Origin of the sequence: Neobacillus citreus (genome assembly GCF_018343545.2) — a bacterium.
Classification (GTDB): domain Bacteria; phylum Bacillota; class Bacilli; order Bacillales; family Cytobacillaceae; genus Neobacillus; species Neobacillus citreus.
On sequence record NZ_JAGYPE020000010.1, the window covers coordinates 1 to 57,352 of the forward strand.

Annotated in this window: 61 protein-coding genes and 2 pseudogenes (1 of these 63 cut by a window edge); 27 read left to right on the top strand and 36 right to left on the bottom strand. The window is 39.5% G+C overall.

Features of this window, described 5'->3' with window-relative positions:
• Window positions 1-361, top strand: a pseudogene (locus KHB02_RS07670) (RDD family protein); the annotation flags it as partial.
• 59 nt (window positions 362-420) lie between these two features.
• On the opposite strand, the gene KHB02_RS07675 reads toward KHB02_RS07670, so the two are convergent.
• On the bottom strand, window positions 421-768 hold the full coding sequence (locus KHB02_RS07675; protein ID WP_213141239.1) for a spore coat protein: 348 nt from the start codon (window positions 766-768) through the stop codon (window positions 421-423).
• 68 nt (window positions 769-836) lie between these two features.
• Complete coding sequence (locus KHB02_RS07680; RefSeq protein WP_213140050.1) at window positions 837-1,121, bottom strand: ferritin-like domain-containing protein; 285 nt, start codon at window positions 1,119-1,121, stop codon at window positions 837-839.
• 204 nt (window positions 1,122-1,325) lie between these two features.
• Here KHB02_RS07680 and KHB02_RS07685 point away from each other — a divergent pair, with 204 nt between their 5' ends.
• Window positions 1,326-1,706: a hypothetical protein gene (locus tag KHB02_RS07685; protein WP_213140051.1), complete on the top strand. Its 381-nt coding sequence runs from the start codon at window positions 1,326-1,328 to the stop codon at window positions 1,704-1,706.
• Window positions 1,696-2,181, top strand: coding sequence for an MltG/YceG/YrrL family protein (locus tag KHB02_RS07690; protein ID WP_213140052.1), 486 nt, complete (start codon window positions 1,696-1,698; stop codon window positions 2,179-2,181). The genes KHB02_RS07685 and KHB02_RS07690 overlap by 11 nt, the downstream gene beginning before the upstream one ends.
• Before the next feature lie 44 nt (window positions 2,182-2,225).
• On the opposite strand, the gene KHB02_RS07695 is transcribed toward KHB02_RS07690, so the two are convergent.
• Window positions 2,226-2,918: a hypothetical protein gene (locus tag KHB02_RS07695; RefSeq protein WP_213140053.1), complete on the bottom strand. Its 693-nt coding sequence runs from the start codon at window positions 2,916-2,918 to the stop codon at window positions 2,226-2,228.
• 185 nt (window positions 2,919-3,103) lie between these two features.
• Here KHB02_RS07695 and KHB02_RS07700 point away from each other — a divergent pair, with 185 nt between their 5' ends.
• Both KHB02_RS07700 and KHB02_RS07705 read left to right on the top strand, forming a co-directional pair.
• Window positions 3,104-5,257 (top strand): sensor histidine kinase, encoded by a 2,154-nt coding sequence (locus KHB02_RS07700; protein WP_213140054.1) that lies wholly within the window; start codon window positions 3,104-3,106, stop codon window positions 5,255-5,257.
• The gene (locus KHB02_RS07705; RefSeq protein WP_213140055.1) at window positions 5,244-5,903 is read left to right on the top strand and encodes a response regulator transcription factor; all 660 of its coding nucleotides are present in this window, start codon (window positions 5,244-5,246) and stop codon (window positions 5,901-5,903) included. Before KHB02_RS07700 ends, KHB02_RS07705 begins: the two co-directional genes overlap by 14 nt.
• 47 nt (window positions 5,904-5,950) lie before the next feature.
• Here KHB02_RS07705 and KHB02_RS07710 read toward each other — a convergent pair whose 3' ends face one another.
• Both KHB02_RS07710 and KHB02_RS07715 read right to left on the bottom strand, forming a co-directional pair.
• The gene (locus KHB02_RS07710) at window positions 5,951-6,205 is read right to left on the bottom strand and encodes a DUF2533 family protein (RefSeq protein ID WP_213140056.1); all 255 of its coding nucleotides are present in this window, start codon (window positions 6,203-6,205) and stop codon (window positions 5,951-5,953) included.
• A gap of 96 nt (window positions 6,206-6,301) precedes the next feature.
• A complete protein-coding gene (locus KHB02_RS07715; protein ID WP_241113769.1) occupies window positions 6,302-7,288 on the bottom strand; it encodes an MBL fold metallo-hydrolase in 987 nt (328 codons plus the stop codon).
• A 390-nt stretch (window positions 7,289-7,678) separates the two neighbouring features.
• Between KHB02_RS07715 and KHB02_RS07720 the strand changes: the two genes are divergently transcribed.
• The 10 genes from KHB02_RS07720 (at window position 7,679) to KHB02_RS07765 (ending at window position 14,000) form a co-directional block, all read left to right on the top strand.
• The gene (locus tag KHB02_RS07720) at window positions 7,679-7,906 is read left to right on the top strand and encodes a sulfurtransferase TusA family protein (RefSeq protein WP_213140057.1); all 228 of its coding nucleotides are present in this window, start codon (window positions 7,679-7,681) and stop codon (window positions 7,904-7,906) included.
• Between the two features lie 53 nt (window positions 7,907-7,959).
• Window positions 7,960-8,439: a DsrE/DsrF/DrsH-like family protein gene (locus KHB02_RS07725; protein ID WP_213140058.1), complete on the top strand. Its 480-nt coding sequence runs from the start codon at window positions 7,960-7,962 to the stop codon at window positions 8,437-8,439.
• Between the two features lie 11 nt (window positions 8,440-8,450).
• A complete protein-coding gene (locus KHB02_RS07730; RefSeq protein ID WP_213140059.1) occupies window positions 8,451-8,747 on the top strand; it encodes a rhodanese-like domain-containing protein in 297 nt (98 codons plus the stop codon).
• A 43-nt stretch (window positions 8,748-8,790) separates the two neighbouring features.
• Window positions 8,791-9,369, top strand: a complete 579-nt coding sequence (locus KHB02_RS07735) for a sulfurtransferase TusA family protein (protein WP_213140060.1) — start codon at window positions 8,791-8,793, stop codon at window positions 9,367-9,369.
• A gap of 39 nt (window positions 9,370-9,408) precedes the next feature.
• Window positions 9,409-10,536, top strand: coding sequence for an MBL fold metallo-hydrolase (locus KHB02_RS07740; protein ID WP_213140061.1), 1,128 nt, complete (start codon window positions 9,409-9,411; stop codon window positions 10,534-10,536).
• A gap of 331 nt (window positions 10,537-10,867) precedes the next feature.
• Window positions 10,868-11,251, top strand: a complete 384-nt coding sequence (locus KHB02_RS07745; protein WP_213140062.1) for a DUF302 domain-containing protein — start codon at window positions 10,868-10,870, stop codon at window positions 11,249-11,251.
• A gap of 129 nt (window positions 11,252-11,380) precedes the next feature.
• Window positions 11,381-11,752, top strand: coding sequence for a rhodanese-like domain-containing protein (locus tag KHB02_RS07750; RefSeq protein ID WP_213140063.1), 372 nt, complete (start codon window positions 11,381-11,383; stop codon window positions 11,750-11,752).
• A gap of 85 nt (window positions 11,753-11,837) precedes the next feature.
• Entirely contained in the window at window positions 11,838-12,197 is a 360-nt protein-coding gene (locus KHB02_RS07755) for a rhodanese-like domain-containing protein (protein ID WP_213140064.1), read from the top strand.
• A 48-nt stretch (window positions 12,198-12,245) separates the two neighbouring features.
• Window positions 12,246-13,022: a sulfite exporter TauE/SafE family protein gene (locus KHB02_RS07760; RefSeq protein WP_213140065.1), complete on the top strand. Its 777-nt coding sequence runs from the start codon at window positions 12,246-12,248 to the stop codon at window positions 13,020-13,022.
• Between the two features lie 75 nt (window positions 13,023-13,097).
• A complete protein-coding gene (locus KHB02_RS07765) occupies window positions 13,098-14,000 on the top strand; it encodes a redoxin domain-containing protein (RefSeq protein ID WP_213140066.1) in 903 nt (300 codons plus the stop codon).
• A 69-nt stretch (window positions 14,001-14,069) separates the two neighbouring features.
• Here KHB02_RS07765 and KHB02_RS07770 read toward each other — a convergent pair whose 3' ends face one another.
• The gene (locus KHB02_RS07770) at window positions 14,070-14,303 is read right to left on the bottom strand and encodes a hypothetical protein (RefSeq protein ID WP_213140067.1); all 234 of its coding nucleotides are present in this window, start codon (window positions 14,301-14,303) and stop codon (window positions 14,070-14,072) included.
• 608 nt (window positions 14,304-14,911) lie between these two features.
• Here KHB02_RS07770 and KHB02_RS07775 point away from each other — a divergent pair.
• On the top strand, window positions 14,912-15,745 hold the full coding sequence (locus KHB02_RS07775; RefSeq protein ID WP_213140068.1) for an SPL family radical SAM protein: 834 nt from the start codon (window positions 14,912-14,914) through the stop codon (window positions 15,743-15,745).
• A gap of 36 nt (window positions 15,746-15,781) precedes the next feature.
• Here KHB02_RS07775 and brnQ read toward each other — a convergent pair whose 3' ends face one another.
• Complete coding sequence (gene brnQ, locus KHB02_RS07780; protein ID WP_213140069.1) at window positions 15,782-17,134, bottom strand: branched-chain amino acid transport system II carrier protein; 1,353 nt, start codon at window positions 17,132-17,134, stop codon at window positions 15,782-15,784.
• Between the two features lie 111 nt (window positions 17,135-17,245).
• On the opposite strand from brnQ, the gene KHB02_RS07785 reads away from it, so the two are divergent.
• Window positions 17,246-17,392: a hypothetical protein gene (locus KHB02_RS07785; protein WP_213140070.1), complete on the top strand. Its 147-nt coding sequence runs from the start codon at window positions 17,246-17,248 to the stop codon at window positions 17,390-17,392.
• A gap of 69 nt (window positions 17,393-17,461) precedes the next feature.
• Here the strand turns inward: KHB02_RS07785 and KHB02_RS07790 are convergent, their stop codons facing one another.
• Complete coding sequence (locus KHB02_RS07790) at window positions 17,462-17,827, bottom strand: c-type cytochrome (RefSeq protein ID WP_213140071.1); 366 nt, start codon at window positions 17,825-17,827, stop codon at window positions 17,462-17,464.
• A 371-nt stretch (window positions 17,828-18,198) separates the two neighbouring features.
• Here KHB02_RS07790 and xerS point away from each other — a divergent pair, with 371 nt between their 5' ends.
• Both xerS and KHB02_RS07800 read left to right on the top strand, forming a co-directional pair.
• Window positions 18,199-19,287 carry a tyrosine recombinase XerS gene (gene xerS / locus KHB02_RS07795; protein WP_213140072.1) on the top strand — a complete coding sequence of 363 codons (1,089 nt, stop codon included), beginning with the start codon at window positions 18,199-18,201 and terminating at the stop codon, window positions 19,285-19,287.
• A 594-nt stretch (window positions 19,288-19,881) separates the two neighbouring features.
• The gene (locus KHB02_RS07800; RefSeq protein ID WP_213140073.1) at window positions 19,882-20,307 is read left to right on the top strand and encodes a universal stress protein; all 426 of its coding nucleotides are present in this window, start codon (window positions 19,882-19,884) and stop codon (window positions 20,305-20,307) included.
• A gap of 211 nt (window positions 20,308-20,518) precedes the next feature.
• On the opposite strand, the gene KHB02_RS07805 is transcribed toward KHB02_RS07800, so the two are convergent.
• The 13 genes from KHB02_RS07805 to KHB02_RS07865 all read right to left on the bottom strand — a co-directional run bounded on the left by KHB02_RS07805 (window position 20,519) and on the right by KHB02_RS07865 (window position 35,540).
• Entirely contained in the window at window positions 20,519-20,719 is a 201-nt protein-coding gene (locus tag KHB02_RS07805; RefSeq protein WP_213115665.1) for a cold-shock protein, read from the bottom strand.
• Between the two features lie 193 nt (window positions 20,720-20,912).
• On the bottom strand, window positions 20,913-21,110 hold the full coding sequence (locus tag KHB02_RS07810; protein WP_213140074.1) for a sporulation protein Cse60: 198 nt from the start codon (window positions 21,108-21,110) through the stop codon (window positions 20,913-20,915).
• Window positions 21,111-21,234: 124 nt separating this feature from the next.
• Window positions 21,235-21,711 carry a CarD family transcriptional regulator gene (locus tag KHB02_RS07815; RefSeq protein WP_213140075.1) on the bottom strand — a complete coding sequence of 159 codons (477 nt, stop codon included), beginning with the start codon at window positions 21,709-21,711 and terminating at the stop codon, window positions 21,235-21,237.
• 168 nt (window positions 21,712-21,879) lie between these two features.
• The gene (locus tag KHB02_RS07820) at window positions 21,880-22,161 is read right to left on the bottom strand and encodes a hypothetical protein (RefSeq protein ID WP_213140076.1); all 282 of its coding nucleotides are present in this window, start codon (window positions 22,159-22,161) and stop codon (window positions 21,880-21,882) included.
• A gap of 220 nt (window positions 22,162-22,381) precedes the next feature.
• A complete protein-coding gene (locus KHB02_RS07825; RefSeq protein WP_213140077.1) occupies window positions 22,382-24,274 on the bottom strand; it encodes an ABC transporter ATP-binding protein in 1,893 nt (630 codons plus the stop codon).
• Window positions 24,271-25,998: an ABC transporter ATP-binding protein gene (locus KHB02_RS07830; RefSeq protein ID WP_213140078.1), complete on the bottom strand. Its 1,728-nt coding sequence runs from the start codon at window positions 25,996-25,998 to the stop codon at window positions 24,271-24,273. The genes KHB02_RS07825 and KHB02_RS07830 overlap by 4 nt, the downstream gene beginning before the upstream one ends.
• Window positions 25,999-26,016: 18 nt before the next feature.
• Window positions 26,017-26,469: a MarR family winged helix-turn-helix transcriptional regulator gene (locus KHB02_RS07835; protein ID WP_213140079.1), complete on the bottom strand. Its 453-nt coding sequence runs from the start codon at window positions 26,467-26,469 to the stop codon at window positions 26,017-26,019.
• A 114-nt stretch (window positions 26,470-26,583) separates the two neighbouring features.
• Window positions 26,584-27,342, bottom strand: coding sequence for a hypothetical protein (locus tag KHB02_RS07840; protein WP_213140080.1), 759 nt, complete (start codon window positions 27,340-27,342; stop codon window positions 26,584-26,586).
• A gap of 99 nt (window positions 27,343-27,441) precedes the next feature.
• Window positions 27,442-29,880 carry a DNA topoisomerase IV subunit A gene (gene parC, locus KHB02_RS07845; protein ID WP_213140081.1) on the bottom strand — a complete coding sequence of 813 codons (2,439 nt, stop codon included), beginning with the start codon at window positions 29,878-29,880 and terminating at the stop codon, window positions 27,442-27,444.
• Window positions 29,877-31,856, bottom strand: a complete 1,980-nt coding sequence (gene parE / locus KHB02_RS07850; protein WP_213140082.1) for a DNA topoisomerase IV subunit B — start codon at window positions 31,854-31,856, stop codon at window positions 29,877-29,879. The genes parC and parE overlap by 4 nt, the downstream gene beginning before the upstream one ends.
• A gap of 282 nt (window positions 31,857-32,138) precedes the next feature.
• The gene (locus KHB02_RS07855) at window positions 32,139-32,558 is read right to left on the bottom strand and encodes a CoA-binding protein (protein ID WP_213140083.1); all 420 of its coding nucleotides are present in this window, start codon (window positions 32,556-32,558) and stop codon (window positions 32,139-32,141) included.
• A 168-nt stretch (window positions 32,559-32,726) separates the two neighbouring features.
• The gene (locus KHB02_RS07860) at window positions 32,727-33,566 is read right to left on the bottom strand and encodes a sensor histidine kinase (protein WP_213140084.1); all 840 of its coding nucleotides are present in this window, start codon (window positions 33,564-33,566) and stop codon (window positions 32,727-32,729) included.
• Window positions 33,567-33,800: 234 nt separating this feature from the next.
• On the bottom strand, window positions 33,801-35,540 hold the full coding sequence (locus KHB02_RS07865) for a glycosyl hydrolase family 18 protein (protein ID WP_213140085.1): 1,740 nt from the start codon (window positions 35,538-35,540) through the stop codon (window positions 33,801-33,803).
• Between the two features lie 163 nt (window positions 35,541-35,703).
• Between KHB02_RS07865 and plsY the strand changes: the two genes are divergently transcribed.
• From plsY to KHB02_RS07885, 4 genes are all read left to right on the top strand, one after another.
• A complete protein-coding gene (gene plsY, locus KHB02_RS07870; protein ID WP_213140086.1) occupies window positions 35,704-36,303 on the top strand; it encodes a glycerol-3-phosphate 1-O-acyltransferase PlsY in 600 nt (199 codons plus the stop codon).
• 120 nt (window positions 36,304-36,423) lie between these two features.
• On the top strand, window positions 36,424-36,594 hold the full coding sequence (locus KHB02_RS07875; protein WP_213140087.1) for a hypothetical protein: 171 nt from the start codon (window positions 36,424-36,426) through the stop codon (window positions 36,592-36,594).
• 515 nt (window positions 36,595-37,109) lie between these two features.
• Window positions 37,110-38,261 carry a CapA family protein gene (locus KHB02_RS07880; RefSeq protein WP_213140088.1) on the top strand — a complete coding sequence of 384 codons (1,152 nt, stop codon included), beginning with the start codon at window positions 37,110-37,112 and terminating at the stop codon, window positions 38,259-38,261.
• A gap of 43 nt (window positions 38,262-38,304) precedes the next feature.
• Complete coding sequence (locus tag KHB02_RS07885; protein WP_213140089.1) at window positions 38,305-39,069, top strand: CPBP family intramembrane glutamic endopeptidase; 765 nt, start codon at window positions 38,305-38,307, stop codon at window positions 39,067-39,069.
• A gap of 119 nt (window positions 39,070-39,188) precedes the next feature.
• On the opposite strand, the gene KHB02_RS07890 is transcribed toward KHB02_RS07885, so the two are convergent.
• The 9 genes from KHB02_RS07890 to acnA form a co-directional block, all read right to left on the bottom strand.
• Window positions 39,189-39,506, bottom strand: a complete 318-nt coding sequence (locus tag KHB02_RS07890; protein WP_213140090.1) for a hypothetical protein — start codon at window positions 39,504-39,506, stop codon at window positions 39,189-39,191.
• A 24-nt stretch (window positions 39,507-39,530) separates the two neighbouring features.
• The gene (locus tag KHB02_RS07895; RefSeq protein ID WP_213140091.1) at window positions 39,531-39,962 is read right to left on the bottom strand and encodes an acyl-CoA thioesterase; all 432 of its coding nucleotides are present in this window, start codon (window positions 39,960-39,962) and stop codon (window positions 39,531-39,533) included.
• 28 nt (window positions 39,963-39,990) lie between these two features.
• On the bottom strand, window positions 39,991-42,282 hold the full coding sequence (locus KHB02_RS07900) for an AAA family ATPase (protein ID WP_241113770.1): 2,292 nt from the start codon (window positions 42,280-42,282) through the stop codon (window positions 39,991-39,993).
• A gap of 113 nt (window positions 42,283-42,395) precedes the next feature.
• Window positions 42,396-42,626, bottom strand: coding sequence for a small acid-soluble spore protein Tlp (gene tlp, locus KHB02_RS07905; protein WP_213140092.1), 231 nt, complete (start codon window positions 42,624-42,626; stop codon window positions 42,396-42,398).
• Between the two features lie 136 nt (window positions 42,627-42,762).
• Complete coding sequence (locus tag KHB02_RS07910; protein ID WP_213115684.1) at window positions 42,763-42,903, bottom strand: acid-soluble spore protein N; 141 nt, start codon at window positions 42,901-42,903, stop codon at window positions 42,763-42,765.
• Window positions 42,904-42,969: 66 nt separating this feature from the next.
• Window positions 42,970-43,101 carry an FbpB family small basic protein gene (locus tag KHB02_RS07915; RefSeq protein ID WP_066304847.1) on the bottom strand — a complete coding sequence of 44 codons (132 nt, stop codon included), beginning with the start codon at window positions 43,099-43,101 and terminating at the stop codon, window positions 42,970-42,972.
• Between the two features lie 131 nt (window positions 43,102-43,232).
• Window positions 43,233-43,769: a peroxiredoxin family protein gene (locus KHB02_RS07920; protein WP_213140093.1), complete on the bottom strand. Its 537-nt coding sequence runs from the start codon at window positions 43,767-43,769 to the stop codon at window positions 43,233-43,235.
• Between the two features lie 116 nt (window positions 43,770-43,885).
• Complete coding sequence (gene abc-f / locus KHB02_RS07925; protein WP_213140094.1) at window positions 43,886-45,583, bottom strand: ribosomal protection-like ABC-F family protein; 1,698 nt, start codon at window positions 45,581-45,583, stop codon at window positions 43,886-43,888.
• Window positions 45,584-46,174: 591 nt separating this feature from the next.
• The gene (gene acnA / locus KHB02_RS07930) at window positions 46,175-48,880 is read right to left on the bottom strand and encodes an aconitate hydratase AcnA (RefSeq protein ID WP_213140095.1); all 2,706 of its coding nucleotides are present in this window, start codon (window positions 48,878-48,880) and stop codon (window positions 46,175-46,177) included.
• Between the two features lie 322 nt (window positions 48,881-49,202).
• On the opposite strand from acnA, the gene sspO reads away from it, so the two are divergent.
• Window positions 49,203-49,352, top strand: coding sequence for a small acid-soluble spore protein O (sspO, locus tag KHB02_RS07935; RefSeq protein ID WP_213140096.1), 150 nt, complete (start codon window positions 49,203-49,205; stop codon window positions 49,350-49,352).
• A 60-nt stretch (window positions 49,353-49,412) separates the two neighbouring features.
• On the opposite strand, the gene KHB02_RS07940 is transcribed toward sspO, so the two are convergent.
• Entirely contained in the window at window positions 49,413-49,682 is a 270-nt protein-coding gene (locus KHB02_RS07940) for a hypothetical protein (RefSeq protein WP_213140097.1), read from the bottom strand.
• Between the two features lie 113 nt (window positions 49,683-49,795).
• Between KHB02_RS07940 and KHB02_RS07945 the strand changes: the two genes are divergently transcribed.
• Complete coding sequence (locus KHB02_RS07945) at window positions 49,796-49,936, top strand: small acid-soluble spore protein P (RefSeq protein ID WP_213115690.1); 141 nt, start codon at window positions 49,796-49,798, stop codon at window positions 49,934-49,936.
• A 68-nt stretch (window positions 49,937-50,004) separates the two neighbouring features.
• On the opposite strand, the gene selA is transcribed toward KHB02_RS07945, so the two are convergent.
• A complete protein-coding gene (gene selA, locus KHB02_RS07950; RefSeq protein WP_213140098.1) occupies window positions 50,005-51,411 on the bottom strand; it encodes an L-seryl-tRNA(Sec) selenium transferase in 1,407 nt (468 codons plus the stop codon).
• Between the two features lie 102 nt (window positions 51,412-51,513).
• On the opposite strand from selA, the gene KHB02_RS07955 reads away from it, so the two are divergent.
• Window positions 51,514-51,918, top strand: a complete 405-nt coding sequence (locus KHB02_RS07955) for an Hsp20/alpha crystallin family protein (protein WP_213140099.1) — start codon at window positions 51,514-51,516, stop codon at window positions 51,916-51,918.
• Window positions 51,919-51,997: 79 nt separating this feature from the next.
• Here the strand turns inward: KHB02_RS07955 and KHB02_RS29900 are convergent.
• Window positions 51,998-52,183 (bottom strand): annotated as a pseudogene (locus tag KHB02_RS29900) (Rdx family protein); the annotation flags it as partial.
• A 176-nt stretch (window positions 52,184-52,359) separates the two neighbouring features.
• Between KHB02_RS29900 and selD the strand changes: the two are divergent.
• Entirely contained in the window at window positions 52,360-53,412 is a 1,053-nt protein-coding gene (gene selD / locus KHB02_RS07960) for a selenide, water dikinase SelD (RefSeq protein ID WP_213140100.1), read from the top strand.
• Between the two features lie 32 nt (window positions 53,413-53,444).
• Here selD and KHB02_RS07965 read toward each other — a convergent pair whose 3' ends face one another.
• The 3 genes from KHB02_RS07965 to KHB02_RS07975 form a co-directional block, all read right to left on the bottom strand.
• Window positions 53,445-54,407, bottom strand: coding sequence for an L-threonine 3-dehydrogenase (locus KHB02_RS07965; protein WP_213140101.1), 963 nt, complete (start codon window positions 54,405-54,407; stop codon window positions 53,445-53,447).
• 27 nt (window positions 54,408-54,434) lie between these two features.
• Complete coding sequence (locus KHB02_RS07970; protein WP_213140102.1) at window positions 54,435-55,625, bottom strand: glycine C-acetyltransferase; 1,191 nt, start codon at window positions 55,623-55,625, stop codon at window positions 54,435-54,437.
• Window positions 55,626-55,869: 244 nt separating this feature from the next.
• Window positions 55,870-57,352, bottom strand: partial view of an acyl-CoA carboxylase subunit beta gene (locus tag KHB02_RS07975; protein ID WP_213140103.1) — the 3' portion only. It continues 65 nt past the right edge of the window; 1,483 of the gene's 1,548 nt are visible here — the last part of the coding sequence; the start codon falls outside the window, past its right edge; its stop codon occupies window positions 55,870-55,872.

Genomic DNA, 57,352 nt, shown 5'->3' on the forward strand with positions numbered 1-57,352 from the left:
GCGACTAGGTGACCTAGTTGCTGGGACGGTTGTGGTTCATGAACGGGGTACTAAAGCTAAGAAAAAGCCATCTGGAATTGTGAAAGAAATTCAAAATAGGGGTCTTTCCAAAGACGATTTAATCTTCGATGAATGGGCGCTAAGATCGTTAGGAATGAAGGACTGGAAGTTAATTCGAACATATGCCGATCGCTTTGTCCAGCTTCCAGTTACAGAGCGGAACCAACTAACCGGGCAAATTGCTGAGATTATGCTTCCAAAAATCGGTGTGGAAGCAACTGGACACAGTGATATAGAACTTGAAAACTTGCTCCTGTTACTTTACTTGCATTTACGTGATGAATGGGAGTTTGAACTTTAAATAAGTAACAGGAAACGGGCAGTGATCGCGCTGCCCGTTTATTTATGCCGATGACTATTCTATTGAAGCGGGTACGGAAACTGGCTTGAGTAATTGCTAAATTGCTGATGGGCTTGATTAACCTTCTGCTGTTCCTCAGCCTCAAGTTTATACCATCCATTTTGGAACATCAGTTGGAAAAACTCCCGGCTGCTCTGGTGAGTTTCATTTAACATTTGCAATAAATCGGCATGCAGCTGCTGATGGCTTGCTTCACGTACGGCAATGTTTAAACTGTCTGTGATATATTTGCAGGTGCTTAGTGCATCATTTAAAAAATCACGATCGTTCATTTCTGGACCTTTTACTTTCGGTAATTGGCCTGTTTGTGGATTGGCAATCTGGTTAGGATTCTGAGACTGCTGCATTTGCTGACCTTGCTGCATTTGTTGATTCTGTGGCATTTGCTGGTTTTGCACTTTTAAATACCTCCATTCTAATGCATTTGCTGTTGTTGCTGCTGCGCATTTTGCATGCTGGATAATACAGCATTATTATTAACTTGTAGATGAGACAGCAATTTTTGATAGTGCTTTTGATGCATTTGCCCTGCTTGGTCGAGAGCTTGCTTAACATCCTGATTAGTTGCGTGCTCAGCTAAAAAATGTAGCTTTTTAAATGCGAGAAGCTCCCAAGACATGGCATCTTTTAAATACATAAGATCTTTGGTTGTGATCGCCTGAGGCGGTTCGGGAATCGGTACTTGATTGGTTTGCACCATAAAATCTCCTTTCAAAATTCATATCAATTCATATTTATAATGAACTATTTTCCTTTTTTTTATGTAAATATCTCTTTGCATGGCGCTTTTTGTCAAATCCATGCGACTTTTGTTGTGTTTGAAAAATAGGAGTCGAAAAATATAGGTTTGGGATGTATAATAAGAACTTGTGATACTAATAGAATGTGAAAGGAGACTGTCTTAATGGAATGGACATTAACCATTTTGTTTGTTGTATCCATTTTGCTGCTGATATTCTCAATCCTGAAAGAACGGCAAACTGCTAAGAAAAACCATAAAGAAATTGACCTTGTTCATATATCTGTGATGAAAGAAATAAATGGGATGCAAGAATCGCTTCGCAACATGGAAATTGATTTGGAAATTGTCACAAAAGAGACGGGAGTTCAGCTATCCACGGAGGAAAAGGTATTAAAACGTGAAGTACTAGACTTATACAGACGCCAATACTCCATTGATAGCATTGCTCAACAAAAACAGGTTTCCGAAAATGAAGTCAAGCAGATTATCGCTGTTTACCAATCATCACAAGCTGAAGGGAGACTGGTTGCCAATGAAGGTTAACCTAATCAGCAGTTTTTCAGCGGGTCTTCTATTGGCGACAGGTATCTGCACCATTGCTTATTTTTCAAGTGACAGCCATGTTTCAAAGGCGGCAGGACAGCCAGCATCAAATCAGGCTTCTGTATCAAAGGATGAAATGAAAAAGCAGCTTACCGACGCAGGATATATTGTGCAAACAAAAGATGAGTATAACAAAAATCTAGATGCCGCGAAAAACGGTACGGCTCAACAAGAGGCTGCCCCTCCAGCGGATGCACAGCAGCAAAATGTATCACAAGCAGTCATTAATGTTGCAGACGGCATGACAAGCATTGATGTCGGGAGAATGCTAGTATCAGCTAATCTTGTTCCTGATGCTTTCCAATTCTCAAAAGATATCGAGGCGAGAGGACTGCAAAACAAATTACGACCAGGTACATATACTGTTGATAGCGGGATGTCATATGACCAAATCATAGCGGCTATTTTTCATTAGAAGAAAAAAGACACTTTCCAATCGGAAGGTGTCTTTTTTTAACACTATTTTTCGATTTGAATCATCTCATTATTATGGCTAGCAAGAGATTTTGATTTATTAAATGCCAAGACACCGCCAAACCATACAAAGACTAGATGAATATAGGCGAAAGAAATCTCAAGCAAGTGAATATGAACTGGAACGATAAAGCTGACAATTTGAATGGCCAATACAACTAAGAGAAAGATAGCTGGCGCTTTCGGTAAAACTTTTGCTTTTAATGAAGATATACCCAACAATAATAGACCTAAAAGAATTCCTGGAACGAGTGGGATGAAAATAGCCAGCTGAAGGGGATATTTATCAACAGCCATATTGTTAAGAAGATCGCTGACATGCTGAAGGTCTGCTGAAGTATGAACGAAATCAAAGATAATCGGATAGGCAATAATTTGAACTGGACCATGAAAAATTTCAAGCATCAAACCGGTGAAGAGAAGAGGAAAGGCAAGCCAGCCCCACCATTTCAATCCAGAAGACTGTTTTAAAAATAATGCAGGCAGCCCCATTAAAATAAACGTAGATGCATAGGCTAAAAGAACGTGAATATTGACAGCACTTTTTAGGAAATCGGGAATATCTTTTACCGATTCAGGAACATCACCCAAATGAATTAATTGTCCCGTAAATCCCATAATTCCCCCTAACAATAACATGATCCCGCTAAACTTAAGATATCCCTTTGGAATACTCATTTTTCATTCCTCCTGTTTGATTTAATTATCTTCACATGAATCATACCATCCCACTAATTCCCGGCCGATAGAGGGTTTTTTTCCCGAAAACAAGGAAATCGGAAGGGAATAAAAATAATTATTTACAGAAAAATCAGATTTTTGCTACAATTTTCCTATCATAGATGAACAGGAGCGTTATAATCATGAAAGCTTCTCAAAATCAATCCAACGCAAAATGGAATGTCTATACAAAGTGGGGATTGTTAACATTTATTTTGCTTACTATAATCCTCTTTACAATAAGTATCCCAGTCTATTATCACTATATAAAAGACCAATGTATTAGCAAATCCTGTGAAGCTTTTTATAATCCTCCCCCTGGGACCAAGTGGCTTGCGGTTCAAGGAATAAGTCCATCCGAATACTCATTTGCATATGTTAGCATTTATGTGTTGTTTGGTATCGTATTTATTACGGCGGGATTGATTCTATTTTGGAAAAAATCAACTGAGCTTATGGGGATGCTTGGGAGTTTTATGCTTGTTTCATTGGGAGGAACCTTTACACCAATAATGGAGGGGATAAAACTCAGTTCACCGTTATTGGTTTATGTGGTTAATATAATTGGAGCAGGCGGCATGGCAGCTTTTATCCTTTTCTTTTTTCTGTTTCCAAATGGAAGATTTGCTCCGAAATGGTCCAAATACCTTTGTTTTCTGCTCATCATCTTGCGTGTTCCAGGAATGATTTTTCCAGATACATATGTTGATTTAGAGTATGTATCAAAGCTATGGGGATTTGGTTCTTGGTTTATTCTGTGGATTGGCAGTCTTCTTTTTGTACAGATATACCGCTACAGATATGTAATGGCGCCGTTGGAAAAACAGCAAGCTAAATGGGTAGTTTACGGCGTGGTCATGGCACTTGTTGGATTATTTAGCGTGACCGCCATTTTTGTAAGTACGGAAAAATCAATATCTTCAGACCCATATCAATTGTATTATATAGAAATTGCGGTTCACACCTTCATGATTCTGATTCCAGCTGCTATTTTGATAGCGATGATGAAGCATCGTCTCTGGGACATTGATATCATCGTCAATCGTACACTAGTATATGGGATCATGACAGCGAGTACGGTTATATTTTATGTCCTGGCTGTTTGGTATTCCGGGTTACTGCTGCAAACGAATAGCCATTTAATCAGTTCCCTAATTGCGACAGGGATCGTGGCGGTTTTATTTTCTCCGATAAAGCAAAGGGTCCAACGATTTATTAACAGAAGGATGTATGGGGAAAATGACGACCCATACTCTGTCCTGCTTAGGTTGGCACAGGAACTGGAAAACCCTATGGAGCCTGATTCCGTATTATCTTTGGTAGTGAAGACAATCAGAGATTCGCTTAAGCTTCCATATGCCTCACTTTCCGTGTATCAAGATGGAAAGGTGATTATGACGGCAGAGGAAGGCAATGATAAAGGGATTCCACTAACGTACAAATTACTATATCGAGGAGAAGAAATGGGCGATTTGAAACTATCACCACGTTCACCTAGTGAAGCGCTCACTGTTTCCGACCGAAAATTTTTGGATATGCTTGTCCGCCAAGCAAGCGTCGTTGTTCATAGCGCAAAAGCTTCCATTAGTTTAAAGCTTCTGGCTGCTGATTTACAGGAATCTAGGGAAAATCTTGTTTTGGCTAGAGAGGAAGAAAGAAGGAAGCTTAGAAGCAATCTTCATGATGGGCTGGCACCACGGCTCGCTGCACTTGCCTTAACTGCCGCAGCAGCTGAAGACCTGGTCGAAAGTAATCCGAATGCCACTCGAGAAATACTAGGGGAATTGCGTAGCACTATACGCCAGACTGTTTCAGAAATTCGCAGCCTGGTCTATGACTTACGTCCGCCAACATTGGATGAGATGGGCTTGATTGGGGCCATTCATGAGCAAATAAAGGCGTTGTCCTTTAGCAATTCGGAAAAAATCAGCTTTACATTGAACGTACCCGAAACTATGACTGTTTTACCCGCTGCAGTAGAGGTTGCTGCCTTTCGTGTCACGACAGAAGCGATTGTTAATGTAGTAAGGCATTCTAAAGCAAAAAACTGCATTATTAGTATTTCTGCAAATGGAAAAGGATTGCAGATAAATGTGGATGATGACGGGATTGGACTCCTTACATCACGAAAAAGAGATTCCATTAATGGAGGCATTGGAATCGGGTCAATGAAAGAAAGAGTAAATGAACTGGGCGGTAGTTTCCTGCTTGAGACAAATAAATACGGCGGAACAACGATAGCTGTATCTTTACCGGTAAATTCCGATAATATGGGGGAGAGAGATGAAAAAGCTTAAAATCCTAATTGCTGATGATCATCCATTATTTCGGCATGGTGTGAAAACACTCTTTATGACAACACCAGAAATAGAGGTTGTGGGTGAAGCGACATCTGGAGAAGAAGTAATCCAGCTTGCTCAAAAATTGGAGCCAGATGTTATCCTAATGGACCTAAGAATGCCAGGCTGCAATGGAATCGAAGCAACCAGAGAGATCATGAAAGATAATCCAAATACTCAAATCTTAATATTAACAATGTTTCAGGACGATCATTCTGTTTTTGCAGCCATGAAGGCTGGGGCAAAAGGTTATGTCCTAAAAGATGCGGAGAAAGACGATTTATTAAATGCGATTAAAACAGTGGGGAATGGAGGGGCTATTTTTAGCCCGGGAATCGCTTCGAGAATGATTGACTATTTTTCGATGGCACGCCCCGCAGCACCGAAGGAGGCTTTTCCTGATCTGACGGAACGAGAAAGGGAGGTGCTTTACCTAATGGCTGATGGCTTGAACAATTCTGGGATAGCCGCGAAGTTAAATATAAGCGGAAAAACAGTATCTAATTATGTCACAAACATCTTAAATAAACTTCAAGTGGCTGACCGAGAGGAAGCGATCGAATTGGTAAAGGAATCACGGCTAGGGAGAGAGGACGAGGATTAAGATACAAAAAGACACTTTTCACTTGTTGGGAAAGTGTCTTTTTGTGGCTAACGTAATTTATTCACATACTCCTGTACCATTTCAGGTGTAACATTTTTTCTGATTGATATAATCCGTAAATTTATCTTATTCATTCTATTTGTTACTTCATTAATTTTATAAGTAGAAAAGGGTTTACCTTGTTTGCATAATTCAACTGCTTCTTCAATATACATTTCCCGCTGCTGATCTAGAGCCAAAAACTCCTGATACGATTTATTCTGATTTTCTGCATGCTTGATTAAATCCTTATGTACACTCATGTTTTCACTCCTAAAAAAGACGATATATCAATAATATCATCCTTTTAGATGCTAAACTAGTATTTTAACTGAGTGTACTTTTTACCTAAGGTAAGGCTATACTGTAACGTGGTAGTGACAAATACTCTGCAGTTTCTTCATTGTTACTTTCTTCTTCGCTTCCAAATAATCCAGATGGCCGATAATTTCCGACATAACTAAAGAAAATTGTTCATTATAGGTATTTTTATATAATACCTGCGCAATTTCATTGGCTGTAGAATGACCGGATTGGATATATCTCAAGATGAGCTCAGATTTTTCTTCAATCCGCTCTAATCGCTTATGAATAAGTGCTTTCGGATCTTGAATGACCGCTCCATGCCCAGGGAAAACAGAATCAATATGGAAAGCTGCACATTTATTTAAGGAATCAATCTGCTGACTAATGGTCGGCAATCTACTTCCGTTTTCATCAGGCTCAACAATGGCATTACTTGAAATGTGTTCAATTAATAAATCGCCGGCAAATAACTGCTTTCTTTGTTGATCCAAAAATGCCAACTGATCAGGGGAATGTCCAGGGACCTCCAAAATAGTAAAACCAAGGAATTCATTGTCTGTTATTGCTGTAATTTCTGCACGCATTGCTTTACCCTTATTACGCAGTAAGGCTTTCTTTAAATAAGCAATTTGTTTCTCACCGGTTTCCCCGCATCCCATTTCATAATAAAGCTTTTCGAAAAATTCAACCCGCAGCTCCATAAAATCTTTGTCTCTTTTTAAGCGGGGAATGGAAAGGGGAGAAGCATATACGGGAATGGGATGGGCATCGACAATTCTGTCTACCAAACCAACATGATCAATATGATGGTGTGTTAAAATTATTTCGGTTAAATCCTGTAAAACCAAGCCATTTTGATTCAATGCCAGGTTTAGTGCCTCCCAATGCGAGTCGGTATTATACCCAGCATCGATTAATGATAACGACTTTTCTTGTTTAACAAGAAAAAAATTGACCGTTTTTAACCCTCCAAGCTTCTCCGGATTCGAAATCGGTATGACCAAGCTGCAGTCCTTTTTTATATCTAACAAAATGTACACCTCACTAATCTCAATCAAATTTTAAATAATATATATTTTTTGAACGTTTGTTTAAAACGATAATATTCATATTATACAAAAAATTCTAAAAGATGTATAGTAAATGTATCGGAAATACCATTTTAAAAACAGAACAAGATGATAAAGTCATTAAATTTTGGGTTCAAAAAAAATAAAAACGTTAAAAAGAAAACGCACTTTCTTTTCCTTTAATTGAAAGTGAGTTTTTTTAAAATTAATATGTTGACAATATACCTATTAGGGTATAGAATCAATATTGTTCGAAAGCAAATATGAATTTGAAAAGGGTTAATGCCCTCTTTTATTTTTCAAAATAAAATAATAATACCCATATAGGTAATTAAATAGACAACAGGGAGGCATTCTTTAATGAATATTACAAAGGTTTTAGACGCAAAAGGACTTGCATGTCCAATGCCAATCGTAAAAACAAAAAAGGCAATGAATGAGTTGGAATCAGGTCAAGTGTTGGAAATCCATACAACAGATAAAGGTGCAAAAAATGACCTAACAGCATGGGCCAAGTCTGGTGGACACGAAGTATTAAATTTTGAAGAAGAAAATGGCGTATTAAAGTTTTGGATTAAAAAAGGATAAATTTTTTTATCCATTAAGATACCCTTGCAGGTATAAATAACAGGAGGTTTACAATGACAGAAAAGAAAAAAACAACGATTGTCTTGTTCAGCGGCGATTACGATAAAGCAATGGCAGCTTATATTATTGCAAATGGGGCTGCGGCATATGATCATGAAGTCACCATTTTCCACACATTTTGGGGGCTGAACGCTCTCCGCAAGGATGAAACTATTTCTGTGAAAAAAGGCTTTATGGAGAAAATGTTTGGAAAGATGATGCCAAGAGGCGCTGATAAAATGGGTCTTTCTAAAATGAACTTCGCTGGATTCGGTCAGAAAATGATCAAGGATGTAATAAAGAAACATAATGCCCTGGAACTGCCGCAATTAATTGAAATGGCCCAAGAACAGGATGTAAAACTTGTTGCCTGTACAATGACAATGGATTTATTGGGGCTAAAGGAAGAGGAGCTAATGGATCACATCGAATATGCAGGAGTGGCTGCGTATTTGGCAGATGCCGAAGATGGTAATGTAAATCTGTTTATATAGGGGGATGCGCAATGAGAGAAATTACTGCAAAAGAAGTAGAAAACTTACTAAACCAAGGAAAAAAATTAAACATTATTGATGTTCGCGAAGTAGATGAAGTGAAGGCCGGCAAAATTCCTGGTGCCATCAATATGCCATTAGGTCTGGTTGAGTTTCGGATGCATGAGTTAGACAAATCAAAAGAGTATATCATGGTTTGCCGTTCCGGTGGAAGAAGCGGCCGTGCCAGTCAATTTCTCGAAAGCTACGGTTTTAACGTTATTAACATGGCCGGCGGAATGCTGGCTTGGGAAGGTAAAGTGGAATAATTTTTTCAATAAATACCCTTGCAGGTAAAACGGGAGGACAATCATGACAAACATGAAGGCAAATGTCGTATTAGATGCTAAGGGCTTGGCATGTCCAATGCCCATCGTGAAAACGAAAAAAGCAATGAATAACCTTGAAGCAGGGCAAGTTATCGAAGTGTTAGCAACCGATAAAGGCTCAAAAGCAGATATGAAAGCTTGGGCTGAAAGCACTGGCCACCAATATTTGGGGACTATTGAAGAAGGTGGCGTGTTAAAGCACTACCTGAGAAAATCTTCAAATGATGAAACAATTGAGAAAAAACATCCAAATGTCATAAATAACGAAGATCTTGAAAAGAAACTTGCTTCTGCCAATGACAATATTATTTTAGTTGATGTAAGAGAATCGGCAGAATACGTGTTTAACCATATTCCACAGGCTTTATCAATTCCTTTAGATGAATTAGATGAGCGTTTATCTGAGTTAAATAGAGAAAATGAAATTTACGTAATTTGCCGGACTGGAAGCCGCAGTGATTTTGCTGCTCAAAAATTAGCGGAACAAGGGTTTAAAAAGGTAATGAACGTCATACCCGGTATGAGTAAATGGACAGGAAATACAACCGGATTAAATAATTAATTTTTTTAGGGAAAAATATACCTTAGGGGGTAATAGAGGATGACAGTAACTGTGATGACAGCAAAGGAAGTAACGAAAAAAGTTTTTAACAAAGAAAAACTGTTTATTTTCGATGTCCGTAATGAGTCTGACTTTCAAGATTGGAAAATTGAGGGTGACAACTTCCAGTACTTAAATATTCCATATTTCGAATTACTTGATGGTGTAGAAGAAATTCTAGACAGTATCCCGACTGATCAAGAAGTATTAGTCGTTTGTGCGAAAGAAGGGTCTTCCGTTATGGTCGCGGAAATGCTATCTGATGCTGGCCTCGATGTTTCTTACCTACAAGGTGGCATGAAAACTTGGAGTGAGCATCTAGAGCCTGTTAAAGTTGGAGACTTAACTGATGGAGGGGATCTATATCAATTTGTTCGAATTGGTAAAGGCTGTTTGTCTTACATGGTAGTTTCGGGCGGCGAAGCAGCGCTGATTGATGCAACTAGGATGACCGATATTTATCTTGATTTCGCCAAAGAAATCGGAGCAAACATTACTCATGTGTTTGATACACACCTTCATGCTGACCATATTTCTGGCGGCCGCAAAATTGCCGAGACAACAGGCGCCACGTACTGGCTGCCTCCAAAGGATGCAACGGAAGTTACGTTCGAATATCAACCGTTAGAAGATGGTAATCATGTGACAATCGGAAGTACAACAATTGATATCAACGCCCTATATTCTCCTGGTCATACCATCGGTTCCACTTCCTTTGTTGTGGATGGCAAATACCTGCTTTCAGGTGACATTTTATTCATCGATTCAATCGGACGTCCTGACCTTGCTGGAAAGGCAGAAGATTGGGTTGGCGATTTAAGAGAAACTCTATATAATCGATATAAAGAATTATCAGAAGAACTGGTTGTTCTTCCGGCCCATTTTATGATTATTGACGAATTAAACGAAGATGGCAGTGTATCAGAAAAATTAGGAGTACTGTTTGCCAAAAACCATGGCCTTAATATAGAGGATGAAAATGAATTCAGAAAGATGGTAACGGAAAACCTGCCGCCGCAGCCAAACGCGTATCAGGAAATCCGTGAAACCAATATGGGAAAAATCAATCCGGATATTGACCAGCAGAGGGAAATGGAAATCGGTCCTAACCGTTGTGCGGTTCGATAAAAAGAGGTGTTTTAACTTTGAATGAGGACAAAAAGCAAATAAACGATTGCAACACAACTGGATCTTGAGGAATTAGCAGGACTAATGTTTCCGGAAATGGTAAACAGGTTAAACAACCGATACCTATATGACCAGGCACGTTAGTTTGGCTCCTGGCAGGAGCCATTTACCTAATATATAAAGCGTTTATGTGATTCTTTTTCTAAAGAGTGTGACATTTTAAGGTCATGCTCTTTCTTTTGATTCTTGGTAATTGTTAAATGTAAAATATGGAATACTGTACGTGGTGGGTTAAAAACGGAAATAGAAAAACAGAAGGAGGCAGAAACGAATGTTTGATTATACGGTAGTTACAGATAAAAATATGGATGAGGCCATTCAAGCTTTGGAGGAAAACCTAAAGACAGAAAAGTTTGGTGTTTTGTGGAAGTTTGATATCAAGGAAAAGCTTCAGGAAAAAGGGCTGGAGTTCGATAAAGAATTTAAGGTGCTGGAGGTGTGCAACCCACACGAGGCGCAAAGAGTGTTAACTGATAATGAAATGGCTGGATATTTTTTGCCGTGTAAAATTGTTGTTTATGAAAGCCAAGGAAAAACAAAAATTGGCATGCCTAAACCAACAGCACTTATTAGTCTTTTACAAGATGATAAGATGAAACAATTTGCAGGTGACATAGAAGATCGCTTAATAAATTGCATAAAGAACAGTATTTAAATTGGATGACAAAAAGAGCCTCGATCAACGAGGCTTCCTATTTCCAATACAAATAAAATCATTGACACAATACCCTTGTGGGTATAACATAAAAGGATGTCAGTGCTGTTCTTGAATTGGAGGGTCTAAATGAAATTTTTGATTTTACCTATACTAGTATTTATCTATATTGTGTATAAAAGATATTTCCCGGTATTTGGTGTTTCATCGGGTCATTTAAAGGATCTTCAGTTAGATGAAGTTTCTTTACTAGATGTCAGAGACTATAATGAATCTGATAAAAATCAAATCAAAGGAGCAACAAATATCCCCATAGCTTACCTTGAACGACATTTTAATGAAATTCCCAAAAGGCAGATTTACTTAGTAGCTTCCAATTTTCTTGAAAAAAATATGGGAATACGTTTTTTAAGGAAAAAGGGTTTTAAGGTTGTAAACTATACCATTGTTAAACCAAACAAATTTATTTTAAAGAAAAACACAATAGAAAAATGCTGTTAAATTAATTTTAATGAGAAAGAGTAGATCTTCATATTTTTTTATAAATCCAAATACCCATATAGGTATAAAATATTAGGAGGTTTCCATGCAATATTTAAATTACATCATCATTGCTTTATTTATAATCTTTATCATTAAACGGTTCCTGCCAATAAAAGGTGTTACGCATATTACAACTGCGGAGTTAAATTCAATCTTAAATGATAATAACAAACAGTTTGTTGATGTCCGAACACCAGGAGAGTTTAAAGGAAACCATATCAAAGGCTTCAAAAATATTCCCCTCCACCAACTAGCACAGAAAGCTGAGAAAGAACTGTCGAAAGAAAAAGAAGTGGTTGTGATCTGTCAAAGTGGCATGAGAAGCCAAAAAGCAAGTAAACAATTAAAAAATTTGGGTTATAAAGTAACTAATGTTAGAGGCGGTATGAGTGCTTGGCATTAACAATAAAGGCTTCCGATTAGAGGTCACTTTCCTAAAAAGGAGGACATCATGGATATCAGTTTACTCATTACGCTTTTCCTAATTGGCTTCGTCGGCTCTTTTATATCAGGGATGTTGGGAATAGGCGGCGCCATTATCAATTTCCCGATGTTGTTGTATATTCCTGCTCTATTGGGTGTTGGCCATTTTTCAGCACACGAGGTATCCGGAATTACAGCCATCCAAGTCTTCTTCGCCACAATTGGCGGTGTAATGGCTTACCGCAAGGGTGGATTTTTGAATAAAACATTGATCGCTTATATGGGCATTAGTATTTTACTAGGAAGTTTTATTGGGGGATTCAGTTCCACTCATATGCCGGAAAGCGGAATCAACATCGTATATGGTATTTTAGCGTTAATTGCCGTGATTATGATGTTTGTACCTAAGAAGGGCGTAGATGATATTCCGCTAGATCAAGTGAATTTTAACAAATGGCTTGCTGCTTTGTTTGCTTTCATTGTAGGAATTGGCGCTGGTATTGTCGGTGCAGGAGGGGCATTTTTATTGGTGCCGATTATGCTTACCGTGCTAAAAATACCAACGAGAATGACGATCGCCTCATCTTTGGCCATTACACTTATTTCATCAATCGGTGCAGTCACCGGAAAAATATCTACGGGACAAGTGCCAATTATACCTTCAATCATCATGGTAGCAGCCAGTCTCTTTGCCTCTCCAATAGGGGCAAATGCCGGAAAAAGAGTGAATACTAAGGTTTTGCAGGTAATCATGGGGGTTTTAATCCTGGCCACTGCAGTGAAGACGTGGATGGAAATTTTATGATAAAAAGGGCTTATTAAGCCCTTTTTATATACCCCTTATAGTATAATAAGTAAAAGCTATAAAAAGGAGGGCGCTATGCAAGTAATACAAATTGGTTCACTAGCTATTTCGGTAAAATGGCTACTTCTCGGGGTTGGTTTACTGATTGGCCTCTTCGTCATCAAATTTTGGGTAAGCAAAACACATGAAGCGGAGTTACATAAGAGGGTATTTGATTTGTTGGTAAATACACTTATTTTAGGATTTTTTATTTGGAAGGGAAGTCTAATCATTCTCGAACCATCGATTGTGATGAAAAGTCCATTATCCTTGTTATATTTTACTGGAGGAAGCAAGGGTCTGATTCTTGCCATGATTGGGTCCCTTATCTATTTCGTTTTCAAAGGACGAAAAATAAATATTCCCAATCCGCTTATCAAAAAAATCCTAGCAGTAACTGCTTTATCAGGGCTGATTGGATGGACAATGTATGATTTTGCTTTCTCACGAACCAAGCTTGATAAAACTGTACAAGAAGGGCAGACAGTGCACCAAAATTCTGATGAAATTGGAATAAAAGAAGGAAATAAAGCTCCCAATTTCCAATTGGAGAATATAGAGGGGCAACAAGTTCAACTGTCTGACTTTAAAGGGAAAAAGGTAATCTTAAATCTATGGGCAACCTGGTGTCCGCCATGTAAAGCGGAAATGCCTCATATGAAAGATTTCTATCAGGAACAAAAAGGGAAAGATGTTGAAATTGTTGCTGTAAATCTAACCACATCAGAGAAGAATCCAGATAGGGTAGAACAGTTCGTGAAGGATTACGGCTTAACCTTTCCTGTCTTACTTGATGAAAGCGGAGAAATAGCTGACGTATATCATGCCATTACGATTCCAACAAGTTATTTCATCGATACAAATGGGATCATTCATAAAAGAATAGTTGGTCCAATGGATAAAGAGATGATGACAGATTTGATTAATGGCATGAAATAAATACTAGGCTATTGAAAATAAAAGCACATTCTAAGCGGGAGCCTTCTTCTTAGAACGTGCTTTTTTAAATTAATTGTTAATCATACAATTAGTACTTGATTCTTTTTTCATTTGAGTTACGCAATCTTTATGCATTTCTTTTAATTGTTTTTCACTTAGCTGCGGGTGTTTTTCCTGCATCATCGGGAGCATTTCTTTGAAATCTCCCACCTTGCATGCAATCTGGTCACTGGCCGCTAAAACGCCAGTTCCTAATCCCAGTAACAAAATGATGGTAAGAGCACTTGTGGCTATTTTTTTCATTTCATTTTCCTCCTTAGCAGTATATTAATTTCTACAATTCTATTTTATAACGGTTTTTATTATACGGAGCGGGGTAATTTTGACAAGTTAGTAAACTTTAGAAAAGTAAACACATTATCGTCAAATTTTTAAGCATTTTATTACTTTCTAACACCGCGATAGGTTAAAATAAAAAGGTGATTATGAAACAGGAGGAAATGAACATGAACATCACAGACCAAGCTCGTGATCTGTTAAAACAAGTGTTCAAGGAAGAGAATGCCAACAACATTCGTATCTTTTTTGAAGGCTATGGCTGAGGTGAGCCAAGAATTGGACTGGCTCTGGATGAGCCGGATGCAGACGATATAATCGTCACAATAAACGAAATCACAGTCGCAATCGACCCAATCATTGAACCTAATACAGAAGGCTTAACCATAGACCGAAGCGGAGATGGAAAAGGCATTTCTTTGATTGGCAATACGGGTGCATGCTGTTAGTAGAAAAGACCTATCTAGGTCTTTTTTGTTTTTATCGACATGAACTTATCAACTTAATGGAACAGAATGTTTAGGAGCTGGAGATAAGTTGATACACTGGAGTGAAGGGAGGAGAAATAAACGCGTATGGAGATCAATACGAAAGAAACATTTGCTAAGAAAATCCTTACAGCGGCAAATGGGTATTTGGATGTTGGGTTTACACATTCATTGAATCCATATAGTGGCTGCGCCTTTTCGTGCAGGTACTGTTATGTAAGGGAAATGCCTATGCAACGATTTAAAGGAATTCCATGGGGAGAATGGTTAGACATTAAAACAAATGCAGCGGAGAATTACCGGAATGAAATGATAAAAATTCGCAAGAATAACAAACCGGTGAATATTTTTATGTCTTCTGCAACAGATCCGTACCAGCCAATGGAACGAAAAGCAGGTATTACACGGGCCATACTGGAAGAAATGCTGGAAAACCCGCCTGATTTTCTTCAAATCCAAACACGGAGCCCACTCATCACAAGAGATATCGATTTATTGTTAAAATTAAAGGACAAATGTAATACCCTTGTTTCCATGACGATTGAAACAGATAGGGAAGATGTAAAGCAAATCTTTGCACCATATGCACCTGGAATTAAATTGCGGTTAAAAGCGTTAAAAGAAGTTCACGATGCCGGAATATCCACCCAAGCCTCGATTTCTCCCGTTTTGCCATTTACCCCGGATTTCCCAAAAGTTTTGGATAGCAGGGTGGATCATATTTGGATTGATACGCTTAGTATTGGTGATGGTTTGATGGGAAAGCGCTCGGCGAGGTTAGGAATGCCGGCTGTATTTGAAGAGCACGGATTATCAGATTGGTATCAAAAAAATTTACATGTAAGGGTCGAAAACTTTTTTAAAAAATATTTTCCTAGTGAAATGATAAGAGTTTCTAAAAGTGAAGCTTTCCTAAAATAAATAAGACCACCCATTTTACTGGGTGGTCTTATTGTATTATTGAACTACAGCTTTTTTGGAACCCATTGGCCAGAAATAGCCGATAATCGCACCAACCACTGCTGGTAATATCCATCCTAGACCAATACTATAAAGCGGTAAATATTCAATGTACGAAGCTTTAATAGCTTCGAATAAAGAAATGGTCGCTCCGGGTAAGCTTCCAACTAACGTGCTGTATCCATCGAAGAAACTCACACAAAAAGTAAGAAACATAGACGCTGCATATACACTTTGCTTATGTTTAAATAATGATGAGCTAAGCGTCAACAAAATCAGAACAATCGCCAAAGGATATAATAGCATTAATACTGGAACAGCGTATTGAATAATATTATTTAAGCCAAAATTGGCGATTATAAATGACACAAGACTTAGGATAAGTACGAACATTTTATAGCTTACTTTTGGAAAAACACTATTGAAAAATTCGCTACATGAGGTAATGAGCCCAATGCTTGTTTTTAAACATGCTAGAACAATAATAATAGCAAGGAGAATCGCACCGAATTCGCCAAAGTAATGATTGGCTACCTTAGCAAAGATTAATCCACCATTATCGAATGTACCGATGGCAGATATGCTTGATGCCCCCATATACGTAATGAGGCCATAAATCAGCATCATTAGTGCCATAGCGAAAATGCCTGATTTCCAAGTTGCTTTTGCAATTGTCTTCGTGTCGGTGATTCCTTGTCCTTTAATAGCATTGATGACAACAATACCAAATGCTAATGAAGCAAGGGCATCCATCGTGTTATAACCCTCTTTAAAACCAGTAATAAAGGCCAATTGGCTGTAATCACCCGTTGGTGCTCCAAATCGTCCCATAGGTTTGACGATTGCGATAATAATTAATAAAAATAAAAATACTAAAAATGCAGGTGTTAGATATTTTCCAATATAGTCAATAATTTTCGCAGGATTTAATGAGAAATAATAGACAATGGCAAAAAATACGAAACTAAAAAGCCCAAGATATAAGCTGGCGTGCTCTGGATTAATAAATGGTTCGAAACCGACTACGAAAGGTACTGTTGCTGTACGTGGAATCGCAAAAAAAGGTCCAATGGTTAAGTATAGAGCCATGGCGAAGACGACTCCAAATTTCGGGTGGACCCGACCTGCTAATTCACGAAGTCCATTACTTCCGGATAGCCCGAATGCCAAGATCCCCATAAATGGCAAACCAATTGCTGTTACAAGAAAACCAATTAAAGCTGGCCAAAAGTTAGTACCGGCAACCTGTCCCATCTGAATAGGGAAGATCAGGTTTCCTGCCCCAAAGAACATACCAAACAGCATTGTACCAATGACTGCGTATGTTGAAAATGATATTTTTTGATGCATGCATGTTGCTCCTTCTAGATGAATTTCATTTATTTTAACATCGTTTAGAATAATTGGCTATCATGGATTGATTGCTGGAGCAAGTTGGCATTAAAACGTTTGGACATCTAAATGACAAACATAGCTGAAATAGGGGAGGAGGACATGGAGATCGAGCCAAGTTTAATAATATTACTGAAATTCAGACAATCAGAGGAGGTTGAACAAGAAGGGAGGGAGGAATTGGCTCATGGAAACAATGCGCTTGAAATTAAGTAAATATAGGCAAAAACGGGAGAGAGGGAACTTGATTTCATTTAAGTTCCCTTTTTATTTTTTTCATCGGACTTATTTTAATGTTTTCAGCCATGCAGCCATTGCTGGTGCATCCTCTTTGGACACCAAGCCAGATGGCATACCTCCTCGGCCATGTTGGATGATGTCCTCGATTTCCTTATCCGATAAACGGGAACCCACTCCTTTTAAAGAAGGCCCAACTCCGCCTTGGTATTGATCCCCGTGACAGCCTGCACAGGTGTTCTTATAGATGGATTCACCGTCCACTTTGGATACCGTTCCTTTTCCTTCTTGGGCTTCATTCTTTGCAGGCGTTTCTTGTGCCTCTTCTTTCTGGTCTTGCACATTGCTGAGTACAAAAAATCCACCAATTCCTATCACTAGGATGGCTAGGGCAATCAAAACAGTGTTTTTCATAAAATCGCCTCCTAATTATCCTTTTTCGGTACAAGAAATAAAAATGATGTGCAAACTCAATCTAACCTGACAAACGAAAGGATTTTTGGTGCGACCACTTACCAAAATACCCTTTGATATAAGTATGAGCAGATAATTGGAAACTACGCATGAAAGAGGAAAACTGCATAGATTGCCTATGATTCAGAAAGAGCACCTATTAAAATGATATTGAAGGTGGATTTGTAAGGAACTGCATTAGAGTTTTATGTCCTTGAACACAACCAGTGGGGCACCAAGGAAACCATTCCAAGTCGACCTCTACATAATTACGTAAAATATAAATTTGACGAAATTATCCTAGGAAGTTAAAATATAGTAGAGGTGTTATTATGGTAAATCCAGCAAAACAGCAAAATTTCAAAAAGCTTCAGGCAATGCTTAATGAACTCCCTTGGTATGTTGAAGAATACATAAATCATAAATTACGAAAACTTTCTACTGCATCGTTGTTCAACTATTGTCACGACTATAAAATCTTCTTTAACTGGATGATTACTGAGCAATTATGGTCCGGCAGCATAAAAGAAATTCCATTGGAACGTCTTGAGAAAATGACAGTCATTGAAGTCGAAGGATTTTTAAATTTTCTTCATTACGAATTAAATAACAAAGAATTAACCGTTAACCGTAAATTATCTGCGTTGAAATCACTTTTTAATTACCTGCAAAACATCGCGGAAACACCGGATTTGGAACCCTATATTAATCGTAATGTCATGGCAAAAATAGAGTTTAACGAAGTTAAGGAAAGTTTGGAAACAAAGGCAAATAAAATGGAAGGTAAAATTCTGCTTGGGGATGAATATGAGCGATTTCGTCTCTTTGTCGCTCATGAATACGGAGAAATCAATAAAGAAAACAAAAAAATCTTCAATTTTCATCAATTAAATAAAGAACGTGATACCGCGATTGTATCGTTGATTTTAGGTTCTGGATTACGTCTTTCTGAGCTAATTGGTTTAGATCTTGAAGATATTGATTTCAGTAAGTATAGTGCACGAGTAATTCGCAAAGGAAATAAAGAACAATTTGTATATTTTAGCCAAACGGCCATGGATGATTTACAGGAATACCTGGCAATCAGGATTCCTAAATACCATGTTGATAAAAATATGAAAGCATTATTTGTGGCTGCTCCGATAGGTCCAAAAGGCAAAACAAGAAGGCTAACAGCACGTTCAGTAGAAAAATTAATTGAAAAATATGCAACTGCGTTCGGTAAACCATCATTATCAGTTCATAAATTACGGCATTCATTTGCAACCAGATATCATGCGGAAATCAATGATGTGCCAAAATTACGCCGGCAATTAGGTCATTCATCGATTCAAACTACGATGATTTATACGCATATTAAGAATGATGACTTAAAGATTGCTGTTGATAAGATGGATATGCCGAAGGAACAAATAGATTAAAATGATAAGAAGGCTGTATTAAATAGCAGCCTCCCCCTTGTTTTATTTTAATTTACCAGTTTACATAATATATTTATAGTAAATTATTTTTATGATATCTCAATTCCAGAGTATACTTAAGATAGTGAGACGAAACAAAATTTTTAGTTATTATTTTTTCAGTAATTAATTTATTGATAAAAGATTCTTTGAATACGTACATTTACTCATATTTCTCTCCTGATTCGCAGCAGAAGTTAATAATTTGCAGCTAAATCACTTTAGCCCCCTAATAAATAATAAATTTGCGATAAAATTAACTTTATGTTTGAACTTATATTTTTGCTTATTGGTTTGCCTCTTCCCTAAAAATATCTAGCTAGTTTCATCTAAAAAACCAACAATTGTATAATTGTTGAGATCTTGCTTACCCATCAGCGATTTGAAAAATGCCCCCCTCCTCCCTCTTTGTGATAAACAATTGCAGGTTCTATAAATAGGTAGAAATCCTCAATTATTACAGAAAGCTGCTATTCTTCGGTAAAAGCAAATTCTTCAAAAAAATAATGTATACTTAAAACATTCAAAAAAAATATATTTATTGGGGATGATCCTGTGTTTAATCGCATTCTTGTAGCAATAGACGGTTCTAAAATGAGTGAAAAAGCATTACAAACTGCTTTAAAATTTGCTAAGGAAAGATATTCTAAAATTGGTGTTATCCACGTGGAGAAAAATGTGCAAATTGTCGATGGGATGCCAATAAAAACAATTGATAATATTTATGCTGCCCAAGAGACCAAGGGTCATGTTCTATTAAAACAAGCGGTTACTCTTGCAGAAGAAGAAGGTATTGAAATCGAAGTCCATTTTGTAATGGGGGAACCAGCTATTCAAATTGTCAAAAAGGCTGATGAATTTAACTATCAGCTGATTGTCATAGGAAGCAGAGGGTTGGGAAATATTAAAGGGTTAATGCTGGGAAGCGTCAGCCAGAAAGTTTCCCAGCTAGCGCATTGCCCTGTTTTAATTATTAAATAGTATAAAAAATGCTGCACAAAAACCGTCTTGTGCCAACAGTTCTTGATGATTCCCTCTGGTCTATTCCTGCTTCCCCCTCTGCCTACCCCCCTTTTAATAAGGGATAATAACGGGAGTCAGCTATCAAGTTATGTGGAAATTTAATAGAGCAATTAAATAAAAAAGAGCTGCCCCTAAAAGTTCACTTTTGGGACAGCCTCTTTTGGTTTTATTAAGCTTTACGAACGTTTGATGCTTGTGGTCCGCGGTTACCTTGCTCAACGTCAAAAGTAACTGATTGACCTTCATCTAATGTTTTGAAGCCTTCGCCTTGAATCGCTGAGAAATGTACGAATACGTCTTCTCCACCTTCACGTTCGATGAATCCGAAGCCTTTTTCGCCATTAAACCATTTTACTTTACCTTTTTCCATTGTGTTGCCTCCTAGTGTGTAAATACACACAATGTAATACTATCCTTGCTCTCAGTGATGATCAAGACGAAAAGTTCAAACTTATACCAATCATTTACACCGAACAAAAATAATTCTTTTTAATTATCGCATTCTTTGTAAAAAATTGCAAGAAGGCGAAAAATTTATCATATTGTTAGACTGTTTGAACTGACTATTTCTTTAATATAATCATTGCGGTGTATTTTGTATCTGGATAAACCCCATATTCTGTATGTGTGCTTACAGCAAGAGGAACAGAATTGTATTTAACATCTATCAGCTTACCTTCCTCTAATGTACCAAGAAAATCATTAACAACCCGTATAAGTTCTGCAAAGTCAGTACTTTGAAAACCTTTTGCCTCGTACATTTGTTCTACCTCCCTTTAAAGAAATTTCTACAATATACTTTAATCAGCATAAGAAAAAATCCCTTTTAAACAAAAGGGGTTTCTTATAGATTAGGCGTAAAAGTTAAACTTTGAAATAAAGCATTTATCCTACCTTGTTATTTATTAAATCTATTGCTTGATTTTCAGTTATACCTCTAATTAAACCAAGTTCACTGATAAAAATCCTTCGTGCACTCTCCAGCATCTGCTTTTCGCTTGAATTAAGCGATTTATTTTTGTTTATTCTCATTAAGTCCCGTACAACTTCTGCGCCTTCTTGGATATTACCTGATTTAAGTTTTTCCAAATTAATTTTGTATCTTTCTTTCATCGAAAGGGTTGTATCGGTTACACCATGATAAAAAATGTCCAATACGTTTTCAAGTGTAATCAAATCGGTAGCTAAACGAATTCTTGATTTTTCTACTTTTGCGATAGGGATCATGACTTGCATTTTATTGATTCGCATATTTATTATATAATACTGCTGTTTTTCACCTTGAATTTCCTTTACTTCTATTGCTTCAATAACTCCTGCTCCCTGCATTGGATAAACGATGCAATCACCAACTTGAAACAACTAACCACCTCCAAATTAAGTACATCTTAAGTATACCATACGAATTCAAAATAACAAAATTTTTAATTATATCATCTATTTTTAGTCACTGTCAACACTTTTCCCCTGATCTGTTAGTAAAAAAAACAATGGACTTGATGCCCATTGTTCGTTGTTTAGTATTTTGAATTAATGATTATTTTCCATTTCTATAATCAAATTTTCAATTTGTTCTTGTGAAAGCTTTTCACGTTCAATTTCAACATCGTTACCGTAGCCAATCAAAACTAGATCATCATGATTTGATAATGGTTTTCTTCCTCTTGGAACAGATTCTGTGTATTTTTTCCATTCACCATTAATCTTAGCGAGTGATACATCGCCTCTTTTCATCATCAAGCCATCTATACTTTTCGGCATCTTTAAACCTTTAATAAATTGTTTTTTTGAGAAATAAAAATCTTCTTCCATTTTTTCATCTCCTTAGTGTTAATAGTATATGTCAATTACGCCATAAACCATTTATGAATATTTATCTTTTCCGCGTTTACCTCCCATTGAAATAAGCTACAAAAGTTTCAATCCATTTGCCGACAATAAATAGATTGCCGGCTATTTCAATCTAATTGCACAAAAAAAGCGCTAAGGGCTGCTTCACTAGGAAAGCAGTTCTTAGCGCTTTTTTGTAAATTTATCCTGCATTTTTCATACGTCCACCAGAAAACTGACTATTATATAAATCAGCATAGAACCCGTCTTTCTCCAACAATTCCTGATGATTTCCCTTTTCAATGACTCGGCCATTGTTCATGACTAGAATAATATCTGCGTCTCGGATCGTTGATAGTCGGTGGGCTATGATAAAGCTTGTGCGTCCCTTCATCAGATGATCCATCGCCTTTTGAATCTGGACTTCGGTCCGTGTATCAACGCTGCTTGTAGCCTCGTCAAGGATTAACATCGCCGGATCTGCAAGAATCGCCCTAGCAATCGTTAATAGCTGCTTTTGCCCCTGAGAAATATTCGAAGCTTCCTCATTTAAGATGGTATCATAGCCGTCAGGCAATGTGCGGATAAAGTGGTCTGCATTAGCAGCTTGTGCAGCAGCAACAATTTCCTCTTCTGTTGCTCCATCCCTTCCATATGCGATGTTGTCACGAATTGTGCTGTTAAAGAGCCATGTATCCTGCAGCACCATTCCAAATAAGCCGCGCAGGTGCTCTCTCTTCATATCCCGTGTATCGATTCCATCAATCAAAATTTTACCGGAATTGATTTCGTAAAAACGCATTAATAGATTAATTAGTGTTGTTTTACCCGCTCCGGTCGGACCAACGATGGCAACCTTTTGCCCAGGTCTTACTTCAATGTTCATATCCTCGATTAATAATTCATTTTCTTTATATCCGAAAGAAACATCCTCGAATTTCACCTCGCCTTTTGGATCAGCTAGCTTTTTTGCTGTGGCAGTTTCCGGAATCTCCTCTGTTTCATCAAGGATTTCAAACACCCGCTCTGCACTGGCCGCCGTTGACTGAATCACGTTGGCAATCATCGCGGTCTGGGTAATCGGTTGGGAAAATTGTCTGGCATATTGGATAAATGCCTGAATATCGCCAATCTCAATCGCTTTTTTTGTGACCAATATTCCGCCTGCCACAGATACAAGTACATAACCGATGTTATTGATAAACGACATGAATGGCATAATCAACCCAGACATAAATTGCGCCCTCCAGCCAGCTTGATAAAGTCTTTCATTGATTTCTTCAAATTGATCCATAGACTTTTGCTCGCGGCCAAATACTTTAATAATCTTATGGCCGGTATACATTTCTTCAACATGTCCGTTTAGCTGGCCAAGCGCCTTTTGCTGTCCCTTGAAATAGGCTTGTGAACGTTTGGCAATATTTGCTGTCGCAATAAAACTAAGCGGCAGTGTCACCACCACGATCAATGTCATTAGCGGACTAATCGAAAGCATCATCACAATTACACCAATTAAGGTAACCACTGAGGTAATCAGCTGGGTTAAGCTTTGCTGCAAGGTGGTGCTGATGTTATCGACATCATTTACTGCCCGGCTAAGGATTTCACCATGGGTGCGTGCATCAAAATATTTTAATGGCAGTCGGTTTAGCTTTTCTTCTACTTCTTTACGAAGCTGGTAAACTGTTTTTTGTGCCACTCCCGCCATAATATATTGCTGAATGTATGCAAAAACAGCACTTAAAATATAGAGCCCAATTAATAATAAAATGATATGCCCGATGTATTCAAAATCAATTTTTGCACCAGGTACACCTCTAAACTTCATCATTAAGCCTTCAAACAACTTGGTTGTCGCTTTCCCCATGATTTTTGGACTGACTATGGCAAAAATAGTACTGATGATGGCCGTGATGAGAACCGCTATAAGCTGCATTTTATATGGCATTAAATAGGTAATTAACCGCTTCAGTGTTCCTTTAAAATCCTTTGCTTTTTGAACTGGGGCACCCATTCCCATAGGACCAAATCCGCCGCCTGGTCCCCGAGGACCCGGTCCTTGTTGAGGTCTATGATTCTGTGAATCTTTACTCATGCAATTTCCTCCTCAGAAAGCTGAGACATGACAATTTCACGATAAACTTTGCTGGTTTCCATCAACTCTTTATGTTTACCAATTCCAGCAATCTCGCCATTATCAAGGACGATAATCTGGTCCGCATCGATGATGGTGCTGACGCGCTGGGCAACAATTAATACTGTAGATTGCTGGGTTTGTTCTTTTAATGCCGCCCGAAGCATGGCATCTGTTTTAAAATCTAAAGCGGAAAAGCTGTCATCAAAAATAAAGATTTCCGGTCTTCGGACAAGCGCACGTGCAATGGATAAACGCTGTTTCTGCCCGCCCGAAACATTTGTTCCTCCTTGGGCAATCAGCGTGTTGTAGCCTTCAGGCATTTCGTTAATAAACTCTGCCGCTTGGGCAATTTCAGCGGCATGCCGCACTTCTTCATCCGATGCCTCTTCTTTGCCGTATAGTATATTTTCCGAAATAGTTCCAGTAAAAAGAACGGCTTGCTGCGGGACAAAGCCAATTTTTTTGCGAAGTAATTCCTGAGTCATTTCTCGTACATCTGTTCCATCAACCAACACTTTGCCGCTGCCGGCGTCATAAAAGCGAGGAATCAAATTGATAAGCGTTGATTTACCTGAGCCGGTTCCGCCGATAATCGCGGTGATTTCACCTGGCCTCATTTTAAAAGAAATATTCGAAATAGCAGGCATTTCAGCTCCTGGATAGGAAAAGCTGACATTTTGAAATTCAACCTCCCCATTGCTGCTTACTGGGAGACGGGGAGTTGAGGGATTTTTAATATCAGCCGTTGTATCTAGCACCTCAATAATTCTTACTGCTGATACAGAAGCTCTTGGAATCATCACAAACATCATCGATAACATCAGGAAGGAGAACATGATTTGCATCGCGTATTGGATAAAGGCCATCATGTCTCCCACTTCCATGTGCCCATTACTGATGCGGATGCCGCCAAACCAGATAATCGCTACTGTAGTCAGGTTTAGGATAATCATCATCGTCGGCATCATGACGGCCATCAGTTTATTGACCTTTATCGCGGTTTGGGTAAGATCCCAGCTGGCTTCGTCAAATCGCTTCTTCTCATGCTCGATTCGGTTAAAGGAACGAATCACACGAATTCCAGTTAAATTTTCCCGTAAAACGCGGTTTAGGTTATCTAGTTTTACCTGCATCGCTTTAAATAATGGAATGGCATTTCTTTGTACAATTAAGATAATGATAATTAATATGGGAATCGCCACAGCGAGAACTAAAGAAAGTTTGGTGTCTTTGGATAAAGCCATGATGATTCCGCCGATGCACATCATTGGAGCCATGACCATCATTCGGAGCATCATGATTAACACCTGCTGTATTTGCGTAATATCGTTTGTTGTTCTCGTGATGAGTGATGCTGTTCCAAATTGATCAAATTCCTGTAAGGAAAAATCGCCGACATGGGAAAAGATTTTACTTCGCAATAATTTTCCGAAACCTGAAGCGGCTTTGGCGGAAAAAAAGCTGGCACTGACAGAGCAAATCATGCCGCCTGCCGCGACGAGGAGCATGAACCCGCCAATTTTCCAAATATAATGTGTATCGCCGGTTACTACTCCCTTATCAACGATATCGGCCATTAATGTCGGCAGATACAGTTCAGACAAGGATTGCAGAAGCACTAATACCAAAACAAACATAACAGGGAACTGAAATGGTTTTAGGAATTTTGCTAATTTAAGCATTTTGGACATCTCCATTCCTTATTGACGATAGGTTTGCTCGAAATAGTTAAAAACTTTATTGAGAAGCTCAGCAAGCTTCTCACTGTCGTCCTCCCCTAAATAATCAATTAAACCTGCAAAGGTTTCGGTAAAAGCTTTTTTAGCCTCGTTAGTTACTTCGATGCCTCTATCTGTAAGGTGAATATTGACAGCGCGCCTATCAGTCGGATCAATGTTCCGTTCAACAAGACTGTCCTTTTCTAGCTTGTTAATAATCTGTGTGACAGTTGGCGATGTAACCCTAAGAATACTGCTAATCTCAGAAACCTTCATATCCGGTTTCTCCTCGTTTGTTTCATGCCTTATTGCCATAAGAACCTTGATTTCACTGGGATTATAACCGGCTATTTGCCGATCATGCCATCCGGACTTTCGAAACTGTGAAAATGCCCTCAGAAGTTTTTGCGTGGTATTTGCATTATAATCTGTCATTTTTTCCACCTCCTACAAAATAGATAGGTTACTAATTTATTTACCAACCTAAGTATAATTCGTATACAATTTTTCGGTCAATCAAAAAACACAGGGGTTTCCTGTGTTTTTATCCTAAACCTCTTCTTTTTTTACTTCTACCTTAACTAATTTCCATTTTCCATCTGAGTAGGACCAGATAGACTCCACAAATGCAATGGTATCTGCATTCGCAATTCCGGTAACTCTTTGAATACCTTTTAACCCCAATTTTCCCCCATCTAATTGGATAGGTTCAAGACTGTTAAAAGGATTCACCATTAATTCGGTTGGTTCATTCAGTTTTCCTTTTCGATAAAGCCCCATTTTTTTATAATAATCCTTTCGATCTCTTAGGTCGAAAAGATAGGATTTACCTGTAGCGATAATTTTGATTTCTGCTTTATAGCCATCTAAAAAATGAGTTTCCATATCAAGAGGCTCAGAGGCTGTTAGATCTTTTTTTTGAAAATCTTTAAGCGTAAATAAAAATGTATCGACGATACCGCCGCTGCCGCCAGTATATACAGTGGCAAATACATCCTTAACACCATCATGATTAATATCCGCCAGCTGCAGTGCTGCTTTTGCTCCACTTTCCAATGGAATTGTCGTATTTTTCCCATTTGAAGTATTTATTTCGATGAAAATTTCTTTTAGGTAACTATTTTCATCATCCTGGTAGGGTTCCCCCTTTAATTGGATAACCTCGTTTTTTCCATCACCTGTGATATCTTCTTCCTCTTTCGATATCGTAATCACTTTTGCTTTTTCTTCAATGGCATAAACAACTGTAATGGCAGAAAGCGAAACCATAAAAAAAGCAAAAACAGCTAAAAGCGTTTCTTTTTTCATTTTAATCCCTCCCCATACTGATTATTAGTTAGTATGCCCAAGAATGGAAAAAAGATGAAAAAAGGAACCCTCTTTTTTAAGAGGGTCCTTATGAAAATCTTATTCAGCTGGGATTTCTTTACCTTCGACCTTCCAAACTCTTGTCACCTTTCCATTTACTCCTTCATCTAGAATGAAAGAGCCATTGGAGTAGCGGTCACTAAATTTTATGTCTGAAGTTTTTATTGTCTCAATATAGCCTTTTTCTGTCAGTATAAATATTTCATCCTGATCCTTAGCAGCAACATAGCCCATTATTCGGTGAGGATTGGCTTTTAGTTCACGAAGAATCACAACGCCCCTTTTTGCTCGGGATGCTTTATCAAATTCACGTAGTTTCATTCGTTTCAATGCACCGCGCTGGGTGGCCACGACAATGGATTCGGTACTGTTTGGATCAAGCACCTGACCGCCAACCACGTAATCGCCATCTTTCAGATTTATTCCTTTCACCCCGGCGGCCCGCTGTCCAACAATGCTTACTTCTTCCTCGTCAAACCATAAGGCATAACCTAAATGTGATACCAGGAATATTTCCTTTGTACCATCTGTTAAATGGACATCAATTACCTGATCATTATCTTTCAGATTCACGCCCACCAGCGGTTTGGAATAGCGCTGGGCATGATATTGCTTTAGTTCGGTTTTCTTAACCATACCGTTTCTGGTGATAAAGACAAGGAACGCGTTTGTCTCAAAATCCTTTACTGGTATGGCTTGGACAATATCTTCATCGCGGTCAATTGGAATAATGTTCGCGATGTGCTGACCCATGTCCTTCCAGCGGATATCAGGAAGTTCATGAACTGGGCAATATAAGTAATTCCCTTTATTCGTGAATAGGAGCAGAACATCCTGGGTATTCATATCAAGCTGAGCTAAGATTCGGTCTGATTCCTTCATGGCAAAATCCTGACCGTTGGAAGCGGCATAAGAACGCTGGCTTGTCCGTTTGACATAGCCATGTTCAGTAACCGTCACAATGACATCTTCACTCGGCACCATAACTTCTAGGTTGATTTTCAGCTCTTGAATTTCTGCTTCAATTTTCGAACGGCGTTCATCAGCAAAGCGTTTTTTCACTTCTTTTAACTCTTTTTTAATAACGGAAAGAAGCTTTTTCTCGCTTTCTAATATGCTAGTCAGTTCTTCGATTTTTTTGGCCAATTCTTCTGCTTCATTTCTTAAAGCCGTAATGTCGGTATTTGTTAAGCGATAAAGCTGTAAAGAGACAATTGCTTCTGACTGAAGCTCTGTGAACGCGTATTTCGCAATTAAGTTATCTTTTGCATCACGCTTATCTTTTGATGCCCGAATCGTAGCGATCACTTCATCAAGTATGGATAAGGCCTTCATTAAGCCTTCAACAATATGCTGACGGTCTCTTGCTTTGTTTAAATCAAATGTTGTTCTTCTTGTCACGACTTCTTTTTGATGTTGAATATAGGCGTCCAGCAGTTCGCGAAGCCCCATTTGTTTTGGCCGTCTATTATGGATGGCGACCATGTTAAAGCTGTAGGAAATTTGCAGGTCGCTGTTTTTATATAAATAGTTCAAAACTCCTGCTGCATCGGCATCTTTTTTAAGTTCTATGACGATTCTAAGGCCGGTTCGGTCTGTTTCATCACGAACTTCTGAGATTCCTTCGACTTTCCGGTCGAGGCGGAATTCATCGATTTTTTTCACGAGATTGGCTTTATTGATCTCGTATGGAATTTCTGTGACTACGATTTGCTGTCGGCCGCCGCGGACATCTTCAATTTCCGCTTTCCCGCGAACGATGGTTTTTCCTTTACCAGTTTCATAAGCTTTTTTAATCCCGTCGATCCCTTGGATAATTCCGCCGGTTGGAAAATCCGGTCCTTTTATTACTGTCATTAATTCATCGACCGTGATGGCTGGGTTATCCATTTGCATGATGACACCGTCAATGACCTCACCCAGGTGGTGCGGCGGAATATCAGTCGCATAACCGGCTGAAATCCCTGTTGATCCGTTTACGAGCAGGTTCGGGAACGCTGCCGGCAAAACGGTTGGTTCCTTAGATGTATCATCAAAGTTAGGAATCAAATCAACAGTATCTTTTTCGATATCACGCAATAGTTCAGCAGCAATTGCCGAAAGCCGCGCCTCAGTATAACGCATCGCTGCCGGTGGATCCCCGTCAACACTACCGTTATTTCCATGCATTTCTACCAGGACATTTCGAACCTTCCAGTCCTGGCTCATCCGCACCATCGCTTCATAAACAGACGAATCGCCATGAGGGTGGTAGTTACCAATAACATTACCAACGGTTTTGGCGGCTTTCCGGAAGCCTTTGTCATGGGTATTGCCCTCGACATGCATGGCATATAAAATTCTTCTCTGAACCGGCTTTAAACCGTCTCTAGCATCTGGCAAAGCGCGGTCCTGAATAATGTATTTACTATAGCGGCCAAAACGGTCGCCAAGGACGTCCTCTAGAGGTAAGTCGCGGAATTTTTCACTTGCACTCATCCTTCAACCCCCTCATCTGCAACAGAGATATTTTCATTTTCTAAAATCGTATCGTCTTCTTCCAATCCGAACGCGACGTTACTTTCAATCCATTTGCGGCGCGGTTCAACTTTATCGCCCATTAGCGTGGTGATCCGGCGTTCTGCACGAGCAGCATCGTCAATTTTCACACGAATCAGGGTCCTAGTTTCTGGGTCCATCGTTGTTTCCCAAAGCTGGTCGGCATTCATTTCGCCAAGACCTTTATAACGCTGAATAATATAACCTCTGCCAACCTTTTTGATGGCTGTCTGCAGTTCATCTTCATTCCAGGCATACTCGATGATTTCTTTCTTGCCTGTGCCGCGGCTGACTTTAAAGAGCGGCGGAAGGGCGATGAACACTCGGCCCGCTTCTACAAGCGGCTTCATATAGCGGTAAAAGAACGTCAGCAAAAGAACCTGGATATGCGCTCCGTCCGTATCAGCGTCTGTCATAATAATGATTTTGTCGTAGTTGATATCTTCAATATTGAAATCAGAACCGACTCCGCCGCCAATAGCATAAATAATCGTGTTAATCTCTTCATTCTTAAAAATGTCGGAAAGCTTGGCCTTTTCTGTGTTAATAACCTTACCTCTTAACGGCAATACAGCCTGGAAACGGCGGTCGCGGCCTTGCTTTGCTGATCCCCCGGCGGAATCACCCTCCACCAAGTAGAGTTCATTTTTTTGCGGGTTGCGTGATTGGGCAGGTGTCAATTTCCCTGACAATACTGTTTCAGTGCGCTTGCGCTTTTTCCCGCTTCGGGCATCTTCACGCGCTTTTCTGGCCGCTTCCCGTGCCTGATAGGCTTTAATCGACTTTTTAACAAGCAGGGAACTGATGTCCGGATTTTCTTCCAAAAAGTAAGAAAGATGCTCGGAAACAACAGAATCAACAGCCGACCGTGCTTCGCTTGTCCCTAATTTCCCTTTTGTCTGACCCTCAAATTGCAATAGCTCTTCAGGGATACGAACGGAAACAATCGCGGATAATCCTTCACGAATATCGGCACCATCAAGATTTTTATCCTTTTCCTTCAGCAAACCAACCTTGCGCGCATAATCGTTGAATACCCTCGTCATCGCTGTTTTAGCACCAACCTCGTGGGTACCGCCATCCTTTGTGCGGACATTGTTGACGAATGACAGAACATTTTCAGAATAGCCATCATTAAATTGGAAGGCGAAATCGACTTCAATGCCATTATGCGTGCCTTCAAAGCTGAATACAGGATGAAGAGAATCCTTCTCCTCGTTTAAATAGGCAACAAAAGCCTCTATTCCATTTTCGTAATGGAAAACCTCATGAAGATTGTTTCGATCATCGATGATTTCTATTTTTAAGCCTTTTAATAAAAAGGCAGATTCTCGTAATCGTTCACCCAATGTTTCAAAATTATAAGTGGTAGTCGAAAAGATTGTGGTGTCAGGCTTAAAATGGATCGTTGTTCCGCTTTGGTTGGTTTTGCCGATCTTTTCGAGTGTTGTAACAGGCTTACCGCCATTCTCAAAACGCTGTTCATAAACAAAGCCGTCTCTCTTAATGGTTACGATTAACCATTCTGACAATGCATTAACGACAGAAGCACCAACACCGTGTAAACCGCCGCTTGTTTTATATCCGCCTTGGCCGAATTTTCCCCCGGCATGCAGTACTGTTAAGATTACCTCCGGTGTCGGTTTCCCCATTTTATGCATACCCGTCGGCATCCCGCGGCCTTTATCGACGACACTGATCGAATTATCTTTGTGTATTTTGACAATGATGTGTTCACCGAAGCCTGCAAGCGCTTCATCGACAGCGTTATCGACAATCTCATAGACGAGATGATGCAGTCCTCGTGAATCGGTGCTGCCAATGTACATTCCAGGACGCTTTCTGACTGCTTCTAGTCCCTCTAGTACCTGTATGGCATCATCATTGTATTCAAAAGCTTGTTGATTTCTTGCCACTAAAAATACCCCTTTCATCCCTACAAAAAGAAAACAATTCTAAAAACACATTCCTGCTATCTATAAAAAATGTATTTTTCTTTCCGTAAACAATAATAGAACAAACGTTTCATTACTTAATTTTACCATAAGTTCATTTGGCGTCTATGCTTTATTTTAGCGATTTATTTCGATTTAGCAAATAAGTAATTTTAAACAATCGTCTTTCGAACGGTTAATTCCCCTATATTTTGGACAGAAAAAATAAAAAGCTGCCAGTATCGTTAGCAGCTTTTTTTCATGTTATCTTGATCTTGTTAAAGCATGGATAACCTTAATGCAGCGGTCCATAATGACGGTGTAGCCCTTTTCCTTTAAAAATTGATAGGCTTCTTCATTCTCGAGTCCTTGCTGGGCCCAAAATACGTCGGCATCGATTTCAACAAATTCCTTTGCCACATCGAATAATTGTTCGGAGCGGCGGAAAACATTGACAATATCTACATGGCCCTCAATATCCTTTAATGATTTTACAGCCTTTACACCGAGCACCTCATCGATTGTCGGGTTTACGGGGATGATCTCGTATCCCGCCTTTTGCATGACCTCGGACACTTGATAAGAAGTCCTGTCAGGTTTATCGCTTAAACCTACCACAGCAATCCTTTTCGCTTTTTTTAATATAGCACCCATTTCTTCAAGGCTTGGATATTCTACTGCCATTACCTTCACTCCTACAAACTTTGTTTTTCTTATTGTATCTTAATTTACTATAATTATAAAGAAAACTCGCCGATTGGCGAGCCCCTAAGAGCAAAGACAGAGGCGTAGTTGCACTTATACTTTTTTATTAGATAAAATGGAAAAGCTTCCAACGAATCGGAAGCCAACTTAAATCGGGTTCAGTTCGGGTCTGACAGCGGAAGTAACCTTAGGGACCGAAATGGAAACACTGACCCCCTCACCATTATTTTCAATAGAAATATTGCCGCTCATATTTTCCAGCATGGTTTTAGACATATAAAGCCCAAGTCCAGTTCCATGTCTTCTCGATGTGAAATAAGGGTCAAATACCTTAGCGAGCAAGAAAGGTTCAATTCCCCCTGCGTTATCTTTAAATTCTGCCGTAATACACTTATCTGATTCGCAAATTTTTATGATAATTTTTCGGTTCTTTATGTCTTTCTCCACGAAAGAGTCCCTGGCATTCATTAAAAGACTTAGGACAATTTGACTAAAATCATTTGGGTACCCGTAAGCTATTTGCTGTCCCCTGTACATAAATTCCACTTGAATCCCGTGGTTTTTGAGACAAATTGAAAAGATTGACAACGCATCCTCAATGGCTTCACTGACAGAGAACAGATTTTTCTCAAGATTAGGCTTATAGAATTTCCGAAAATCATTAAATGTCCTCGACATATTTTCAAGCTGAATCATGCTTTCTCTCGTAAATCGATCGACGTATTGACCGTTTATTTCACCATATTCCAAGGCAGCTCTGATATCTTGGATTAACATTAATAAACTGTTTACAGGCTGGCGCCATTGGCCGCCGATGCCAGCAATCATTTCGCCCATCGCTGCCATTTTTGCTTGCTGGATTAAAATAAGATCTTTTTCCTTATTCTTGGCGATTTCCTCTTGTAACCGGTTTTCTAACATTTTGTTGATTGCTTCATATTTTTCCGCCAGCTCTTGATATTTTGTATTTTCCTTTTCATTCCTCATGTTTTTTCACCCCTTAGTGAACATGGTAGATATATAAAACCGACCAAGTGGATTAATATTGGCCGGTTATTCTTTATGTTTCTATATTTATTTTAGCTAAATTATAGAAAAACAGATACATACCTTCCAACGAATTAACAAATGGTTTGAAAATTCTCCATATTTCTGTAAAGAATTTGCCTTTAAATCTCCCTAATTTATTGGATAAAAAAACAAAAAACCGGCACATGCCGGTTATTCGTTTTTGGTGATATTTTTTTCTGGAAGGGTGTTAAGAGCAGTCCATGCCGTTTGGTCAGCGAAAAGTCTTGACCAGCTTCCGACTCCGGCTAATTGATATTTCACTGCCATCTCAGCCCGCTTCTTTAAGGACATTTCATCTTCAATCCAAATTTTATAATTAGCCTTCTCTGTTTCATCATAATATTCCGCATAATTTTGCCCGCTTTCCTCATCATAGGCAGGCTGCAATCCTCGTTCGGTCAGCCATGCCTTCACCTTCTCCATAGAAAGCGCCTGAGCAATGACCTCTTTCGTACCATCAGCTTTCATTTGTTCTTTCCATAGCCGGGCGTACAGTGGAACTCCTAATATAAGTTTCTCCTTCGGCACCTCCGTCAGCAGGTTTTGCAAATTGCGCTCAACCCAAGGAAGACTCGCCACACTGCCAGGGCCGGTAGCTGCGGTATGTTCATCATAGGCCATGATTATTAAATAATCCGCAATGTCGGCAAGCTTTGACCTTTCATAGAAAGAGGACCAATTGTTATTCTCACCGGCGGAAAATGTAATATCCATCGATACAGTTAAACCCGCTTCATGCAAATATGGGGCTGCCTCCCTTATTAATTGTGTAACCATTGGTCCGTCCTCAGGATTCACATTTTCGATATCAAAATTGATTCCCTGCAGCTGAAACATTTGGCTGAAATAAAGCAATTGCCGAATGATCTTCTGTCGGGTTTCAAAATCCTTAAAAGCTTTGTTTGTTAATACCGGGTCAAAGGAATTAGAAAACACTCCCCACACATGGAATCCCTTTGCCTGGGCCCACTTGCTATATTCCAATGATGCTAGGTTTTTGATGGAACCATCTTCTCCCGCCAATGAGAACCAAGTTGGAGAAACCACATTGATTCCAGCCATTTCAGGAATCGCAGCGGCATTTGGATTCTTTGTATAAACAGCTTCCCATGTCAAATGGATTGGCCCGGTTATTTTCGGCAGTTGAAATGATTTACTTTCACGGACAATCGAAATTTTCACGGATTCCTCTTTTTTCACATACTCTTTTTTGATATAGCCGCCGATACCGTTAGCCTTCCTGACAAGGTAAAAATCTTCCTTTTCTCCCTCGATTGAAACAGCTTCCTTTTGGTTCACTTCTGCAGTATAAGGGGATTGCCACGAAGCTTTTGTCCGAAGCCTGAGCTTTTCCCCGTTGATATCTTTATCTATAATTCTTCCAGTTTGATATGTTTCCCCGTCTTGCTGAATCCAAATGGCACCGGTTTGTGGAAGCCTATGATACTGAATCGGGTAAAAAGCAAGAATGGAGTCAAGAGCCAGATAGATATCGCCTTCCATCGATTTGATAGGCGAAAGCTGTAAAGAAACAGGCTTTTCGTTGACAAAATACGTTAACGAATCGGTCGGCATTTGCACGACTTTATCTTTAGTAGTAATAATGACGGATTTCGATTTTTCATCGTAGGTAATGGAGTGGTCCATACTTTCTTTTAAAAAATGGAATGGAACATATATATTGTTCCCTTCAATTAAAGCATTGCCTTGCTGTGCCCCTTTAAATAAAATAGGGCTGCTTCCGTTAAAATAGACCTTTTTCTCTTCTGATGCAAAAGGATAGAAAAATAAAAAAATTGAGGAAATAATCAGGAAAATGCTTCCTGCCAATCCTCCCAGCAGCCATTTTGGTGAAATTGGCTTACTTTTTTGATATTCTATTCGAGCCATAAATATTGTTCCTCCCCAGATACTATCGTACGGTATGACATATGAAATGGAAAGACATTTTTATAGGAGTTTTGACTCATAAACTATTTAAGAGATAGTGTTTTTTCAAAATAACATGGTAAAATAGAAGAACTGGATTCTTTTTTTGGAGGAGAAATAGTTAATGATTCAAATTATCGTTGTTCTAATCCTTGCTTACCTGCTTGGCTCCATCCCCTCTGGCTTAATTGTCGGGAAAGTTTTTTATAAAACCGATATTCGCCAGCATGGCAGTGGCAATTTAGGGGGAACCAATACATTTCGAACACTTGGAGTGAAAGCGGGATTAGCCGTTACCATTGCTGACATTTTAAAAGGGACCCTAGCAGCAGCACTGCCCTATCTGATTCATGTTGATATGAACCCACTGATTCCAGGAGTACTGGCTGTTATTGGACATACATATCCCATCTTTGCGGGGTTCCGGGGTGGTAAAGCGGTTGCTACATCTGGCGGCGTCATTTTGTTCAGTGCCCCAATCTTGTTCGTGACTCTGGTAGCAGCTTTCTTTATAAGTCTTTACATTAGCAAATATGTTTCTTTATCATCAATGATCGCTGGAATTATCGGTATTATATATGTCATTACCATGGGGTTCGTACAAAAATGGGACATTCCTTTACTTATCGTAATCACCCTGTTGGCATCGTTCGTCATTTACCGGCACCGTGCTAATATTCGTAGAATCGTGAATAAGACAGAACCGAAAATAAAATGGCTGTAAAGGAACCTCATTGGTTCCTTTTAAATTTTCATATAAATTTCATATTCCTTCCATTCAGTAAGTAATTTTATAAAGTAAAATAAAAATAGGAAGATAGCTTACTGACTGGAGGGAAACAAGATGAAAAAAACTGCCCAGGACTATGTTTACAATAGTGTTGTTTCCGATAGCAATGACGTAAACGAGTTTATAATTGAATTTTTATCCGGGGAAACGAGTGAAGGTTCTCCCGTCAAGGTCACAAGAAATTTTGAAGAATTAATCCAGTTTTTTGAGGAAATAGAAGATTAAATAAGAAGGCGGAGCCCGTTTAGGGTCCCGCCTTTTTTCCTAACGCATAAATTCAACTACGCCTCTGTCTTCGTCCTATCGGCGAGTTTTCAATTATACCTTTAACAATTGAAATTTTTTATTGCCCATTACATCTTCAACATAATCTAGCTTTGTATGGTCAAAATACACAAAATCCTTTTCATGAATGATTATAATCAGATCCTCAAACTCAAAGGTGAGGTCTCCTTTAATTTTCCGCTCCTCCAGAGACAGATTTAACTTTGGCCCCCCTCAGCCAATTCCCATACTTAAACGCAAATAAAGTTCCTCATCCACCGTTTTCTTCTCGTTATTAACGGTTTTAATTAATACTCGGTAAGCCGCTTCCGTTACTTTAAACAATTTAATCACATCCTCGTTAAAAAAAATGTTGTCAAAATATGTTTTAATTTGCCAGATAATAATTTATAGTATTATCAAAGAATAAAAAGATACACAGAACAATTAAACCAAAATAATAATAGGAGAAGAATATGATGAAAAAATCCATTATTCCGTCCTTGTTGATTATTATTGGCTGTTCTCTCCTTGCCACTGTCCTTATGATTAAACAACAAAGCCAATCTAATCATACCGCAAAAGTTTACGCAACAACAATTCACAAGTCCCGGCCCATGGAAAACCTCCAGCATTCGTTGACACAAAAAATAACGGTTGGTGCCATCGGGGATATTCTAATCCACAGCCCTGTATATCAGGATGCCTTTAACGGGGCGAGCTATAATTTCGACCCAATGTTCGAAAATGTGAAAGCGCTTTTAGAAAAACCTGATGTGCTTACTGCCAATCAAGAAAGCGTTCTTGGCGGCACAGAACTTGGACTTTCCAGTTATCCGACCTTTAATAGTCCACACTCGGTTGCCGATGCATTAGCTATGAACGGTGTTGATATCGTCTCCAATGCAAACAATCATTCATTGGACAAGGGTGAACGCGGGATTCAGTCGGAAGCGGCTTATCTAAATGCGATTGGTCTCCCCTATGTCGGCAGCTTTGTCGATGAAAAGGATAGGGAAACATTAAGAATTATTGAGAAAAACGGGATTAAGCTCGCATTTCTCTCCTATACATACGGAACCAACGGAATACCTGTACCAAGAGGAAAAGACTATCTAGTCAACATGATTAACCGTGATCATATGCAAGAAGAAATTCATCGTGCAAAAGACAGTGCAGATGTGGTAGTTGTAAGTATTCATTGGGGTAATGAATACCAGCGAATCCCGACCACCGACCAAAAAGATCTAGCCCGATTTTTGGCAGGAGAAGGGGCTGATATCATCTTCGGCTCCCACCCGCATGTTCTTCAGCCGATGGAATGGATTAATAATCCAGACGGCAGAAAAACCTTTGTAGTTTATTCTTTAGGCAATTTCATTTCCGCCCAATACGGTGATTATAAAGATATTGGCGGAATGGCCGAAGTTGAGGTTACTAAGCAGACGACGGAACAAGGAAGTACACTTGTACTTTCAAATCCTAAATTTTATCCTACATTTGTAACGAGGAATACGAATCGAGATTATCGTGTGGTGCCGCTTGAGTCAGCCGGGACGTTTGGTCTTTCGAAAGCTGAGCAAAAATATCAAGAAATCCAGCAGCATATGGTACAATGGCTCCGATAGGTCGGGGCCTTTTTGTTTGAGTAAAAGGCGTATGGGGGGATTTATGGTGCTGCAAAAAAATGTCATTGGCATCATTTTAGGCTTTATATTTATGATCATGACTTTTCTTTACACAAGAGGCATATTTACTCCATTTTTTGCTTGCATGATTGTATTGCTGCTGTTCATTGCCTTTTTGAAGGAAGAAAGCAGAGTTTTCACGTGGGTCCTGATAACGTTTTTTCTTGGAAATCTGATGGTCGGTTACGCTAGTCAATTCCTTGAACGTTTTCGATTGTCTGCCTTTTCTTTTGTGATGTTTAATCAACTTTTATTGCTAATCCCAATCTTCATGATTCACTATGTTTTAATTAATTTTAAGCGAAAAATGTCCATCTACTTTGGGAGGCCATCTATTTCTTCATCCGCCCAAGTTTTTTATATAATACTTTCTATCATTATTTTATTAAGCTTTTCCACCCTTTTATATATGAACAAAATGCCCGTCAATGGGCAGTCCTTTTTATATATTCTATTGTTCTCGATTACCTATGCTGTATTGCAGGAAGTGTTGTGGAGAGGGCTTCTCCTTCCCCATTTTAGACTCACTGCAGGCAATAAAATAGGGGTCATCATGACAAGCATCGCCTTTGGCTTCAACACTTCATTATTTAGCCAAACCTTCACATTAACCATCCTGTTTATTTTAATCGGATTCCTTTTTGCTATTATTACGGTAAAAACAAAAAGTATCTATCCTTCCATCTTCATTCATGCATCGATAATCGCTCTCCTGCTGATCAGCGGGTTGATGGTGCTTCCTATATAAATGAAAACTCGCCGATTGGCGAGTCCCTTAGGACGAAGACAGAGGCGTAGTTGAATTTATGCGTTAAGTATAAAATTCGAGAGAATTTTATACTTATTAGCGAAAAAAAGGCTCACTTATTATTCAAGTAAGCCTTTTTCTTTATGTTCCCAAATATGTTCTAACTGTCCCTCTTGAATTAAAATTCCCTTTTGCCTAGGGCCGATTAAATCAAAATGAGAATAGCCATCCTTGCGGTGATGGATCCATTCCTTCTTTAACTCATATCTTTGGCCCCAGGCAGCCAGCTTATCCAAATCCTCGCAGCCGACCTTTGTGACAGTTTTATAGCCAGGGAAGCGGTCATCAAGCCAATAATGAGTAAGAAAGGCGATTTCTCCAGAATCAATTTTTCTTTTCCATTCATCAATGTCCCGTTTTTTAATGCCAAACGCCAACCTCATTACCTCCTGGGTCTGTGATTAGTCCCGTTTCTTTATTTTCTCGTATTTCATATGCCATTCCGGAAATGCTTTTTTAAATGATGTCGGCCGGAAATTTTCTTTTTTCACAATAATGTGGGTCGAAGTACCTTCAGCGCATACTTCCTCATTTCCATTTATGATTGTATAGCCGTAAATCGTCTTAATTCCATCGTTATGGGCGACCCAGGTTTTTACGAATGCTTGATCGCCGTACCGTAATGGTTTTTTGTAGGTGATTTGAATATCATAAACCGGCGCATAGTAACCGGCTTCCTCCATCGATAAATAGTTATAGCCAAGGTCTTCAATTAACGCTGTCCGTCCCAATTCAAAGAACTTCAGATAATTGGCGTGATAAATTACGCCCATCATATCTGTGTCCGCATAGTACAGATGTATTTCCCTTTTAGAAATAAAATAGTTCTCCATTTCTTTCTCGTCCCCTTCATCGTATCTTTTACATTATCTTTTTAAGCGCCGCCTCTGCATCCTCCGCTTCAAGTAGCTGTGCTTTTTCCAATAGATTTTCGCTGTGTTCTATATTGATTAATCTTTTGGCCTGGGCCTGAATCATTTCATCAACCAGGTTTGCTGCCATCCGTCCGTTTCCTTTGAAAGCTTCCTTCGCAATAGACTGTATAAGCATACCTTTAGCTTTTTCTGTAAGTTTATATTGATAACTTCCAGCATAGGAAACGATAATCTTCAGCAGTTCCTCAGGTGAATAATCAGGGAAAAAGAAAAACTTTTTAAACCTTGAACGGAGCCCCGGGTTGCTTTCCAATAATTCATTCATTTCAACAGGATAACCCGCTAAAATGACAACCAGATTATCATTATGCTTGGTCATTTCATCAACAAGCGTATCAATTACTTCTTTTCCAAAGTCTCCTGCTGTAGACCCAAGGAGGGCATAGGCTTCATCAATGAACAGGACCCCGCCAAGCGCCTCCCTAATTTTCTTTTTTGTCTTACCGGCCGTCTGGCCTACATATCCTGCCACAAAATCCGCTCTGCTCGTGACAATTAAGTGACCTCTTTTTAAAAAACCGCATTCCTTTAGCAACTCGGCATAGATTTTAGCTACAGTAGTTTTTCCTGTTCCTGGATTGCCGGTAAAAACGGAATGTAGTTGAATGGGTACGGTCGGGAGACCATTGTTGCGACGGTATTGCTGCATTTTTACAAATGAAACTAATGAACGAATTTCTTCTTTTAATGGCCCAAGACCTATCAAGGCATCAAGCTGATCCTGCGGGGACTCTTTACCTTCGGGCTGATCTAAAAGAAAATCTTCCTTTGTTAAAAGGATAAATTTCAAAATTTCATCTTCGCTCTTGTTTTCTGATCCTTTTTTAAAAATGGCATCCAACACGATATTACGAGCTGCTCTAGCATTTCCGAATGATTCGTCCACCCGCTCGAGATCTAGACGATGTTTGATTTCCACCTTTGCTTCCTCTGTTAGCAAATAGTCATTATCAGCAGCCGCCATTTCGGCGATTTGGATCAACTCTTCATTTGAATAATTTGGTAAATGAATCATATTAGATTGCGGGAACCGGCTGCGAAGTCCCATATTAGCCTCTAAAAAGCTACGCATTTCTTCGGTATATCCTGCTAATATTACCGCAAATTTCCCACCGTACTCCTCACTTGTCATCAAGGCAACCAAAGTGTCGATGGCTGCTTGTCCGTAATCATTTCCATTCTGGCCTTCCCGCTTCAGACTATAGGCTTCGTCAATAAATAACACGCCGTCTTTTGCCCTTTCCACTGCGGCTCGGACGTTTTCTTCAGTTTGACCGACAAAGGATCCGACAAGCTGCGAGCGGTTGGTCTCAACCACTTTTTCCTGTGGGAGGACGCCGAGTTCATGATAGATTTTGGCAAGCAGCCGAGCGACCGTTGTTTTTCCAGTACCCGGATTCCCGGATAAAATCATATTTAGGCTGAATTCATCCTTTATTTTAAAGCCAAGCTCTTTGCGCTGTTTTTGGTATTTTAACACTTGATAGAAATCATTTACTCTTTTTTTAACCGTGGCCATACCAACCATATCATTCAGCTGTTCCAACGCCTTTTTTTCAGACCGGCTTTCAGGGTTATTTTCAACAAATAACTCCTGCCATTTTCCTTTAATTTTTTCGAGGTTGGCTAAATGATTTTTTAAATCCTCATAGTAGACGGAGATATGGAAAACACCAGTAATCGATTGATCATATTCCTCGGCAGCCTTTAATAATGAGGCGGTTTCTTCAATTGCCAAGGATAATAATACATATAGCTGATGATAGGGTTCAGTCTGATCCATCCGTGAAGGGGTTCCAGACTTCGATTCAAGATCATGCAGTGCGTCCTCTGCCTTGGTTAAAAAGCTTTTACATATTTCTATGTATTCCTCAGCAATTTTCTTTTTTGCCGTTCGGTTATCGGTTTCCCTTATTGGTGGAAAGATGAGTGGAGCGAGAATATCCTTCATTTTTTTCCAGCCAGCTTGAAAAAGATATTCTTTTGCCTTTTTATTAGCAGGGTCCAACTGCAGAGCTTTTTTTAGCATTGGGACGGCTATGCTGTCCTGGTTATTACGTCCAAGTCTTGATAATGCCGCTGTGGTCAATAGGTCCGATAAGATTAAAGGATTTCTTTCTTTTTCCAAAGCAGCAATAATTGGCCCTTCATCCTTGATAGTTCCGTTTTGCTGAAGTTCCATTTTCCAATTCTTTATTTGGTTCATTTCATGTTTCAATAGGATCAACTCTTCATAAGAAATTCCCTTCTATCTTAACATATCGGGCTTGATAACATAAAATTTGCGAATCAAAAAAGGACCGTCCTTGATTGAACTGGTCCTTCTCTTTTTTATCCTTGGGTGTTATTTGCTTCATCCTTAATTTCTGAACGGAAAGATTCGATGCTTTCCTGCCTGCGCTGATTTTTTTCTTGAATTTGCTGGCGCTGTGTTTCGCTGTCAGTAAAAGACATGGACTCTTCAGCCGCTTCCATATTTTGAATCGTATTTTCAATCATGTTTTGCAGTTTCTCAACATTATCGCTGCGATCATCTGGATTTGGTTTGTTGTTATAAGGCATGTAAACTCCTCCTAAATAATTGTTCATGTTACAGATATAGTTTGTATCGATGGCTAAAAAATATCACAGAAAAAATTGCATTATCAAAATAAAAAGACCCTGCGCAAGTATGCACACGGGTCTGGGATTTCCATATTTATTCGCCTTTTGTTTGCATAACCTGGGCGTGTTGGCCGGAAGTATCCTGCATTTTTTTACCCTTATTTCCACCGGCACTTTGCGGTTGTGTACCGATATGGTCCGGCCTAAAACGTTTTGTTTGATAACCTTTACCCATTTTTAATCCCCCCTTACTAACATTTTGTCCAAAGGGGGCAGATGAATGAATGGTAAACTTTTTTAATTACTCAGCTTTACCGAGGCGCTTTGCTTCAATGCGCTGTTCAATTTTTTCCATTGCAGCACGGTCTTTTAAAAGTTGTGATTTATTTTCAGATACTAGTTCTGCAAAAGAACGTTTTCTTGGCTTTCTCATTTGTATCACCTTCCTTATGTCCTATTCTAACAGTTATTATCACCAATAACGGTTTAAATTATTACAACTTTTTGAAAATTTAATTCTTTATTTATTTTAGAAAAAAAAACGCTGGATAGTTAATCCAACGTTTATTTCAACTTGCTTGTAAATTCCTTCATTTCCTCAAGCTTCATGGAACCAACGAATTTATTTTGAATGACTCCTTTGCTATCAATAAAATATGTTGATGGAATTGATAGGACTTGATACTTTTCATTTACCGCATCCTCAGCGTCAAGCAAGATTGGGAACGTTATTTTATATTCATTCACAAATCCTTGAACATCCAATTGCGGGTCGATATTTACTGCTAGGATGGTTATATCGTCACCTGCTTCTTTATGAAGCTGTTCCATATCAGGCATCTCAGCTTTACATGGCGGACACCAAGTCGCCCAAAAGTTCAGCATAACTTTTTTACCTTTTAAATCAGATAGCTTGACGGTTTCTCCAGTCAATGTTTTTAGTTCAAAATCAGGTGCTTTGGCGCCGATTGACGGGCCGCTTTGAGCAGCTGCAGTTGGGCTTGCGGTTTCGGGTTTATCTGCCTTTTTATTTACTGCTTGGACAATTGCTACCGTTAATAACGAAATCAATAACACGGCAGCAATGACTTTCTTCATCATCCCGAATCTCTCCTTTATTCATAATCCAATTACCCTGATTTTACACTATAAACTCAGTTGAAACAAAGCATACATTTTGCGATTTTGTGACAGTTAAGGGAAGAGCCCTGAGGCCGTTACCCAATCAGATTCCTTTTCAGTTTTAACAATTCATTAAATTCTTTATCTAATAGAGGGTACTTTGGATCTTGGCGGTTAATAAGTGCCAACTCCCCTAGTACTGCGGCAATTTTGTTTTCAATCACCATTAGGATTTCTTTTTGGTCCCCTTCATCTTTTTTATTCTCTTTATTAAAAAACTCCTCCGGGCCCATTTCAAATCGTTTTATTTGCTGATTTTCAAACACCAAAAGCCGATTACAAAGTTTATTTAAAAAATAATAATCATGTGAAACTGTAATAATTGTCCCAGTAAACTCAGACAATGTTTTTTCAAGCTGTTCTCTACTAGGCAAATCCAAATGATTAGTCGGCTCATCCAGAATTAAGACATCGTAGTCTTTCAATAACATGTCAACAAGCTTAACCCTGATCCGTTCACCAAGACTTAACGTGCCAATAGGTTTTGTAATAAATTGTTCCTTAAGCCCCAGGTTGGCAAGCATAGTTCTTGCTTTAAAAATGTGATCCCGGTCTGTTAATCCCAATGCTTCGATTGCTGTTTTTTCAACAGGTAAATCAGCAACATCCTGGCTTAAGTAAGTAATTTTTAACGAATCGCTCTTCCACAATTCTCCGTCGGTCCGTGAAACCAATCCCATAAAAATTTTTATTAACGTTGTTTTCCCGCAGCCATTTTCGCCAAGGAGTCCAATCCGCTCTCCATAATTAATGTAAAATTGGGAATTTCGGAAAAGGTATCTGCCATCAAAAGCCATGGAAAGTTTTTTTGCCTCAATGATACGCTTCCCTCTTTTTCCGTAGCTGTCAAACTCAAATTGAACCTTTGTTTCTTCCAGAGGTTTATCTACCCTGTTTTTGCTCAGTTCACTCTGCAGTCGTTTCATTTTTGACTTTATTTGTGCGTCACGCTTCTTTGCTTTGACCCGGTGAAATTCCTTAAAACCTTCCTCTTTTGTGGAGGTTCTATGCGCTTTATCCGACCAGGATTTTAATTGGTCCATTTGCTCTTCTACCCGCTCAATCTGGCGCTGCTGCACTTCGTACTGATGCTGTTGGTTCGCTCTTTTACGCTCCTTCTCCTTACGGTATTCACTATAATCACCTTGGTAAAACTGAAGCTTTCCATCCTCCAACTCAAAAACCCGGTTAACCGTTCGGTCAAGAAAGTGCCGGTCATGTGAGATTATCAAAACAGAACCCGGGAATTTTTCTATTTCAGAAATTAACCAATTAACACCTTTAAAGTCTAGGTGGTTTGTCGGTTCATCCAAAATTAACAGGTCCGGTTTTGAAGCCCATATACTTGAAAGAACAAGTTTTAGCTTTTCGCCGCCGCTTAAATGCTCTAGCCTTTCATCCTGCCAGTTTTGAACCTTTTTCAATCCTAACTCGCTGGCGAGCTGAAAAACCTCACGTATTTTTAAGGATTCCTGAAAATCATTTACTTCATAATCAATTGATTGAGATAGGTAGCCGATTTTCAGACCAGGTGATTTTTCTATGTGGCCCCGATCCGATTCTTCCTTCCCCAAGATGAGATTGGCCAATGTCGTTTTGCCGCTGCCGTTGTATCCAACAAGACCTATTCTATCGCCAAATTTTATTTCAAACTGGATATTATCTATAATTCTTCGTAAGTGAAAACTCTTTTCTAATCCTTTTACACTTAAAATAACATAATTTTTGTTCATAAAAAAACTCCCTCCATGAACCTGAAGAGAGTGAAATGTCTTATTAAAGCAACACAAAATAAACCTATGTGAAGGTTATTAGCAGCTTATAATCAGGACATAAAAAAGGACAGACTTATCCCATTCTTCAGGTTCAACATTTTTCGTTTATTCGAATCATGTTCTGAAAAATAAGATTAAAACTTCATCGGTCCTTTGTTCATTCCTTTACGATTGATTAATCCAATTTTAAGCAAGTATAAGCAGAATTGTCAACAAAATTCTAAATGAGGATTTATGGATTACTTCTGGTTTTTGTTATTATCTTGTTGTACTTGATTTTGACCTTCTTGTTTATTCAAATTATCTGGTTGCCTTCTATAAACATTTCTTCGATTCGGCGAATAATAATTTACATTATTGGGTCTTACTTGTTTAGATGACTTGCCACAACCACATGCCATATTACTCACTCCTCTTTCTGATTTTCGTAAAAACACGATAGGTATTATGTGATATTATATGGTGCTAATAAGTGAGGTGCTTGGACAAATATAAGAAAACGCAAAAAACACCATGCGCATTCACGCATGGTGTTTTTCTATTCTAGGATTAGCCTTGTAATCTTTCACGAAGAACCATTTGCAGGATTCCACCGTGACGGTAGTAGTCGATTTCAACTTCAGAGTCAAAACGTACAACTACTTCAAATTCCTTCTTGCTGCCATCTTCAGCAGTAGCAGTAACTTTTACAAGGTCACGAGGTTTTACGTTCTCATCAACTTGAACTTCAAATGTTTCCTTGCCAGTTAAACCAAGTGATTCTGCGTTGTCGCCTTCTTTGAATTGAAGTGGAAGAACGCCCATTAATACAAGGTTTGAACGGTGGATACGTTCGAAGCTTTCAGCAAGAACAGTTTTGATGCCTAGTAGGTTTGTACCTTTTGCAGCCCAGTCACGGGAAGATCCCATTCCGTAGTCTTTTCCAGCAAGAACCATTAAGCCAGTGCCTTCTTCTTTGTACTTCATGCAAGCATCGTAAATGGACATAACTTCGCCTGTTGGCCAGTAAGTTGTAAAGCCGCCTTCTGTGCCAGGTGCGATTTGGTTACGGATACGGATGTTTGCGAACGTACCGCGCATCATAACTTCGTGGTTTCCACGGCGGGAGCCGTAAGAGTTGAAGTCACGTGGCTGAACGCCTTTTTCCAATAAATATTTACCAGCTGGAGTATTTTTGCCGATCGCTCCTGCAGGTGAAATATGGTCAGTTGTTACAGAGTCACCGAACTTACCAACAATACGAAGTCCAGTTAATGGCTCAACTTCACCAGGATCTTTAGATAGACCTTCAAAGAATGGAGGATTTGCAATGTAAGTAGAATCCTCATCCCAAGTATATAATGGCTCGTTGCTTGTCTTGATTTCATTCCAGCGCTCGTTGTCGCCAAACACATTCTCGTATTCTCTACGGAACAGCTCAGGTGTAACAGTTTGTTTTACTACTTCATTTACTTCAGCAGTAGTTGGCCAGATATCCTTGAAGAAGACGTCGTTGCCATTTTTGTCTTTTCCGATAGGGTCTTTTTCAAAGTCAACGTTAACTGTTCCAGCTAATGCATAAGTAACAACTAGCGGTGGTGATGCTAGGTAGTTAGCTTTTACAAGCGGATGGATACGTCCTTCGAAGTTACGGTTACCGGAAAGAACAGATGTAACTAATAGGTCGTTCTCCGCGATTGTTTTTTCGATTTCATCTTTTAATGGACCGGAGTTACCGATACATGTTGTACAGCCGTAACCAACAAGGTTGAAGCCGATTTGCTCTAGGTATGGAAGTAAGCCGGAATCACGAAGGTAACCAGTTACAACCTTAGATCCTGGTGCCAAAGAAGTTTTTACAAACTTAGGAACTTCCATTCCAAGTTCTACAGCTTTCTTCGCAACAAGACCTGCACCCACTAGAACATATGGGTTAGAGGTGTTTGTACAGCTTGTGATAGAAGCAATCGCAACAGCACCTGTTTTGATTTCTGCTTCGTCACCGTTGTTAAATTTAACGGTTGCCGACTTTTCAAGCTCATCAGAACCTAAGCCGAAGCCTTGATTGCCTTGAGGAGCAGAAACAGCTTTCACGAATTCTTCCTTCATTTGTGAAAGTGGAATCAAATCCTGCGGACGCTTAGGACCAGAAAGATTTGCTTCGATTTCAGCAAGGTTGATTTCGACTACGTCAGTATAAACTGGCTCATCAGCTGGTGAGAAGAATAAGCCGTTAGCTTTGCAATATGCCTCAACAACTTTGATTGCTTCTTCATCGCGGCCTGTTAAGCGCATATATCCAAGTGATTCTTCATCGATTGCGAAGAATCCGCAAGTTGCACCGTATTCAGGAGCCATGTTCGCAACTGTTGCACGGTCAGCAAGCGGTAATGAAGGAACGCCTGGTCCGTAGAATTCAACAAATTTGCCAACTACGCCATGCTTACGAAGAACTTGTGTTACTTTTAATGCAAGGTCAGTAGCAGTAGCACCGTTTGGCAGTTCACCAGTTAATTTAACCCCTACAACCTCTGGTACTGGGAAGTAAGAAGGCTGTCCAAGCATGCCTGCTTCTGCTTCGATACCGCCAACGCCCCAGCCAAGAACGCCAAGACCATTGATCATAGTTGTATGAGAGTCAGTACCTACAAGTGTATCTGGATAAGCTTCGAGCTCGCCGTCAACTTCAGCAACATGAACAACATCAGCCAAGTACTCAAGGTTAACTTGGTGAACGATACCAGTTGCAGGAGGAACTGCGCGGTAGTTATTGAATGCTTTTTGTGCCCAGCTTAAGAACTGGTAACGCTCAGCATTACGTTCGAATTCTAAATCCATGTTAACTTTTAATGCATTTTCGTTACCATATGCATCAACCTGTACAGAGTGGTCGATAACAAGGTCAACAGTTTTTTCAGGATTGATTTTGTCTGGGTCGCCGCCAAGGTCTGCCATTGCTTTTCTTAAGGAAGCAAGGTCAACGACTGCAGGAACACCAGTGAAGTCCTGAAGGATTACACGGGAAGGCTTGAAAGGTACATCTACCTCTTTAAGTTCATCTGTTCCCCATTTTGCAAGATTTTCAACATGCTCTTTTGTAATAACACGGCCATCATATTGGCGGAGCACGGATTCAAGTAATACTTTTACGGAATAAGGCAATTTGGACACGTTGCCAATGCCTGCTTCTTCCAAAGCGTTTAGACGGTAATAATGATAAGTTTTGCCGTTTACGTCAAAGGAAGATCGTGCGTTAAACACATCATTTTTCGCCATGGTAGTAACCCCCTTATACGTCATAAAAATACAAAAATCGAAAAGTTGAAAAATCCCCATCCGGCTTTTACTTTTCTCACAAAAATAATCTTAATACAACCGATTACATAAGTAAATAACAAGAAAGTTATTGTGATTGATAAGTTTTTCTTATGGTTTTTTATGTAATTTGTTCGGAATATTTTGAAAAAACTATCATTACCTATGTAAAATTTTCTTTTGCCATCCGAAGGATTCCCTCTTACATTATGGCAAAAAAACTTTTATTTGTCATTAATTTCGTCCGAATGGAGATAGTAATTTTAACAGGAGGTGAAGGTTAATGGCAAAAAGAAAGGCGAAGCATGTCATACCAGGAATGAATGCAGCTGGCGCGCAAGGTATGGGTGCAGGCTATAATGAAGAGATGGCCAATGAACCCCTTACAGAAATGGAAAGACGAAACAATAAAAAACGTAAAAAGAATCAATAAAGATGCTTCCATTGCTTGAAATGGATTGAAAAAGCGGGACGGGATTCCCGCTTTTTCTTATTATTGAAAATCATTTACCTCAGTTACAATTTGTTTTAAATCCTGCTGAAATCTCTCAAGCTGTGCCCTTTGTGTTTCAGAAGCCACTTCGAGTGCATTCTCAATTTGTTGATACGCCTCATTTACTTCATTTTTCAAATGCTTTAATTGATGTCCATAGCTAGCACTGTCGCTGACAATCGTTTCGAAAAGTCCCTGTGCATTCTCAAACCCCTGCTGAGCAGCTTGAAAAGCTTCCTGTTTATTCTTGTTATAAGGATTTCTTTGCATCTTTAGGATTCCTCCTTAAATTGTTTACCCATTAAATTGTACAGAACAAAAAAAAATATTCAGCACATAAAAAGAATGATTGACCGCATCCTAACTGATGAGGAGGGATAATGATGACCAACAAAAATGACGGGACAGATATGCGCAGAAATGCCCCAAAACAATCCGGCCAGCCAGAGCCTTTAAGCGGGTCGAAAAAAGTGAAAAATCGCAACCATACGCGTCAAAAACATAATTCAAGCCATGATATGTAATTTAACGATTAGCTAAATCGAAAAAAAGCATCGATTCAGAATCCACTGAAACGATGCTTTCGTTTTTCTTAAATATGTAACAATGTATCTAGCAGTTGCTCCTCTTCCTCCTTAGTAACAGTCCGCAGATCAACCAAAAATTCATCCTTTTGAATTCTGCCAATGATAGCAGGCTTGGACTCCGTTCTTAACTTCCTACCAAGCTGCTCGGCCGTTAAGGATTCATGCCGTAGGGCTATAACCCTTGCAGGCAATTCCACATCCGGCATAGTGCCTCCTCCGACCTGACTTGTAGCTTGAAAAATATTTGCCTGAAAAGCAGTTGTCCTTTGTAACAAATTTGTAACAAAGTTTGCTGCCCTTTCGTCTAATTCATTGACAGAAATTAATAAATCACGGATGACCGGAATATTTTTCATTGTCTTTTCACCACGGGCATAATCTAGTAATGTACCCTCAAGCGCCGCAAGTGTCATTTTATCCACCCGCACCACTCGCGCAAGCTGGTGTTTTTTCAATCGGTCAATAATTGCCTTTTTCCCAGCAATAATTCCTGCCTGCGGGCCTCCTAACAGCTTGTCCCCGCTAAATGTGACAACATCCGCACCCAATCCGATTACTTCTTTGACTACCGGCTCGTCCCCAATTCCATGGTTTCTTAGGTCAAATAACGCACCGCTCCCTAAATCCTCATAGAAAATGACATCTTCACGGGTTTTTGTAAGCTGAATTAATTCCTCTGACTCAACCGATTTTGTAAAACCAATTACCTTAAAATTGCTGGTGTGAACTTTCATGATGATAGCCGTGTCGGGCGTCACCGCATTTTCATAATCATAAAGATGAGTTTTATTGGTTGTCCCAACTTCGATTAATGTCGCACCGCTCTCCTCCATGATCGAAGAAATTCGAAACGATCCGCCGATTTCAACAAGCTGTCCTCTTGAAACAATGACCTCTTTATTTTTGGCCAAGGCTCTTAAGACGAGGTAAACAGCAGCAGCATTATTATTCACGACCATCGCCGCTTCGGCCCCAGTAATCTCTTTAATCAAGGCTTCAACATGACTATGGCGAGAACCACGTTCCCCTTCATTTAACTTATATTCAAGATTGGAATAGTTTTGAGCTACTTCCACTACATGTTGAATAGCGGCATTGCTTAACCTAGCCCTGCCAAGGTTGGTATGTAAAATCGTGCCTGTTGCATTAATAACTTTTTCTAATGTATAGGAAAGCTGTTTTTTAATTTTATATTGCAGCTGTTGAAAAATTTCATCAATAAACGATTCCGTTCCAGGCAATGGCCCTAGCCACTGTTGGTGGATGATTGCTTGTCTAGTCTCATCCAGAATGTCTTTTAGAAGACTAGTCAGGGCTGCTGCATCAAGCTGATTTTGTTCAATCAACACTTTAAACTGTGGGTGATGTTGAAGCTCATGTACAGGTGGAATGCTCCGCAAGGTTTCTTTCATGCAATAAATATCTCCTTAAAATCCTTCTTTTGTCCTATTATAGCATTTTTAACATTTTTCGGCTCCTTGAATAAAATGAAACGTGTAAGGAGGAATAATATTTTGAAAAAGAAAAACCTGCCTCGAAATTCTGTAGTAGATTTTGAAAAAATGGAAAAATGGTTAACAAATTATTTTTTGGATCCATCTACAACCCATTGCGATTTATATCAATTCAGAATTGATATATACGAAACCGAAACAGATTGGATTGTTGAGGCATCATTAGATGAATATGTCAGTTCGGAGATTAAAGTAAAAACTGATAATACACAGCTTATCATTACAGCGCAAAAACATTCTTACACATTCTCATCACGACATCCAAAAAAGACCCGCACAATTGACTTTCCTTTCTCTATAATTAATCATTGTATAAACGCTTCCTTTCAAAATAATGTTTTAGAGATCTTTATATCAAAAATAAATAATGGTTCAGGAAAAAATCGGTATATTACGCTGCCTTGATTTACTTTTTTATTACACAGTTTACATAATAAAATTACCGGCAATTTAAAACCCTCACAGTTGAATGTGAGGGTTTTTGTTATTTTGACTCCATGATTTTAATAATGTCTTCTGTATCTGGGAATAACCCTATTTCATCTTTAGAGTAGATTTTTTCCCCATTCACGGTAACCTCGAAGATTCCTCCCGAGGCCGGAATCAATTCCAATTTTGAAATATCACGCCGGAAATGCGTGATTAGTTCCTCCGCGAAACTCGCGGCTTTTGGTGCGTAGTTTCACTGCATGCAAAATTCAACAATTACATGAAAGTTTTTCATTGATGACCTCCTGCTTTTCATTATGTATATGGTAGAAACATTTTATCTTTTCAACTATTATTCCGCAAATGTTTTGCACCAATTAGTATAATAGGTATACTATTTAATGGGAGGTGTACATAATGAGTGAGCAGGAAAAGATTCGCCTAACCTCTTTATCAACTAAGGCTGGTTGAGGCTGTAAAATTGGTCCAGAGGACCTGACGCAAGTTTTGCGTCTTTTACCAAAACAAGACCCTGTTCCCGAATTACTTGTCGGGAATGAAACTAGCGATGATGCGGGTGTGTATCAATTAACGGATACGATTGCGCTGATTCAAACAGTAGACTACTTTACTCCAATTGTGGACGACCCGTATATGTTCGGCCAGATTGCAGCCGCAAATTCATTAAGCGATGTGTACGCGATGGGTGGAGAACCGAAGACTGTATTGAATATTGTCGGCTACCCTATAAAAAAACTCGGAGCGGATATGCTTGCAGATATTTTACGCGGTGCTGCAGATAAAGTTAAAGAAGCTGGGGCCCTCACGGTTGGCGGCCATTCCATCGATGATCAGGAACCGAAATTTGGGTTATCCGTGACAGGAATTGTCCATCCGGAAAAAGTTTGGAAAAATGTCGGTGCAAAGCCAGGAGATATCCTTATATTGACAAAACCAATTGGCGTTGGAATCTTGACAACCGGGATTAAAAGAAATGCCGTAACTCCGGAGCAAGAACAAGCCGTGACAGAAACAATGGCAATGCTGAATAAAACCGCTGCTGAAGAGCTCTTCCCATTTACTCCTAGTGCTGTGACTGATGTAACCGGCTTTGGCCTGTTAGGACACGGAAGTGAAATGGCACGAGGGAGTGATGTGAGCTTTGAAATTTCATTTAACCAGGTGCCAATTCTTGAAGGGGCCATCGAATTAGCGAAAAATGGCGTAGTCCCAGGCGGCTCTAAGTCTAATCATAAATGGTTATCTAATGACGTTGTGTACGAGGACATTCTTCCTGAAGAACAGCTTGTTTTATGTGATGCGATTACTTCAGGGGGATTACTTGTATCGATTGCCGAAGATGATGCAAAGCGGTATATGGATAACTTGCATTCGCGTGGATTAGCGAAAGCCTCCATCATTGGTCGAGTAACCAAGAAAAATGACAAATTAATCTATGTGAAAAGATAACAGCGAAGCTTTGAGAGCTTCGCTGTTTTTCTTTAACTTGGGATTTTCAATTGAAATTTTTGGCTTAATTTATCAAGCATATCTTTCGTCATTTTATCTAAGTCATAGTCGAATTTGAAGCCCCACTCTTCCTTAGCCGCACTGGAATCGATAGAGTTTGGCCAGCTTTCCGCAATTTTCTGGCGAGTTGGGTCGACATTGTAATTCATTTTGAATCCAGGTATATATTTTCTGATGCTTGCCGCGATTTCTTCTGGGTCGAAACTCATCGCAGACACGTTAAAGGAATTGCGGTGTTTCAACTTAGAACCATCCGCTTCCATTAAATCCACAATGGCATTCAATGCATCCGGCATATACATCATGTCCATATAGGTGCCTTTATCGATATACGATGTATAGCGCCCATTTTTTACTGCTTCATAATAAATTTCCACAGCGTAGTCGGTAGTACCGCCTCCAGGGAGTGCCACATAGGAAATCAATCCAGGGAAACGCAAACCGCGTGTGTCAACACCGAATTTTTCAAAGTAATAATCCGCCAAAAGTTCACCGGCTACTTTATTGACACCATACATGGTGGTAGGGCGCATAATCGTATCCTGTGGTGTATTGTCTTTCGGTGTTGATGGACCAAAAGCACCAATTGAGCTTGGGGTGAAAAATTGTGCATTCATTTCGCGAGCTGTCTCTAGCGCATTTAACAGTCCGCCCATATTCAAGTTCCAAGCGAAAACTGGTTTTGCTTCGGCAGTGGCCGACAATAGGGCCGCTAAATGCATGACCGTATCCACCTTATATTTTCGCGCAGTCTCCACCATTGTTTTCCCATCGGTCACATCAACAACCTCAAATGGACCGCTTAATGCCGCTTCGCTGTTGTTTTTCTTAATATCGGTGGCGATGACATTGTCAGCCCCGTAAATATCTCTCAGCTTTAAGGTTAGCTCTGAACCAATTTGCCCTAAAGCACCCGTTATTAATATACGTTTCATCTATATCATCCTCTGTCAGTAAAATCTTTAAATAATTCCTAATTCCTTGCCGACTTTTTCGTAAATGGCGATGGCCTTATCAAGCATTTCTTTCGTATGGGCAGCTGTCGGCATATTGCGGACCCGTCCTGTCCCGCGAGGAACGGTCGGGAATACGATCGCCTTCGCATAAACCCCTTCTTCATTTAACCGTCTGCTAAAATCCTGAGTTAATTTTTCATCGCCAATGATACATGGAGTAATCGGCGTTTCACTGTTTCCAATATTAAAGCCCAAGTCCTTTAATCCTTTTTTCAAATAGTTTCCGTTTTCCCAAAGCTTTTTATTAAGCTCAGTACTTTCCATTAAAATCTCGATTGCACGTTTGCTTGCAGCCACATCAGCAGGTGTTAGGGAAGTGGAAAATAAGAACGGACGGCTGCGAACCTTCAGCCAATCAATTAAGTTTTGCTTTCCAGCAACATAACCGCCGACAACTCCGATTGCTTTTGATAGAGTACCAATTTGAAAATCGATCTTATCGGAAAGTCCAAAATGTTTGACCGTCCCTGCACCATCACCGAGTACACCTGAACCATGTGCATCGTCTACATAGGTAATCAAGTCAAATTCCTCAGCAATTTTCACGATTTCTGGCAGCAGTGCGATATCCCCGTCCATCGAAAAAACGCCATCGGTAATGACCATCACTTTGTTATACTGACCAGACTCGACTGCTTCTTTGGCTTTGGCGCGCAAATCTTCCATATCAGAATGGTTGAATCGAATTATCTTAGCTCTTGACAATCTGCATCCGTCAATAATAGAGGCGTGGTTAAGTTCATCTGATAATATCGCATCGTTTTGATCCATGACAGCGGAAATAGCCGCCATGTTACAATTAAAACCTGATTGATAAGCTATGGCTGCTTCTGTATGTTTAAACTCAGCTAATTTTTCCTCCAGTTCCAGATGAAGCTTGAGAGTTCCATTAATAGTCCGAACAGCTCCTGCTCCCACTCCGTATTTTTCAAGCGCTTCAGCAGCAGCTTTTTTCAACCGTTCATCGGTTGCTAATCCTAAATAATTATTGGAAGAAAGATTGACAAGTTCCTTGCCGTTAATCGTAATCACCGGTCCATTTGGACTTTCAAGCGGATCGATGACGTTATATAGGCCTTTTCCCTTTAAATCCTCAAGATTTTCATTTAAAAAATGCTCTAACTTTTTACTGGACATATAAAATCCTCCTTTATCATGAAAAACGATGTTTATGTATTTTTTAAAAATACAATTGTCCTCCTGAGGCGGACATTTATTTTCCTTATAAACCCTGTTATAAAAGGATTCATTTACTATACTTTATCACATTTCCACAAGAATGTTCACCCCAGGTGGACATTTTTTTAAAATATTTTTTATTAGATTGCCCATTTGAGTCGCAAAAAAAAGAACCCTTCCAAAATGGAAAGGTTCCAAAAGTTTATATACCTGTCGGCCAAGTCGCTAGCAGCCTCTCACTTTTTTCACGCTTTGAGGTTAATAAGTATTCAAGTGACTGGCACAGGAATTTTCGTGTTTCATTGGGCTGGATGACATCGTCAATCAAATGCTTCGCTGCTGCTTTATATGGTGAACTATCAAATGACCAAAGTTCCAAAAGTTTTTTTCGTTCCTCGCTTGGATTTTCAGCGCGGGCCAATTCGCGGCCAAACACGACATTCACCCCCACTTCTGGTCCAGTAAAATTAATTTCCGCGCTAGGCCACGCGACCACTAAATCACCGCCCATGCCCGGACCGCACATATTCCCGTATGCAGCACCGATACTTTTACGGATGACAACGGAGATTTTCGGTACAGTCGATAATGCCAACGCCTGATTCCAGACCATAATTTTTGTTGGCATTTTTGCCTTCTCCGCCTCGCTGCTGATGCGGAAACCTGGGGTATCGTGCAGAAAGATCAGCGGGATATGATAGGAATCACAAAGGCAAATAAACTCAGTCGCCTTTTGACACTCATGCGGTCCAGGTGCCCCCGCAAATTGGTTTGGCTGGTTGGCGATAATTCCGACCACATGCCCGCTCAAATGGGCAAACGATGTAATTAAGCCTTTGCCGAATTTCCGTTGATATTCGTAAAAGATGCTATCGTCAACAATCGTTTCAATAATTTTTTTCATATCATAGACGCGGTTGTTTTGCTGCGGCAGTATATTGAAAACTTCATCCACCAAGCGGTATGGATCATCATTCGTCTGTCTCATTTGCGGGCGTTCATCACTGTTTTGCGGCATATATGAAAAAAAGGTTTTCAACTGGTCAAAGCAGTCTTCTTCCGTTGCCCCATCATCATCAATTTGCCCGGTAAAGCGGTTATGAATATCGACCCCGCCTAATTCTTCCGGTATCATCCTCTGCCCGTTCGCGAGCTCAAGCATCCGTGGTCCGGCAATCGCCATACAGGTTCCTTGCAGCTGGGTGACGAAATCGGAAGAAACAGCAGTCCATGTAGGACCTCCAAAGCTATCTCCCAAGATGGCCGTCATCGTCGGTACTTGGCGGTGAACTGTCAGCATCTCACGCGGGAAAAGCTTATCGCTGAAACCGTCTGAACCCATTCCATCCGGCATCCGCAATCCGCCGCCTTCATGCAGTGCAAACATTGGGAGGCCGTTTTTAACCGCAAACTCATGGATACTTTTGGATTTTCGCATGTGAACGGCACCTTCCGTCCCGGCAAAAACAGTCTTGTCCCCGGCCTGAATGACGGCTGACCGGCCATTCACTTTACCGACACCAATGATAAGTCCATCCCCATAGCTTTTATGCTCGGCTCCCTTTACATCAGATGTATTTAACATGCCAAGCTCCATAAAGCTCCCTGCATCAGCAAATTTTTCAATTCTTTCGCGTGCAGTTAATAGTCCGCGTTCGTGCTGGGCAGCGATTTTATCACAACCA

Excerpts from the sequence above, each read along its gene's own strand:
- KHB02_RS07825 (WP_213140077.1), bottom strand. The coding sequence starts at position 24,274 with ATGAGTAAAGATTCACAGAATCATAGACCTCAACAAGGACCGGGTCCT.
- KHB02_RS07705 (WP_213140055.1), top strand. The coding sequence starts at position 5,244 with ATGAAAAAGCTTAAAATCCTAATTGCTGATGATCATCCATTATTTCGG.
- KHB02_RS07875 (WP_213140087.1), top strand. The coding sequence starts at position 36,424 with ATGAAAAAAACTGCCCAGGACTATGTTTACAATAGTGTTGTTTCCGAT.
- KHB02_RS07860 (WP_213140084.1), bottom strand. The coding sequence starts at position 33,566 with ATGAGGAATGAAAAGGAAAATACAAAATATCAAGAGCTGGCGGAAAAA.
- KHB02_RS07710 (WP_213140056.1), bottom strand. The coding sequence starts at position 6,205 with ATGAGTGTACATAAGGATTTAATCAAGCATGCAGAAAATCAGAATAAA.
- KHB02_RS07730 (WP_213140059.1), top strand. The coding sequence starts at position 8,451 with ATGAGAGAAATTACTGCAAAAGAAGTAGAAAACTTACTAAACCAAGGA.
- KHB02_RS07720 (WP_213140057.1), top strand. The coding sequence starts at position 7,679 with ATGAATATTACAAAGGTTTTAGACGCAAAAGGACTTGCATGTCCAATG.
- KHB02_RS07790 (WP_213140071.1), bottom strand. The coding sequence starts at position 17,827 with ATGAAAAACACTGTTTTGATTGCCCTAGCCATCCTAGTGATAGGAATT.
- KHB02_RS07840 (WP_213140080.1), bottom strand. The coding sequence starts at position 27,342 with ATGAAAAAAGAAACGCTTTTAGCTGTTTTTGCTTTTTTTATGGTTTCG.
- sspO (WP_213140096.1), top strand. The coding sequence starts at position 49,203 with ATGGCAAAAAGAAAGGCGAAGCATGTCATACCAGGAATGAATGCAGCT.
- KHB02_RS07740 (WP_213140061.1), top strand. The coding sequence starts at position 9,409 with ATGACAGTAACTGTGATGACAGCAAAGGAAGTAACGAAAAAAGTTTTT.
- selA (WP_213140098.1), bottom strand. The coding sequence starts at position 51,411 with ATGAAAGAAACCTTGCGGAGCATTCCACCTGTACATGAGCTTCAACAT.
- KHB02_RS07810 (WP_213140074.1), bottom strand. The coding sequence starts at position 21,110 with ATGTACGAGGCAAAAGGTTTTCAAAGTACTGACTTTGCAGAACTTATA.
- KHB02_RS07760 (WP_213140065.1), top strand. The coding sequence starts at position 12,246 with ATGGATATCAGTTTACTCATTACGCTTTTCCTAATTGGCTTCGTCGGC.
- KHB02_RS07830 (WP_213140078.1), bottom strand. The coding sequence starts at position 25,998 with ATGCTTAAATTAGCAAAATTCCTAAAACCATTTCAGTTCCCTGTTATG.
- KHB02_RS07920 (WP_213140093.1), bottom strand. The coding sequence starts at position 43,769 with ATGATGAAGAAAGTCATTGCTGCCGTGTTATTGATTTCGTTATTAACG.
- KHB02_RS07680 (WP_213140050.1), bottom strand. The coding sequence starts at position 1,121 with ATGGTGCAAACCAATCAAGTACCGATTCCCGAACCGCCTCAGGCGATC.
- KHB02_RS07675 (WP_213141239.1), bottom strand. The coding sequence starts at position 768 with ATGCAGCAGTCTCAGAATCCTAACCAGATTGCCAATCCACAAACAGGC.
- KHB02_RS07745 (WP_213140062.1), top strand. The coding sequence starts at position 10,868 with ATGTTTGATTATACGGTAGTTACAGATAAAAATATGGATGAGGCCATT.
- acnA (WP_213140095.1), bottom strand. The coding sequence starts at position 48,880 with ATGGCGAAAAATGATGTGTTTAACGCACGATCTTCCTTTGACGTAAAC.
- KHB02_RS07970 (WP_213140102.1), bottom strand. The coding sequence starts at position 55,625 with ATGTCCAGTAAAAAGTTAGAGCATTTTTTAAATGAAAATCTTGAGGAT.
- KHB02_RS07775 (WP_213140068.1), top strand. The coding sequence starts at position 14,912 with ATGGAGATCAATACGAAAGAAACATTTGCTAAGAAAATCCTTACAGCG.
- brnQ (WP_213140069.1), bottom strand. The coding sequence starts at position 17,134 with ATGCATCAAAAAATATCATTTTCAACATACGCAGTCATTGGTACAATG.
- KHB02_RS07820 (WP_213140076.1), bottom strand. The coding sequence starts at position 22,161 with ATGGAAGAAGATTTTTATTTCTCAAAAAAACAATTTATTAAAGGTTTA.
- KHB02_RS07725 (WP_213140058.1), top strand. The coding sequence starts at position 7,960 with ATGACAGAAAAGAAAAAAACAACGATTGTCTTGTTCAGCGGCGATTAC.
- xerS (WP_213140072.1), top strand. The coding sequence starts at position 18,199 with ATGGTAAATCCAGCAAAACAGCAAAATTTCAAAAAGCTTCAGGCAATG.
- KHB02_RS07685 (WP_213140051.1), top strand. The coding sequence starts at position 1,326 with ATGGAATGGACATTAACCATTTTGTTTGTTGTATCCATTTTGCTGCTG.
- KHB02_RS07880 (WP_213140088.1), top strand. The coding sequence starts at position 37,110 with ATGATGAAAAAATCCATTATTCCGTCCTTGTTGATTATTATTGGCTGT.
- KHB02_RS07885 (WP_213140089.1), top strand. The coding sequence starts at position 38,305 with ATGGTGCTGCAAAAAAATGTCATTGGCATCATTTTAGGCTTTATATTT.
- KHB02_RS07915 (WP_066304847.1), bottom strand. The coding sequence starts at position 43,101 with ATGAGAAAGCCAAGAAAACGTTCTTTTGCAGAACTAGTATCTGAAAAT.
- KHB02_RS07750 (WP_213140063.1), top strand. The coding sequence starts at position 11,381 with ATGAAATTTTTGATTTTACCTATACTAGTATTTATCTATATTGTGTAT.
- KHB02_RS07695 (WP_213140053.1), bottom strand. The coding sequence starts at position 2,918 with ATGAGTATTCCAAAGGGATATCTTAAGTTTAGCGGGATCATGTTATTG.
- KHB02_RS07835 (WP_213140079.1), bottom strand. The coding sequence starts at position 26,469 with ATGACAGATTATAATGCAAATACCACGCAAAAACTTCTGAGGGCATTT.
- tlp (WP_213140092.1), bottom strand. The coding sequence starts at position 42,626 with ATGCCTTATAACAACAAACCAAATCCAGATGATCGCAGCGATAATGTT.
- KHB02_RS07785 (WP_213140070.1), top strand. The coding sequence starts at position 17,246 with ATGACAAACATAGCTGAAATAGGGGAGGAGGACATGGAGATCGAGCCA.
- KHB02_RS07735 (WP_213140060.1), top strand. The coding sequence starts at position 8,791 with ATGACAAACATGAAGGCAAATGTCGTATTAGATGCTAAGGGCTTGGCA.
- plsY (WP_213140086.1), top strand. The coding sequence starts at position 35,704 with ATGATTCAAATTATCGTTGTTCTAATCCTTGCTTACCTGCTTGGCTCC.
- KHB02_RS07770 (WP_213140067.1), bottom strand. The coding sequence starts at position 14,303 with ATGAAAAAAATAGCCACAAGTGCTCTTACCATCATTTTGTTACTGGGA.
- parC (WP_213140081.1), bottom strand. The coding sequence starts at position 29,880 with ATGAGTGCAAGTGAAAAATTCCGCGACTTACCTCTAGAGGACGTCCTT.
- KHB02_RS07895 (WP_213140091.1), bottom strand. The coding sequence starts at position 39,962 with ATGGAGAACTATTTTATTTCTAAAAGGGAAATACATCTGTACTATGCG.
- KHB02_RS07865 (WP_213140085.1), bottom strand. The coding sequence starts at position 35,540 with ATGGCTCGAATAGAATATCAAAAAAGTAAGCCAATTTCACCAAAATGG.
- KHB02_RS07805 (WP_213115665.1), bottom strand. The coding sequence starts at position 20,719 with ATGGAAAAAGGTAAAGTAAAATGGTTTAATGGCGAAAAAGGCTTCGGA.
- KHB02_RS07765 (WP_213140066.1), top strand. The coding sequence starts at position 13,098 with ATGCAAGTAATACAAATTGGTTCACTAGCTATTTCGGTAAAATGGCTA.
- KHB02_RS07690 (WP_213140052.1), top strand. The coding sequence starts at position 1,696 with ATGAAGGTTAACCTAATCAGCAGTTTTTCAGCGGGTCTTCTATTGGCG.
- KHB02_RS07965 (WP_213140101.1), bottom strand. The coding sequence starts at position 54,407 with ATGAAACGTATATTAATAACGGGTGCTTTAGGGCAAATTGGTTCAGAG.
- KHB02_RS07700 (WP_213140054.1), top strand. The coding sequence starts at position 3,104 with ATGAAAGCTTCTCAAAATCAATCCAACGCAAAATGGAATGTCTATACA.
- KHB02_RS07855 (WP_213140083.1), bottom strand. The coding sequence starts at position 32,558 with ATGGCAGTAGAATATCCAAGCCTTGAAGAAATGGGTGCTATATTAAAA.
- KHB02_RS07940 (WP_213140097.1), bottom strand. The coding sequence starts at position 49,682 with ATGCAAAGAAATCCTTATAACAAGAATAAACAGGAAGCTTTTCAAGCT.
- KHB02_RS07910 (WP_213115684.1), bottom strand. The coding sequence starts at position 42,903 with ATGGGTAAAGGTTATCAAACAAAACGTTTTAGGCCGGACCATATCGGT.
- abc-f (WP_213140094.1), bottom strand. The coding sequence starts at position 45,583 with ATGAACAAAAATTATGTTATTTTAAGTGTAAAAGGATTAGAAAAGAGT.
- KHB02_RS07945 (WP_213115690.1), top strand. The coding sequence starts at position 49,796 with ATGACCAACAAAAATGACGGGACAGATATGCGCAGAAATGCCCCAAAA.
- KHB02_RS07755 (WP_213140064.1), top strand. The coding sequence starts at position 11,838 with ATGCAATATTTAAATTACATCATCATTGCTTTATTTATAATCTTTATC.